At 65.6% G+C, this 55534-nt stretch carries 56 protein-coding genes (1 of these 56 cut by a window edge); 25 read left to right on the top strand and 31 right to left on the bottom strand.

Annotated features, from left to right (window positions below; all coding sequences use genetic code 11):
* Both lpdA and EV665_RS24710 read left to right on the top strand, forming a co-directional pair.
* Window positions 1–1010, top strand: partial view of a dihydrolipoyl dehydrogenase gene (gene lpdA / locus EV665_RS24715; RefSeq protein WP_133036079.1) — the 3' portion only. 394 nt of this gene lie to the left of the window's left edge; 1010 of the gene's 1404 nt are visible here — the last part of the coding sequence; its start codon lies beyond the left edge, outside the window; its stop codon occupies window positions 1008–1010.
* 189 nt (window positions 1011–1199) lie between these two features.
* Window positions 1200–2282: an acyl-CoA dehydrogenase family protein gene (locus EV665_RS24710; protein WP_133036078.1), complete on the top strand. Its 1083-nt coding sequence runs from the start codon at window positions 1200–1202 to the stop codon at window positions 2280–2282.
* A 160-nt stretch (window positions 2283–2442) separates the two neighbouring features.
* On the opposite strand, the gene EV665_RS24705 is transcribed toward EV665_RS24710, so the two are convergent.
* The 19 genes from EV665_RS24705 to EV665_RS24615 form a co-directional block, all read right to left on the bottom strand.
* Window positions 2443–4536, bottom strand: a complete 2094-nt coding sequence (locus tag EV665_RS24705; protein WP_133036077.1) for a xanthine dehydrogenase family protein molybdopterin-binding subunit — start codon at window positions 4534–4536, stop codon at window positions 2443–2445.
* A gap of 2 nt (window positions 4537–4538) precedes the next feature.
* Window positions 4539–5015, bottom strand: coding sequence for a (2Fe-2S)-binding protein (locus tag EV665_RS24700; protein WP_133036076.1), 477 nt, complete (start codon window positions 5013–5015; stop codon window positions 4539–4541).
* Window positions 5012–6004, bottom strand: coding sequence for a helix-turn-helix transcriptional regulator (locus tag EV665_RS24695; protein ID WP_162853152.1), 993 nt, complete (start codon window positions 6002–6004; stop codon window positions 5012–5014). Before EV665_RS24695 ends, EV665_RS24700 begins: the two co-directional genes overlap by 4 nt.
* Before the next feature lie 45 nt (window positions 6005–6049).
* Window positions 6050–7000, bottom strand: a complete 951-nt coding sequence (locus tag EV665_RS24690; RefSeq protein ID WP_133036074.1) for an electron transfer flavoprotein subunit alpha/FixB family protein — start codon at window positions 6998–7000, stop codon at window positions 6050–6052.
* The gene (locus EV665_RS24685; RefSeq protein WP_133036073.1) at window positions 7000–7749 is read right to left on the bottom strand and encodes an electron transfer flavoprotein subunit beta/FixA family protein; all 750 of its coding nucleotides are present in this window, start codon (window positions 7747–7749) and stop codon (window positions 7000–7002) included. The genes EV665_RS24690 and EV665_RS24685 overlap by 1 nt, the downstream gene beginning before the upstream one ends.
* A 70-nt stretch (window positions 7750–7819) precedes the next feature.
* Complete coding sequence (locus EV665_RS24680; RefSeq protein WP_133036072.1) at window positions 7820–9064, bottom strand: acyl-CoA dehydrogenase family protein; 1245 nt, start codon at window positions 9062–9064, stop codon at window positions 7820–7822.
* Between the two features lie 188 nt (window positions 9065–9252).
* Complete coding sequence (locus tag EV665_RS24675; protein WP_133036071.1) at window positions 9253–10320, bottom strand: alpha/beta hydrolase family protein; 1068 nt, start codon at window positions 10318–10320, stop codon at window positions 9253–9255.
* A gap of 37 nt (window positions 10321–10357) precedes the next feature.
* The gene (locus EV665_RS24670; RefSeq protein ID WP_064333246.1) at window positions 10358–10900 is read right to left on the bottom strand and encodes a gamma carbonic anhydrase family protein; all 543 of its coding nucleotides are present in this window, start codon (window positions 10898–10900) and stop codon (window positions 10358–10360) included.
* A gap of 24 nt (window positions 10901–10924) precedes the next feature.
* Entirely contained in the window at window positions 10925–11257 is a 333-nt protein-coding gene (locus tag EV665_RS24665; protein WP_133036070.1) for a cupin domain-containing protein, read from the bottom strand.
* A gap of 9 nt (window positions 11258–11266) precedes the next feature.
* A complete protein-coding gene (locus EV665_RS24660; protein ID WP_064332763.1) occupies window positions 11267–12271 on the bottom strand; it encodes a quinone oxidoreductase family protein in 1005 nt (334 codons plus the stop codon).
* Window positions 12272–12302: 31 nt separating this feature from the next.
* Window positions 12303–13181: a beta-keto acid cleavage family enzyme gene (locus EV665_RS24655; protein ID WP_133036069.1), complete on the bottom strand. Its 879-nt coding sequence runs from the start codon at window positions 13179–13181 to the stop codon at window positions 12303–12305.
* A complete protein-coding gene (locus tag EV665_RS24650) occupies window positions 13181–13942 on the bottom strand; it encodes an SDR family NAD(P)-dependent oxidoreductase (RefSeq protein ID WP_133036068.1) in 762 nt (253 codons plus the stop codon). The genes EV665_RS24655 and EV665_RS24650 overlap by 1 nt, the downstream gene beginning before the upstream one ends.
* A gap of 3 nt (window positions 13943–13945) precedes the next feature.
* Window positions 13946–14872: a dioxygenase family protein gene (locus tag EV665_RS24645; RefSeq protein ID WP_133036067.1), complete on the bottom strand. Its 927-nt coding sequence runs from the start codon at window positions 14870–14872 to the stop codon at window positions 13946–13948.
* Between the two features lie 17 nt (window positions 14873–14889).
* The gene (locus tag EV665_RS24640) at window positions 14890–15675 is read right to left on the bottom strand and encodes a glutathione S-transferase family protein (RefSeq protein WP_064332767.1); all 786 of its coding nucleotides are present in this window, start codon (window positions 15673–15675) and stop codon (window positions 14890–14892) included.
* 62 nt (window positions 15676–15737) lie between these two features.
* Window positions 15738–16784: a branched-chain amino acid ABC transporter permease gene (locus EV665_RS24635; protein ID WP_210234669.1), complete on the bottom strand. Its 1047-nt coding sequence runs from the start codon at window positions 16782–16784 to the stop codon at window positions 15738–15740.
* A complete protein-coding gene (locus EV665_RS24630) occupies window positions 16781–17659 on the bottom strand; it encodes a branched-chain amino acid ABC transporter permease (RefSeq protein ID WP_133036066.1) in 879 nt (292 codons plus the stop codon). Before EV665_RS24630 ends, EV665_RS24635 begins: the two co-directional genes overlap by 4 nt.
* Before the next feature lie 12 nt (window positions 17660–17671).
* Complete coding sequence (locus tag EV665_RS24625) at window positions 17672–18400, bottom strand: ABC transporter ATP-binding protein (RefSeq protein WP_064332769.1); 729 nt, start codon at window positions 18398–18400, stop codon at window positions 17672–17674.
* Window positions 18400–19146 carry an ABC transporter ATP-binding protein gene (locus EV665_RS24620; RefSeq protein ID WP_084438378.1) on the bottom strand — a complete coding sequence of 249 codons (747 nt, stop codon included), beginning with the start codon at window positions 19144–19146 and terminating at the stop codon, window positions 18400–18402. The genes EV665_RS24625 and EV665_RS24620 overlap by 1 nt, the downstream gene beginning before the upstream one ends.
* An 84-nt stretch (window positions 19147–19230) precedes the next feature.
* The gene (locus tag EV665_RS24615) at window positions 19231–20508 is read right to left on the bottom strand and encodes an amino acid ABC transporter substrate-binding protein (protein WP_064332771.1); all 1278 of its coding nucleotides are present in this window, start codon (window positions 20506–20508) and stop codon (window positions 19231–19233) included.
* A gap of 314 nt (window positions 20509–20822) precedes the next feature.
* Between EV665_RS24615 and EV665_RS24610 the strand changes: the two genes are divergently transcribed.
* Window positions 20823–21866 carry a LacI family DNA-binding transcriptional regulator gene (locus EV665_RS24610; protein ID WP_133036065.1) on the top strand — a complete coding sequence of 348 codons (1044 nt, stop codon included), beginning with the start codon at window positions 20823–20825 and terminating at the stop codon, window positions 21864–21866.
* A 77-nt stretch (window positions 21867–21943) separates the two neighbouring features.
* Here the strand turns inward: EV665_RS24610 and EV665_RS24605 are convergent, their stop codons facing one another.
* Window positions 21944–22717 carry an SDR family oxidoreductase gene (locus EV665_RS24605; RefSeq protein ID WP_133036064.1) on the bottom strand — a complete coding sequence of 258 codons (774 nt, stop codon included), beginning with the start codon at window positions 22715–22717 and terminating at the stop codon, window positions 21944–21946.
* A 138-nt stretch (window positions 22718–22855) separates the two neighbouring features.
* Between EV665_RS24605 and EV665_RS24600 the strand changes: the two genes are divergently transcribed.
* Window positions 22856–23764, top strand: a complete 909-nt coding sequence (locus tag EV665_RS24600; RefSeq protein ID WP_133036063.1) for a LysR family transcriptional regulator — start codon at window positions 22856–22858, stop codon at window positions 23762–23764.
* A gap of 115 nt (window positions 23765–23879) precedes the next feature.
* Here the strand turns inward: EV665_RS24600 and EV665_RS24595 are convergent, their stop codons facing one another.
* Complete coding sequence (locus EV665_RS24595) at window positions 23880–24344, bottom strand: RrF2 family transcriptional regulator (protein WP_064332775.1); 465 nt, start codon at window positions 24342–24344, stop codon at window positions 23880–23882.
* 499 nt (window positions 24345–24843) lie between these two features.
* On the opposite strand from EV665_RS24595, the gene tauA reads away from it, so the two are divergent.
* The 3 genes from tauA (at window position 24844) to EV665_RS24580 (ending at window position 27688) form a co-directional block, all read left to right on the top strand.
* Window positions 24844–25848, top strand: a complete 1005-nt coding sequence (gene tauA / locus EV665_RS24590; protein ID WP_133036062.1) for a taurine ABC transporter substrate-binding protein — start codon at window positions 24844–24846, stop codon at window positions 25846–25848.
* 194 nt (window positions 25849–26042) lie between these two features.
* Window positions 26043–26849, top strand: a complete 807-nt coding sequence (locus EV665_RS24585; RefSeq protein WP_064332777.1) for a taurine ABC transporter ATP-binding protein — start codon at window positions 26043–26045, stop codon at window positions 26847–26849.
* Window positions 26846–27688 (top strand): ABC transporter permease subunit, encoded by an 843-nt coding sequence (locus EV665_RS24580; protein WP_133036061.1) that lies wholly within the window; start codon window positions 26846–26848, stop codon window positions 27686–27688. The genes EV665_RS24585 and EV665_RS24580 overlap by 4 nt, the downstream gene beginning before the upstream one ends.
* A 208-nt stretch (window positions 27689–27896) precedes the next feature.
* On the opposite strand, the gene EV665_RS24575 is transcribed toward EV665_RS24580, so the two are convergent.
* The 3 genes from EV665_RS24575 to EV665_RS24565 form a co-directional block, all read right to left on the bottom strand.
* The gene (locus EV665_RS24575) at window positions 27897–28553 is read right to left on the bottom strand and encodes a methionine ABC transporter permease (protein ID WP_064332778.1); all 657 of its coding nucleotides are present in this window, start codon (window positions 28551–28553) and stop codon (window positions 27897–27899) included.
* Window positions 28534–29604 carry a methionine ABC transporter ATP-binding protein gene (locus EV665_RS24570; protein WP_133036060.1) on the bottom strand — a complete coding sequence of 357 codons (1071 nt, stop codon included), beginning with the start codon at window positions 29602–29604 and terminating at the stop codon, window positions 28534–28536. The genes EV665_RS24575 and EV665_RS24570 overlap by 20 nt, the downstream gene beginning before the upstream one ends.
* Window positions 29605–29687: 83 nt before the next feature.
* The gene (locus EV665_RS24565) at window positions 29688–30536 is read right to left on the bottom strand and encodes a MetQ/NlpA family lipoprotein (protein ID WP_133036059.1); all 849 of its coding nucleotides are present in this window, start codon (window positions 30534–30536) and stop codon (window positions 29688–29690) included.
* On the opposite strand from EV665_RS24565, the gene EV665_RS24560 reads away from it, so the two are divergent.
* Entirely contained in the window at window positions 30523–30759 is a 237-nt protein-coding gene (locus tag EV665_RS24560; RefSeq protein ID WP_133036058.1) for a hypothetical protein, read from the top strand. The two genes, EV665_RS24565 and EV665_RS24560, sit on opposite strands and share 14 nt — an antisense overlap.
* Here EV665_RS24560 and EV665_RS24555 read toward each other — a convergent pair.
* Window positions 30737–31552 carry a MerR family transcriptional regulator gene (locus EV665_RS24555; protein ID WP_064332781.1) on the bottom strand — a complete coding sequence of 272 codons (816 nt, stop codon included), beginning with the start codon at window positions 31550–31552 and terminating at the stop codon, window positions 30737–30739. The two genes, EV665_RS24560 and EV665_RS24555, sit on opposite strands and share 23 nt — an antisense overlap.
* Before the next feature lie 247 nt (window positions 31553–31799).
* On the opposite strand from EV665_RS24555, the gene EV665_RS24550 reads away from it, so the two are divergent.
* Window positions 31800–33077, top strand: a complete 1278-nt coding sequence (locus EV665_RS24550; RefSeq protein ID WP_133036057.1) for a 4-aminobutyrate--2-oxoglutarate transaminase — start codon at window positions 31800–31802, stop codon at window positions 33075–33077.
* A gap of 96 nt (window positions 33078–33173) precedes the next feature.
* Entirely contained in the window at window positions 33174–34655 is a 1482-nt protein-coding gene (locus EV665_RS24545; RefSeq protein ID WP_133036056.1) for an NAD-dependent succinate-semialdehyde dehydrogenase, read from the top strand.
* Window positions 34656–34691: 36 nt separating this feature from the next.
* On the opposite strand, the gene EV665_RS24540 is transcribed toward EV665_RS24545, so the two are convergent.
* Genes EV665_RS24540 through EV665_RS24525 form a run of 4 tightly spaced genes read right to left on the bottom strand, consistent with a single transcriptional unit; the run spans window position 34692 to window position 37049 of the window.
* Complete coding sequence (locus EV665_RS24540; protein ID WP_133036055.1) at window positions 34692–35087, bottom strand: type II toxin-antitoxin system VapC family toxin; 396 nt, start codon at window positions 35085–35087, stop codon at window positions 34692–34694.
* Window positions 35087–35326 (bottom strand): type II toxin-antitoxin system VapB family antitoxin, encoded by a 240-nt coding sequence (locus EV665_RS24535; RefSeq protein ID WP_133036054.1) that lies wholly within the window; start codon window positions 35324–35326, stop codon window positions 35087–35089. The genes EV665_RS24540 and EV665_RS24535 overlap by 1 nt, the downstream gene beginning before the upstream one ends.
* A gap of 57 nt (window positions 35327–35383) precedes the next feature.
* Window positions 35384–36028, bottom strand: a complete 645-nt coding sequence (gene maiA / locus EV665_RS24530) for a maleylacetoacetate isomerase (protein ID WP_133036053.1) — start codon at window positions 36026–36028, stop codon at window positions 35384–35386.
* Window positions 36029–36032: 4 nt separating this feature from the next.
* Window positions 36033–37049 (bottom strand): fumarylacetoacetate hydrolase family protein, encoded by a 1017-nt coding sequence (locus tag EV665_RS24525; protein WP_064332786.1) that lies wholly within the window; start codon window positions 37047–37049, stop codon window positions 36033–36035.
* 112 nt (window positions 37050–37161) lie between these two features.
* On the opposite strand from EV665_RS24525, the gene EV665_RS24520 reads away from it, so the two are divergent.
* Entirely contained in the window at window positions 37162–37722 is a 561-nt protein-coding gene (locus EV665_RS24520) for a DUF2585 domain-containing protein (RefSeq protein ID WP_245337444.1), read from the top strand.
* A 2-nt stretch (window positions 37723–37724) separates the two neighbouring features.
* Here EV665_RS24520 and hmgA read toward each other — a convergent pair whose 3' ends face one another.
* On the bottom strand, window positions 37725–39056 hold the full coding sequence (hmgA, locus tag EV665_RS24515) for a homogentisate 1,2-dioxygenase (protein ID WP_133036052.1): 1332 nt from the start codon (window positions 39054–39056) through the stop codon (window positions 37725–37727).
* An 82-nt stretch (window positions 39057–39138) separates the two neighbouring features.
* On the opposite strand from hmgA, the gene EV665_RS24510 reads away from it, so the two are divergent.
* From EV665_RS24510 to EV665_RS24485, 6 genes are all read left to right on the top strand, one after another.
* Entirely contained in the window at window positions 39139–39597 is a 459-nt protein-coding gene (locus EV665_RS24510) for a MarR family winged helix-turn-helix transcriptional regulator (protein ID WP_064332788.1), read from the top strand.
* Between the two features lie 88 nt (window positions 39598–39685).
* Window positions 39686–39934, top strand: a complete 249-nt coding sequence (locus tag EV665_RS24505) for a WGR domain-containing protein (protein WP_133036051.1) — start codon at window positions 39686–39688, stop codon at window positions 39932–39934.
* A 234-nt stretch (window positions 39935–40168) separates the two neighbouring features.
* A complete protein-coding gene (gene repA / locus EV665_RS24500; protein ID WP_380687932.1) occupies window positions 40169–41374 on the top strand; it encodes a plasmid partitioning protein RepA in 1206 nt (401 codons plus the stop codon).
* 2 nt (window positions 41375–41376) lie between these two features.
* Window positions 41377–42405, top strand: coding sequence for a plasmid partitioning protein RepB (gene repB / locus EV665_RS24495; RefSeq protein WP_064333251.1), 1029 nt, complete (start codon window positions 41377–41379; stop codon window positions 42403–42405).
* A gap of 156 nt (window positions 42406–42561) precedes the next feature.
* Window positions 42562–43884, top strand: a complete 1323-nt coding sequence (repC, locus tag EV665_RS24490; RefSeq protein WP_133036049.1) for a plasmid replication protein RepC — start codon at window positions 42562–42564, stop codon at window positions 43882–43884.
* A 93-nt stretch (window positions 43885–43977) separates the two neighbouring features.
* A complete protein-coding gene (locus EV665_RS24485; protein WP_084438384.1) occupies window positions 43978–44271 on the top strand; it encodes a DUF6074 family protein in 294 nt (97 codons plus the stop codon).
* Between the two features lie 2 nt (window positions 44272–44273).
* Here EV665_RS24485 and EV665_RS24480 read toward each other — a convergent pair whose 3' ends face one another.
* Window positions 44274–44855 carry a LysE family translocator gene (locus tag EV665_RS24480; RefSeq protein ID WP_133036048.1) on the bottom strand — a complete coding sequence of 194 codons (582 nt, stop codon included), beginning with the start codon at window positions 44853–44855 and terminating at the stop codon, window positions 44274–44276.
* A 149-nt stretch (window positions 44856–45004) separates the two neighbouring features.
* Here EV665_RS24480 and EV665_RS24475 point away from each other — a divergent pair, with 149 nt between their 5' ends.
* The 8 genes from EV665_RS24475 (at window position 45005) to EV665_RS24440 (ending at window position 55503) form a co-directional block, all read left to right on the top strand.
* The gene (locus EV665_RS24475) at window positions 45005–45505 is read left to right on the top strand and encodes a heme-degrading domain-containing protein (RefSeq protein WP_133036047.1); all 501 of its coding nucleotides are present in this window, start codon (window positions 45005–45007) and stop codon (window positions 45503–45505) included.
* 121 nt (window positions 45506–45626) lie between these two features.
* Entirely contained in the window at window positions 45627–47432 is a 1806-nt protein-coding gene (locus tag EV665_RS24470) for a sensor histidine kinase (RefSeq protein ID WP_380687935.1), read from the top strand.
* Window positions 47429–48784, top strand: coding sequence for a sigma-54-dependent transcriptional regulator (locus tag EV665_RS24465; RefSeq protein ID WP_133036046.1), 1356 nt, complete (start codon window positions 47429–47431; stop codon window positions 48782–48784). Before EV665_RS24470 ends, EV665_RS24465 begins: the two co-directional genes overlap by 4 nt.
* Before the next feature lie 198 nt (window positions 48785–48982).
* On the top strand, window positions 48983–49966 hold the full coding sequence (locus tag EV665_RS24460; RefSeq protein ID WP_133036045.1) for a tripartite tricarboxylate transporter substrate binding protein BugD: 984 nt from the start codon (window positions 48983–48985) through the stop codon (window positions 49964–49966).
* A 147-nt stretch (window positions 49967–50113) separates the two neighbouring features.
* On the top strand, window positions 50114–50575 hold the full coding sequence (locus EV665_RS24455; RefSeq protein WP_064332794.1) for a tripartite tricarboxylate transporter TctB family protein: 462 nt from the start codon (window positions 50114–50116) through the stop codon (window positions 50573–50575).
* A 9-nt stretch (window positions 50576–50584) separates the two neighbouring features.
* Window positions 50585–52090 (top strand): tripartite tricarboxylate transporter permease, encoded by a 1506-nt coding sequence (locus EV665_RS24450; protein ID WP_133036044.1) that lies wholly within the window; start codon window positions 50585–50587, stop codon window positions 52088–52090.
* Window positions 52091–52220: 130 nt separating this feature from the next.
* On the top strand, window positions 52221–53105 hold the full coding sequence (locus EV665_RS24445; RefSeq protein ID WP_133036043.1) for a helix-turn-helix transcriptional regulator: 885 nt from the start codon (window positions 52221–52223) through the stop codon (window positions 53103–53105).
* A gap of 160 nt (window positions 53106–53265) precedes the next feature.
* Window positions 53266–55503, top strand: a complete 2238-nt coding sequence (locus EV665_RS24440) for a TonB-dependent siderophore receptor (protein WP_342636233.1) — start codon at window positions 53266–53268, stop codon at window positions 55501–55503.
* The last annotated feature ends 31 nt before the right edge of the window (window positions 55504–55534 follow it).

Raw genomic sequence — 55534 nt, 5'->3', positions numbered from 1 at the left:
GGATGTTCGCCGCGAAATCGATCGTCGTGGCCACGGGCTCGCTGCCGGCGGCGCTGGCCGGCGTGCCGGTGGACAACGATGCCGGGGTCGTGGTCGATTCGTCCGGCGCGCTGTCCCTCCCCCGCATACCCGAACGGCTCGCCGTCATCGGCGGCGGGGTGATCGGCCTTGAGCTGGGCTCGGTCTGGCGGCGTCTTGGCGCTCAAGTGACGGTCGTCGAAGTGGCCGACGGCATCCTGCCCGGCATGGATGCCGATATCCGCGCGACGATGACACAGCTCCTGGCGCGCCAGGGCATGACGATCCTCGCCTCGACCGCCGTTACCAGTGCCGATATCCGCGAGGACGGCGCCACCTTGCGGCTGAAGGGGGCGGACGGCACGGCGTCCGAGCTGGCGGCCGACGTCGTGCTGGTCGCCACGGGGCGGCGGCCGAACACGGGCGATCTCGGGCTGGAGACGGCCGGCATCACCCTGGATGCGGGCGGTTTCATACCGGTCGATGCGCAGGGGCGGACGGAAACGGACGGGATCCATGCGATCGGCGACGTGACGCGCGGGCCCATGCTGGCGCACCGGGCGGAGGACGAGGGCATCGCCGTCGCCGAGCGGCTTGCCGGCCGGCCCGGCATGGTCAATCCCGCCATCGTCCCGGTGGTCGTCTACACCGATCCGGAGGTGGCGTCCGTCGGTCGGACCGAGCAGATGCTGACGGCGGAGGGGATCGCCTACCGCGCCTCGACCTTCCCGATGAGCGCCAACAGCCGGGCGAAGGCGAATGGCGGCACGGAGGGGTTCGTCAAGCTGCTGGCGGAGGAGGCGAGCGGCGTCGTGCTCGGCGCCCATATGGTCGGGACGGTGGCTGGCACGATGATCGCCGAGGTCGCCCAGGCAATGGAGTTCGGCGCGACGGCGGAGGATATCGCCTATACCTGCCACGCCCACCCGACGCACAGCGAGGCGGTCAAGGAGGCCGCCCTCGGCTTTTTCGGGGCCGCCATTCATCGCTGAGGGGTGACGCGGCCCTTGCCGACGGGGCGATAAATTTTCGGGAGGCGATCGCCTTGGTTCGTGATACCGTACGGTCTGCCGACGGGATCGTCGCGTGAAAATCAATCTATACAATCTCTATAGAATGTGATCTTTTTGACCGGTTAAGCCTGTGCGCCCTGAAACGCCAATCCGCGAGGAGCAGACGACATGGGTATGATTTCATCAGCGCTCGACCGTCCGTCGCGAACCGCCGCCGTCATCGGCAGCGAAGACGAGGCGTTGACCGTTGCCGGCACGATTGCCGGCATTTTCGCGAACGGGGATGCGGCGCAGACGGCGCAGGCCCGTCTCGATCTCCTTTCCCGTTCCGGCCTGTTCGGCATCTCCGTGCCGACCGAGCACGGCGGCATCGACGTTTCCAACACGGTGCTGGCGGATGTCTGTGCGGCCGCTGCCGCGCAGTCGGCGACGCTGGCCGATATCCTGGCCGCCCATTTCGTGGCGCTGGAGCATCTGCGCAGCTACGGCACGGACGGCCACCGCTCCGTGGTGTTTTCCGCCGCCCTTGCCGGCGCCCGGCTCTGCCGGGCGACCGCCCGCCGCAACGGGCAGGATGCCGATGCCCTGCCGCTTGCCGCAAGCGGCCTTGCCTGGCGCTTGAGCGGCGAAGCGCTCTGTACGCCCTGCACCCGTCATGCGGACTGGCTGCTCGTGCCGGCGCGCAGCGACGGCGGCCGGATCGCGGGCGTCCTGCTGGCGACGCGCATCGAGGGCCTGCACTATGTCGCCAACAGTTGCGAGCCGGTGGACAGGACCGCCCCGTCCGCCGAGCATGTTCTCTTCAAGGACGTCGCCGTCGATGCCGACGCGGTGCTGCACCCGCCCGTCGAGGCGGCGGTGCCCCAGTCGCTGGAGCTTCTTCTGGAAGCCGCCCGGCAGCTCGGCGCGGGCTGGCGTGCATTCGAGCGCCGGCTGGCCGCCGACCATGGCGATCCCCTCGAAACCGGCCTGCTGTCCGCCCGCCTCGCCGCCGCGCAGGCCATGATGGCCGACGCCGGCCGCGCCATCGACGCGGCCCAGATCGGCCTTGCGGACCAGCACCGGACGAACGCCTTCCTCGCCGCCACGGCCGCTCTTGCGGTGGCGCACGAGGCTGCGGGCCATGTGCGCATGGCGGCGGACCGGAATGCGCCGCCGGCAACCCTGCCGCCATCCCTGGTCGCCGCCCTGCGGGAAAGCGGCCGGCTGCGGCGCGAGGGGCATCCGCATCCGCCGGAGCAGGAAGGCTAGCCGTTGAGCACTGCCCCCGTCGGCCCGCGGGGAGCGCTTTTCCGCGAACCGTTCGGGAGGCGGGACCCGGCGATGGCCACGTCGAATTCCATGCCGTCGCGTTCGATTTCGCTCATCATTCCCCTCATAACAGACCAGGGAAAACGGGCTGGAATCCCGGTCAGGCGCTCATCAGCGCCTCGACCAGCCGCTCCCGCGTCAGCGGCAGGTCCCGCATCCTCAGGCCGAGCGCGCGGGATGCGGCGTTTCCGATGGCGGCGGCCACAGGCCCCTGGGAGGCCTCGCCCGCGCCGAGGGGCGGCCGTGTCGGATCGACGATGAACCGCGTCTCGATCTCCGGCAGTTCGGAGAATTTCAGGATCGGATAGGCGCTCCAGTCGAAGGCCGGCACCCGGTCGTCCTCGACCTTCACCTCTTCCTTGAGGGTCCAGCTCGCCGCCTGGATGGCGCCGCCCTCGATCTGGCTGAGAGCGCCTTGCGGGTTGATGACGAGGCCGACATCGACGCAAAGCCACAGCCGCTCCAGCCTGACCTCCTCGTCCACCGAGACCTCGGCAACGGCGGCAAGCCAGGCGCCCTTGTTCTTGTAGCGGGCGGCAGCGATCCCGAGCGCCCGGCCCTCGCCTGCCGGCTGGCTGCCGGGCCAGCCGCTCATCTCCGCCGCGCCCTGGAGAACGGCGCGGCAGCGTTCATCCTTCAGATGGCGCAGGCGAAAATCCAGCGGATCGGCACCGGCAAGGTCCGCCAGCTCGTCCATGGCGGATTCGATGGCAAAGACATTGAGATGCGCACCCAGCGATCGCAGCGAGGAGGTGCGGATACGGCTGCGCGTATCAAGCCGCACGGTCACCTGCTGGTCCGGGAAATCGTAGATCGCCACCGCGTTTCGCGCAGCGCCGCCGCCGGCGGCATCGGGCAGGTCCTCGACCTTGCCGGGCAGGCGGGTGCTGTCGAGCGCTTCGGCCGAACTGAGATTGACATGGCCGCCGAAACCCGGGCGCTGGGCATGCGGTTCGCTCAGCACCGACAGCCGCCAAGACGCCACCCTGCCGGCCGCGTCGATCCCGGCCTCGATCCCGGTCGACATGGCGGCCCCCAGTGGGCCACGGCTGAGCTCGTCCTCGCGCGACCACATTATGCGCACCGGCCGGCCCGGCAGCTCCAACGCAACGATGGCCGCATCGAGCGCCGCGTCGTCGGCGCCGTTGTGGCCGTAGCAGCCGGCGCCATGCGCATGAATGACGCGCACCGCGGACGGTTGAAGCCCGAGGCATCCGGCTATCTGCGCGCGGAGCGGGAAAATGCCCTGCGAATGGCTCCACACCGTCAAGCGGCCGGCATCGAACCGGGCAAGTGCGCAGGACGGACCGATCGACGCATGGGCGACATGCGCCCGCGAATAGCGCACGTCGATGCCGCCCGTCCCGACGGACGGCGTTGCCGCGCCGAGCCGGATGACCTTCTCCCCCGCCGTTTCCGCCGGCCGCCAGAGGCCGGGCACCTCTTCCCAGGTGGTGAACCTGTCCGCTTCGGCATGTGCGGCGTGAACGCCATATTCGTCCGGTCCCGCAAGGGCGAGGAAATCGTTCTTCCGCAGGACCGTGATGCCGGGATGGCGGCGCTGCAGCCATGCGTCATCGACATGGGCGAGGCGGGCAAGCCGGAACGGCTGGCGGACGACCCGGGCATGCAGGAGCCCCGGCAGGGCAAGGTCGTGGATGAAACCGGCGCCGCCGCGCTTCGGCGCCATGTCGATGCGCGGATGGCTGGCGCCGACGGCGGAATAGGCGCCGACGGATCGCACGGGCACGTTGCCGCTGACAGGCTGCCGCCAGTCGACATCGGGGGCGAGCGACCAGAGGTCGAGCCCCGTCGGTGCGCCGTCGAGAAGGATGCTCCCGCCCCGGCAGGACAGGCCGGCGGTGTCGACGCCGAGGCGGACCGCCGCAGCGTCGAGGAGGGCCGCGCGCGCCTGCGCCGCCGCCATGCGGATCGATGCGCCCGAAACCTCGACGGACTGGCTGCCGGCGGTGATGCCCTCGTCCGGCGACCGGTCGGTATCGCAGGGGGCAAGCGCGACCAGCGCGGGATCGACCGCGAGTTCATCGGCCGCGATCTGGGCAAGGGCCGTGAGGATGCCCTGGCCGAGCTCGACCTTGCCCGAACGGATGCCGACGACCCCTGGCGCGTCGAGGGAAATCCAGCGGCCCAGCTCGGGATTGTCCTGGAGGCTCTTCGGAAGCACGTTGTCCACGCTCACGCCTCCCCGCCGAGACGGGCCGCGGCGCGCTCGACGGCGCGCAGGATGCTGCCATGCGCCCCGCAGCGACACAGATGCTTGTCGAGCGCGGCGAGGATTGCCGCGCGGCCGGGCCGACGCTCCGTCTTGAACAATGCGTGGATGCGCATCAGGATGCCGGAGATGCAATAGCCGCACTGGCCGGCCTGTTCCGCCTCGAAGGCTTCGAGCAGCGCCACCCCGACGGGATCGTCACGCAGCGCCTCGGGGGTCGTGACCTCCGCCCCGGCCAGCGCGGACATCGGCAGCGTGCAGGAATAGCGCGCCTGCCCGTCGACGCTGACCACGCATGCGCCGCACTGCTCCAGCCCGCAGCCGAAATGGGTCGCCTTGAGGTCGAGCCGGTTGCGCAGCACGAACAGAAGCGGTTCGTCGCCGGCATCGTCCACCTGCGCCGCCGATCCGTTGAGCTGGAATGCGATGGAAGAGCTCATGACTTGCGTCCCGTTGCGGTCTCGGGAGAGGCCCGGTTTTCCGTGGCCCGTTTCAGCCTGTAGGCACTCGGCGTCATCCCCGCCGAACTCTTGAACGCCCGGAGGAAATACTTCTCGTCGTTGTAGCCGACACGGTAAGCGATCTGGCCGATAGTGTCGTCGGTCAGCACCAGGCGCTCGCGCGCATCCTCGATGCGCATTTCGCGGATCAGCACCTGGAAGCTCGTCCCGGTATACTGGCGGATCAGTGCGCAGAGCCGGCTCTTGGAAAGACACACGGCGGCGGAGGCCTCGTCGAGGCTCGGGCCGCGCGTGTAGTTCTCGCCGATGAACTCGGCGATGCGGCGCATGTGGCCGCTGTCGCGGCCGACCACCGGCAGCGTCCTCGACAGCTCGGCGAAGTCGGCCTCGTAATCCTGGCAGAGGGTGGCGAGCATCAGCGTCAGCTCGGCACGCACGATCTCCATCGCGCCGATGCGTTCGGATCGGTGCTGGTCGATCATCGCGCCGATCGCCCGCTCCGTCCGCTCGCTCTGTGCCGCATCGAGATCGAAGTTCACATGGTTCTGCCAGGCGAAGGGGGTCAGTTCCGGCGCCAGCCGCACCAGCTCCGCCATCGGATAGGACCGGGTGATGCCGGGGCGGAGGAAATCGAGGTCGAAATAGGCGACGATGCAGCGTGTCGCGTAGTCGAACCGGATCTGGTGCGGCACCATCGGCGCGATGAAATAGGTGGAGCCGGCCTTGGGCTTGTGCGACGTCAACCCGATCCGGATCGCCGGCGAATCCGACAGGAAATAGAGGATCTGGAAATAGTCGTGCTTGTGGGCGGGATAGAGCCGCTGGGTGTTCTCCACCAGCCGGATGTGGAAGCGCGGGCTGTCGGACCTGTCGAGCGCGTAGGAGCGGAACGGGGCAGTGCCGGCGCGATCCTCCTCGGCCGGATCCGGTCGAGGAGGCGCCGTCTTCTTGTTCACTGCCTTGGCCATGTTCGCTCCTGTTCTGCGCTCCATCGAGAGTCCGGCGGTCCCGATCTAAGCCCTCGCCTCCGCGGCAACCGCCGTGTGAAGCTCCGGCACGGCCTCGAACAGATCCGCCACCAGGCCATAATCGGCGACCTGGAAGATCGGCGCATCGGGATCCTTGTTGATCGCGACGATCACCCTGGAATCCTTCATGCCTGCAAGATGCTGGATCGCCCCGGAAATGCCACAGGCGATGTAGAGGTCTGGCGCAATGATCTTGCCCGTCTGGCCGACCTGGAGATCGTTCGAGACATAGCCGGCATCGACGGCCGCGCGGCTCGCGCCGATCGCCGCGCCCAGCGTATCGGCCAGCGGCGCCAGCACGGTCTCGAAGTTTTCGGCGGAGGCCAGCGCCCGCCCGCCCGATACGACGATCCGCGCCCCCGCCAGTTCCGGACGCTCGGACCGTGACAATTCGCTCCGCACAAAGGTCGAGCGCCCGGGGTCTTCCGGGATTGCGACGGTTTCGATCGGGGCTGCCGCCGCGGCGATAGAGGCGGCGGGGAAGGAAGATGCGCGGACGGTCAGCACCTTTTTCGCGTCCGTGGACCGCACGGTCTGGATCACGTTGCCCGCATAGATCGGGCGCTGGAACAGGTCCGGCCCGTCGACCGCGATGACGTCGGATATCTGCATCACGTCGAGCAGCGCGGCGACGCGCGGCAGGATGTTCCTGCCGCTGGTGGTCGAGGGCGCGAGGATGGCGTCGTAGCCGCTCGCAAGGCCGACGACCAGGGCCGCCACCGGCTCCGCGAGCCGGTTCGACAGGGAGGGGGCGTCCGCAAGGAGGACCAGGGCGACGCCCGCAAGGCCCGCCGCCGCTTCGGCCGCCGCCCGGCAGCCGGACCCCGCGACGAGGACGTGGATCTCGCCGCCCATCCGCCCTGCGGCCGAGACCGCCTTGGCGGTGGCCTCGTCGAGCTGCGTATCGTGATGCTCTGCCAGAACAAGAATGGTCATCAGAGAACTCCTGCTTCCATGCGCAACCGTTCGACAAGCTCACCGACCGAGCCGACCTTGATGCCGGCCTTGCGAGTTGCCGGCTCGTGCACCCGCACGACCGTCAGCCGCGGCTCGACGGCCACGCCGTAGTCGGCGGGCGTGCGTTCGTCGATCGGCTTCTTCTTTGCCTTCATGATGTTGGGCAGCGAGGCGTATCGCGGCTCGTTGAGCCTCAGGTCGGCCGTGACCAGCGCGGGGAGCGCCAGGCTGACCGTCTGCAGGCCGCCGTCGATCTCGCGGGTGACCTCGATCGCCTTGTCGCCGACGACGAGCTTCGAGGCGAACGTGCCCTGGCCCCATCCCAGCAACGCCGACAGCATCTGGCCGGTCTGGTTGGCGTCGTCGTCGATCGCCTGCTTGCCGGTAATGATGACGTCGGGCTTTTCGGCCTCGGCGACGGCCTTCAGGATCTTGGCGACGGCGAGCGGCTCGACCGTCGCCTCCGTGCGGACCAGCAGGCCGCGATCCGCTCCCATCGCGAGGGCCGTGCGCAGGGTTTCGGCCGATTTTTCCGGGCCGATCGACACGACGACGATCTCGTTCGCCCGCCCGGCCTCCTTCAGGCGGACCGCCTCCTCGACGGCGATCTCGTCGAACGGGTTCATCGTCATCTTGACATTCGCAAGGTCGACGCCCGAACCGTCCGCCAGGGCACGCACCTTGACATTGGGATCGGCAACCCGCTTCACCGCAACCAGTATCTTCATCTGTGCTCCTCCCTTGGCCAGGACAGGCGGCAGGGTCCTCCGGCCCTGCCGCCCGCCCGCCCGCTTCGCTTCAGGTTTCCGGACCGGCATATTTGCCGGCGGTGGCGGGGAACATGTTCTTGATGATCTTCATGCGGCTGACGTCGACCGTCGCATCCATGTGCAGGAAGATCGCGGCATCGCGGAACAGCTTCTCGATGCCGAATTCGAGCATCGCGCCGTTGCCGCCGTGAAGCTCCAGCGCATGGGTCGCGACCTTCATGATCTCCTCCGACGCGTAGACCTTGGCCATGTTGCACAGGATGTCGGCATCCGGATGCGCTTCGTCCACCGCCTTCGACGCCCGCTCCACCAGCGAGCGCACGGCCTCGATGCGCGTCGCCATGTCCGCGAGCCGCAGCGCCACGGCCTGGTGCTTGATGAGGATGCGCCCGCCCTGGACATAGTTCTGGACATAGTCCGCCGTGCGCTCGAAACAGGCGACGCCGACGCCGAGATTCTTGGCCGCCTGGATGATCTTGCCGGCGCGGAAATACTGGCCGGCGGAGGCCAGCGCCGTGCTCTTGACGAGCAGGTGGTCGGCCGGGACACGGCAATCCTCGAAGACCAGCTCGCCGTTGTTCATGAAGCGGCAGCCCATCGTCTCGTTGCACTTGGTGACGGTCAGGCCCGGCGTTTCGCGGGGAACCAGGAAGCTCGACGTGCCCTGCAGCATGCCGACGGAAGGATCGGTGTTGGCATAGACGACATAGAGGCTGGCGTCGAAACCGTTCGAGATGAACTGCTTGCGGCCGTTGATGACCCAGTGGTCGCCGTCCAGCACCGCCCTGGTGTGCATGGAGGCTTCCGGGACATTGTAGGGCAGCCAGCGGTCGGAGGCGCCCCTGGGTTCGGTGAGACAATGCGCCAGGAGGAACTTCGGGTCCTCCAGCAGGCGCGGGAACCACTTTTCCTGCAGGTGTTTCGCGGCGAACTGGCGGATGACGATGGAGACCTTCCAGTTCTGCACCAGCTTGTCGGCAAGGCCCGAATCGCCGCGGGCGATCTCCTCGGCGATCAGGGCGAAGGTCCGTACCTCGGTCTCCCGGTCGAGGTCGATGCCGCCGAATTCCTCCGGCACGCCGAGGGTGCGGATGCCGATCGCCTCGGCGCCTTCGAGGATCGAGCCCGGCAGCCGTTCGCCCGGGCTCATGTCCCATTCGCGCTGCCAGTTCGACCGGATGAACGGCGTCACCACATCGTCGACAAACGATCGGCAACTGTCGCGCATCAGGCGCTGTTCCTGGGACAATATCCCGTCATCGGCGTGTATCATCTTCGCTCCCCTTGAGTACAAAGCGGTCGGCTGTCTGGTCTTCCGCTATGCCGTCATTGGTATCAGCGCCCGGGATGCCGGGTCAGGCGGTGGTGTCCGCTTGTGGTGGACAATCGTCCAATTCAAAGTGGACTTTTCCTGTTTTGCACCCGCCCAATCGACCTGCTATCCGGCCCCGCGCCCTACCGCTACGACTGGCTGCGCTCGGCCTTCAGCCGCTCCGCGAGCCAGTCGGCGACGAGCGGCCGGTACATCCAGGGAATGTTGTTGCAGACGTGGTTTCCGGTGGGAAAGACGTGCAGTTCCGCACCGGCCCGGCAGATATCGGCGCATTTCTGCGCTTCGGACGGCGGAAAGATCCTGTCGCGGCCGCCATGCAGGATGAGCGCGGGCACCGCCGGCCCTTCGATACCCGCCAGGGTGAAACGACGGGCGCTTTCGATGACGTCGTCACCACCCAGCGCGAAGGTCATGTTGTCCTGATAGACCTTCGGCAGGGTCGGCCAGAGCGCCCCGAGGTCATGAAAGCCGTTGATGGAAACGACGGCGGCGAGCCCTTCCAGTGTCGCCGCCGCCCGGAGCGCCAGGAAGCCGCCAAAGGCCATGCCGACCAGGCCGACGGCGCCCGTAAGATCCGGCCGGTCGCGGATCGCCTCGATAGTCGCGGCGACGGCCGGCGCGATATCGGCCCGCAGATGCCCATGCGACCGCCCCTCACCCTGTCCCGGACCGTCGAGCGACAGCGTCGCCAGGCCGCGCAGGAGGAAATGCCGTTCGAACGCGGGGAACTCCTCCTTGGTGGAATCCGAGCCGGGGATGATGAGCGCCAGCGGATGCGGCCCCTGCCCTGCCGGCCGGCGGAGATAGCCGCGCAGCACGCCGCCTTCGAACGGCACCTCGACCGGTTCGCCGGGCAGCTCCAGCAGCGGCGCGGCCTTGCGGAATGTCGCCACCTTCAGCGCCGCGACGCGCTCCTTCGCGTCAAGGTCGTCGAAGGCCATGAACTGGCCGAAGTGGTAGAACAGGCTGGCGCGGGCGAATGCCTCGCCGGCGGTGATCCTGCGGCCCCGCGCAAGGGCCGCCTCGCCCATCCCGGCATGGCGGTCGCCTTCGGCGCTCCAGGCCGCAAGCCAGTTCTCCCAGACGCCGGCACTGTCGATCACCGCCTTCGCCGTCGCCGAAGGGATGCCAGCGACCTCCATGCGCGGCAGCCAGTGTTCCACCACGCTCAGCAACCTGTTTTCCGTCTCGCTCATTCTCTTGTCCTTCCAGGGTTGCCGGATATGTCCATTTTCAGGGATCAAATGCTTCGAGGTCACGCGGATAGGACTCCGCTTTCGCGCGGTATCTTTCCGCCCCGCGTGACAGGTTTTCCGCCGCATCCCCGTCGAGCGTCCTGACGATTTTGGCCGGAACGCCGATGACGAGCGAACCATCAGGCACGACCATGCCCTCGCGCACGAGCGAATTCGCCCCGACCAGGCACCGCTCGCCGATCCTCGCGCCGTTGAGGATGGTCGCGCCCATGCCGATCAGGCTGCCCTTGCCGATGCTGCAGCCGTGAACGATCGCATTATGGCCGATGGTGACGTCCGCGCCGATCTCGACCGGGAATCCCGGATCCGTGTGGATGACGCAGCCGTCCTGGACATTCGAGCCGGCACCGACGGTGATCGGCTCGTTGTCGCCGCGCAGGACCGCGTTGAACCAGATGCTGACGCCCCGGGCGAGGCGCACGTCGCCGATGACGACGGCGCCCGGGGCGATATAGAATTCACCGTCTGCCGGCAGGCTCGGCGCCCGGTCGCCGAGCCGGTACAGGGTCGGATTTGTCATGGCTTTCGGCCCGTTCATTCGGTTTCAGGTCGGCATCGCGAGAAGGATCGAGGCCGGCGCATTGGTGCGGTTGACCAGCGCGCGCGCCTCGCCCGGCGCCAGCCGGCAACTGTCGAGCACGCCGAGCGTGACGGCGGCATCGACGGTTTCGACCGTCACCTCACCGGCGACGACGATGTAGATCTTCTCCACCGCCGCCGCCTTGAGCGAGGTGCGCCCGCCCGGCAGGAGATGCGACAGGCCGATCCAGATCGTATCCGTCGCCGTCGCCTCCTTGCCCTGCAGGCGCAGGCAGCGCATGTCGTAATGTTCGGGAGCCTCGTAAGGCTTCGCCTCGCTGTAGCGGGTGACCTGCATGACGCGTCCTTACGGCTTGAGCAGCACGCGCTCGGGCGTTCCGCGCAGCACCGAGGCGTAGGCCTTCGCGGCGTCCTTGAGGTCGTAGCAGCAGTCGGGGTTGATCGGGAACGGCTTGAGCAGGCCCTCCTCGAACTTCAGCTTCAGCCTGTCGAAGATCCGCGCGCCATCGACGGAGGACAGCGCCAGCGTGTCGATGCCGATATATTTGTGGCGGCCGCGGAAGAAGTTGAAGATGTCGAAGGGCACGGCGCGGTCGAAGGTCGAGATGAAGATCTGCCGCGCCTGCTTGGCCATCGCCTTGTTGGCGATCTCGAAATAGGGGCTGCCCACGGTGTTGAAGACGATATCGGCGCCGTGGCCGTCGGTCATGTCGCGAACGATGGCCGCGACATCGTCGACGGCGCTGTTCAGCATCGTGACCGGGCCGTTGGCGTGGCCCATCAAGGGCTGCGCGTTGTATTCGACGGCGAAGACCTTCGCCCCGGCCATCGTGGCGAGCTGGATCGCCGCCTGCCCGACCTTGCCATTGCCGCCGCAGACGAGGACGACGTCGGTCGGCTGGGCGCCGCCCGCCTCGCGCAGGCCCTCATAGGCGGTGATGAACGGCACGCCGACCGAGCCGGCCTCTTCCATGGAGAAATTCTTCGGCTTGGCGCGCACCGCCTTCTGGTCGAGCACCATCCATTTGCCATGGCTGCCATCCTGGCTGATGCCGAGCTCGCCGCCGCCGCCCCAGACTTCCATGCCGATCATCTGCGACGGTCCCTCGCGCACGATGCCGCCGAAATCGCGGCCCGGTATGCGCGGCCAGATGGCATGCGGCATGTGGCCGAGCGAGGCCTTGACGTCGCTGGGATTGACCCCCGCCGCCACGATCTCGACCAGCACCTGTCCGGGGCCGGGGCGCGGTACGGCCACCTCGACGACATCGATCAGAAGGTTGTCGAGATCCGGCGACTTCTGGGAAACCCTGAGGGCATTGCCGGCTTTGGCGCTTGCTTGAATGTTCATGTCTTCGTCTCCTTTGCTCCAGCTGCGCCGCTCAGGCCGCAAGCCCCAAGATTTCCCTGGCCTCCGACGGACCGGCAATCTGCCCGCCGAGTTTCTCGATGAGGTCGCGGGCGCGCTCCACGAGTTCGCCATTGCCCTTCGCCAGCACGCCCTTGGCGATGTAGGAATTGTCCTCAAGGCCGACGCGGACATGCCCGCCGAGCAGATAGGCCTGCATCGCCATCGGGAATGACATCCGGCCGACGCCGAAGCCCGTCCAGACGGCATCACGCGGCAGCATGCGCGCGGCGGTGGCCATGACGTCGGTGGTGGAGGGAAAGCCGTATTTGACGCCGGTGACGATGGTGAACATCGCCGGCGACGTCAGCACGCCGGCCTTCATCAGGTCCTGCGCGAGCACGATGTGGCCGGTATCGAAGACTTCGAGCTCCGGCTTGGAGCCGGCCGCGTTGATGAGGTCGGCCATGATCTTCACATTGCCGGGAGTGTTGATCACCACCTCGTTGCCGAAGGTCATGGTGTTGAGGTCGAGCGTGGCGATGTCGGGCTTCAGCGCGGTGATGTGCTCGACGCGCTTTTCCGGCCGCATCAGCGTCGTGCGCGGGCCGGCCACCGCCGGGTTTTCATCGCTCGGGTGATAGCGCCCTCCCGGTCCCGTGGTCACGTTGAGGATCAGGGCACTGTTCTTCGCCCGAATCCTCTCGACCACCTCGCGGTAGTGCTTCAGCTCCATTGAGGGCTTCGCCGTTTCGGGATCGCGCACATGGATGTGGGCGATGGCGGCCCCGGCATCCGCCGCTTCGAGGCAGGCATTGGCGATCTCTTCCGGCGTCACCGGCAGGCCGGGATGGTTTTCCCGTGTCGTCAGGTTGCCGGTCACGGCGCAGGTGATGATGACTTTCGGCTGCATTACAGGTGCCTTCCTCCATCGACGACGATCCGGCTGCCGGTCGAAAACTTCAGATGCGTGGCGCAGGAGACGATCGCCTCGGCGACGTCCAGCGGGCTGGTGATCCGCTTGAGCGGGGTGGTCGCGGCGACCTTGTCGGCAAATTCCCTGCCGCGGCCGGGCACGAATTGCGTATCGACGGCCCCGGGCGAGACCACCATGACGCGGATCTCGGGGGCGAGCGCCCGGCCGAGCGAATTTGCCATGATGTCGAGGCCCGCCTTGGCGCCGCAATAGGCGACATTCGAGCCGATGCCGGTGAAGGCGGCGATCGACGAGACGTTGACGATCAGGCCGTCGCCACTTGCTTTCAGCGCCGGTGCGAAGGCGCGGATCGTGGCGAAGACGCCGCGCCAGTTGTTGATGAAGATGCGGTCGATCATCGCGTCGGTCAGGGCATCGAGGTCGCCATGCGCCACCGGTTCGGTGACGCCTGCCGTGTTGACCAGGATGTCCACCCGGCCGAGCCTTTCCAGCACTCCATCCCGGAACGCCTCGATCGTCGCGGTCTCCTCAATGGAGACCGGCAGCGCGACATGGCCTTCGCCGGCCAGTTCGCCGACGATCTCCTCCGCCTTCTGCCTGCCCGAACGGTAGCCGACGACGACGGTGGCACCGGCGGCGGCAAGCATCCGGCAGGTCTCGCGACCGATGCCGCCGGAGCCCCCGACGACGACGGCCACCTTGCCCGCAAGCGGATGACGGGAGTCTTGTGCAGCCATGGCTCAGCTCTTCTTTCCCGAAATCGGCGGGACGGGGAGCGTCGATGTGCCGGGCACCAGCTTGAAATCGTATTCGCAGGTATAGAAGGGCAGGTTCGCATCCGGATAATCGGGGTGCGGCTCGGTATGCATGACGAAGTTGCCGACGATCTGCTGCTTGGCGCCGAACACGACATCCGCCGCCAGCGCCTCGGGCGTGTCGGAGAAGATCTGCGTGATCAGGGTCTTGTGTCCCGGCGCGGACACGATGAAATGGACGTGCGCCGGCCGCATCGGCTCGCGGTTCTGGGCCCGCAGCAGCACGCCGACGGGACCGTCGGTCGGCACGGGATAACCGGCGGGCTTGACCGAGCGGAAATGATACCGGCCATCGGCCGCGCTGATGAACTTGCCGCGAAGGTTGCAATCCTCCTGGGTTTCATCCTGGTTCTCGTAGAGGCCGACGGGCGACGCCTGCCACACATCGAGCATGGCCCCGGCGATCGGCGCGCCGTCGGTCCCGATCACCCTGCCGGAGAAGAAAAGCGTGGCGCCGGGCGTTTGCGAGCGGGCGATACAGTCGCCGTTCGCGCAGACCGGCGCATCGCCGCGGTAGAACGGCCCGAGCAGCGCCGACATCGTCTCGCCCTGCATGCCGTCATTGTTGATGAGGTCGATCAGCGTGGACGCGCCGAGCACGTCGGCGGCAAGCACCACCTCGTTGTGGAATTCGTTCGTCCGCTGGCCGATCTCGACGATCCAGCGCAGGGCATATTCGAATTCCTCCTCCGTCGGGCGCGTCGTGAGGATGAACTGATGGAGGTGGTCCACCAGCACGGTCATGATTTCCTTCAGCCGGGGATTGTCGGTGTTCGCCATCGCCGCAAGAACGGTGGGCGTCACGTCGGCTTCCTTCGTGATGAGCTTGGGCGGGGTGCTGACATAGTCCATTTCATCCTCCACTGCGTTCATGCGTCCATGGGTTCGGGCCGCCTGGCGGCGGCGGCGAGATGCGGGTATTTCTCGGTCAACAGCGAGCCGTGATAATAGGTCGCGGAGAAGGCGGGCGTTTGCCGGATCCTTTCGAGCCAGCGGCCGATGGCGGGCGCTTCGCGCCACATTCCGGCAAGCCGGATGTCGTCCATCCGCACGATGACGGGCATGATCGCGATATCGGCAAGGCTGAGATCCGCGCCCATCAGCCAGGGCCCGCCGCTGGCGGCAAGCCATGTTGCCATGCGGTCCATGCCGCGCTGCAGGCGCGCCAGGGCCTCGTCCATCTCGGCCTTCGGGAACCCGGTGCGCCCCATTTTCATGAGGAATTCACGGCGCAGGGGCTTGCTGTCGCACAGCGCCTGGAACGCCTCGTCGTCCATCGCCTGGAAGTGCGGCAGGAAGGCGAGGTTGTAGGACGGCACGCGGATTGCCGGCGTCGGCACCTCGTCGATGAAGCGCAGCATCGCGCGCATCTGCGCCACCTTGAGCGGATCGCCGGGCCTCAGCGGCGCCACGTCACCGAAAATGTCCTCCAGATATTCCATGATGACGGCGGAATCGGTGACCGGGGCGCCATCGTGCAAGAGGGTCGGGACCACGCCGTTCGGGTTGATCGCGAGGTATTCGGGCTTGAGCTGATCTCCCTTGAAGAGATCGAGCCGGTGTTCCTCGAAGACCCTGCCCTTGGCGTGAAGGACATAGCGGACGCGCTGGCTGCATGTGGACTGCGGCGCGTTGTAGAGCACGAATTCCGGCATGTCGTTTTCCTCTCGTTGACCGTACGAGCCGTGTTCTCTGATGGCGGGGCGGGCGCGTCCTGCTAGTCCCAGTTGAGGATGCGGGGCAGCTTTCCGCTTCTGGCCAGGGTTCCGACCAGTCCGAGCGGGAAGAACATCAGGCCGATCGCCATCACCAGGCCGGTGCCGAGGATGTTGATTTCGGAAGCCCCCATCGTGGCGACGAAGAGCTCGTTGAGCGCGACGATCAGGATCGCACCGATCACCGGCCCGGCGATCGTGCCCTTGCCGCCGAGGATGCACATCAGCACCATGTTGGCCGAGACCAGGATGAGCAGGAAGATGTTCGGACGCAGATAGGTCAGGTACTCGCCCCACACCGCGCCGGCCATGCCGACGAAGAAGGCCGAGAGCGCGAAGGCCACGACCTTGTAGAAGCGCGTGTCGATGCCGGCGCTTTCCGCCTTGATTTCGTCCTTGGAAAGGGCGCGCAGGCCGAGGCCGAACTTCGAATGCTTGATCTTGTAGGCCGACCAGACGGTGAAGGCCGCGATCGCCAGCATCGCATAGTAGTAGGGCAGCTTGGCCCACTGCACCGTCAGATCGTTCGTCGGCAGGGTGAGGCCGTTGGCGCCGCCGATGAAGTGCCAGTTGTCGAACAGGATGCGGGCGATCATCAGAAGGGCGATCGACGAGATGATGAAGCTCGGGCCGCGCACCTTGAGTGTGACCAGGCCCACGCCATAGCCGATGGCCGCCGCGACGAGGCCGGCAAGCGGCGCGGTGATCAGCGTGGAAATGCCGTAGCGTGCCAGGAGCATGCCGGAAAAGTATCCCCCGACGCCGAAGAACACGGCATGGCCGAGCGAGACATAGCCGGCAAAGCCGCCGAGGATGTTCCAGCTCGATGCCATTGCCACATAGGAGGCGGTAAAGAGCACCAGGTGCAGCACGTAATTGTAGTTGCCGACGAATTGCAGCAGCGGCAGCGCGGCGAGCAAAGCAAGCAAAGCGAGCGGGAACCAGGTCGCCCGGGTCTGGTCGGTCTTGCGCGACAGTTTCTCGTTGTATGTGCGGCGGGCCTCGATGACGGCGCTGGCGCTGGAGTCCTGAAGGGTGACGGTCATCATGCCATCTCCGGTTTTTCGCCGAACAGCCCCTGGGGCCGGACCAGCAGAATGATGAAAAGAGCGAGGAAGAAGGTCAGCGTCGACCAGGTCGCACCGATCCAGGTGCCGACAAAGGCGGCGACCACGGACAGGATGAGCGCGCCGACCACCGTGCCGAGGATGCTGCCCATGCCGCCGAGCACCACCACCGACATCAGCATGGCGATCCATTCCCAGTGCTTGGCCGGAAAGAAGCTGAACACGAAGCTGACCAGCGATCCGGCAGCGCCCGCAAGGCCGATGCCGATGGCGAAGGCGAGCACGCTGATGAACTGCACGTTGACGCCCAGCAGTTCCGCCGCCTCGCGGTTCTGCGTGGTGGCACGGATGGCATAGCCGAGCCGCGAATATTTGAGGAACAGGGAGAGCGCCGCGATGATCGCCAGCGAGACGAGGCCGGCATAGAGCTGCCCCTTGGGGATGAAGACATCACCGATGAAGAAAGCGGCGGTGGCGTAGTCGGGCGACGTCACCCGCTGGGTGTTGGTGAAGAGGCTGCCGAGCAGCCCTTCCACCATCATCGCCAGCGCGAAGGTGAGCAGCACCGTCATCTCGGAATATTTGGCGCTCCTGGCCTCGCGCTGGAACAGCAGCCGGTAGAGCACCACGCCGACGGCCGCCATGGTGACGGCTGCGACGGGCAGCATGGCGATCGGATCGATGTCGAAGGCCTTGAACGCCAGATAGGTGATGTAGGCGCCGCCGATGATCAGCGCGGGATGGGCTAGATTGACGATGCGCATCACGCCGAAGACCAGCGACAGGCCGGAGCCCATCAGGGCGATGACGCCGCCGAGCGCCAGGCCCAGAATCAGTATCTGCAATATCTCTGCCATGTCTGCTCCTCGTCAGGCGGCCTTCTTGCCGCCGAGGTAAAGTTCCTGGATGCGCGGATCGGCCAGCACCGTGGCGGCCGGGCCCTCGAACAGCGTGCGGCCGAGATCGAGCACGACGCCCCAGTCGGCGTTCTTGAGCCCCATCAGCGCGTTCTGCTCGACCAGGAGGACGGTGACGCCTTCCGCCGACATCATCTTCATGATGTCGAACATCTCCTGGACGACCTTCGGCGCCAGGCCGAGGGACGGTTCGTCGAGCATGACGATGTCGGGCTTGATGATGAGCGTGCGGGCCATGGCGAGCGTCTGTTGCTGGCCGCCGGACATGGTGCCGGCATGCTGGTCGGCCCGCTCGCGAAGGATCGGGAAGCGTTCCAGGATGCCCTCGATGCGGCGCTCCAGCTCCTTCTTGTCATCGAGGATGAAGCCGCCCATGCGCAGATTCTCGCGCACGGTCATCTTCGCAAACAGTGCGCGCTCCTGCGGCACGAAACAGATGCCCTTGCGCAGGATCTGGTCGGGGCGAAGCCCGTTCAGCCGCTCGCCCTTGAACACGACGTCGCCCTTGCGGATGGACAGCATGCCGCAGATCGCCTTGAGCAGCGTCGACTTTCCGGCGCCGTTCGGGCCGATGATGCAATGGACCTTGCCGGGCTCGACGGTCAGGTGTGCCCCATCGATGATGGCGGGGCCGTCGCCGTAGCCGGCGGTGATGTTGGTGACCTCCAGAAGCTTCGTCATCAGGCCGCCTCGTCTTCCAGGACGCCGCCGAGATAGGCATCGAGCACGTGGGGATCCTTGCGCACCACATCGGGCGTGCCGGCGCAGATGACCTTGCCGTGCGCCATGACCACGACCTTATGCGAGAGCCGCATGATCAGGTCCATGTTGTGCTCGACGATCAGCACCGTCAGGCCCTTGTCGTTGAGCGCGCGGATATGGCCGACGATCTCCTCCATCAGCGACGGGTTGACCCCGCCGGCCGGTTCGTCGAGCAGGATGATCTTGGGGTCGGACATCAGCAGCGCGGCGAGGTCCATGAGCTTCTTCTGGCCGTAGGAGAGATTGTGGCCATCCTCGTGGGCGATGCGGGTGATGCCGAGGAAGTCGAGTATCGACATCGCCTTGTCCTTTTCCTCCCGCGACATGGCCGGGCGGAACAGGCCGCGCAGACCATCGACCCTGGACTGGACGATGACGTTCTCGATCACCGTCATGTCGCCGAGATTGCGCGAGATCTGGAAGGTCCGGCTGAGGCCCTTGGCCGTGATCTTGTGCGGCCGGAGGTGGTCGATCCGCTCGCCGTCGAGCCAGACCTCGCCCGACGTCGGCGCCGCCGTCCGGCTGATGCAATTGAACGCAGTCGTCTTTCCGGCGCCGTTCGGGCCGATCAGGGCGGTGATCGCGCCCTTCTCGACCGTGAACGTGGCACCGTCGACGGCCTTGATGCCGCCGAAATGCTTACAGAGGTTCTTCACTTCAAGCATGCGCCATATCCTCTTCCGAGTTGCGCTGATCATGGCCGGCGGCGGGAAGGACGCCCCGGGGGCACCCTTCCGCCGCCTGTCTTCTCAGAACCCGTTCTTGGGGTAGCTGAAGGGCGACACGCCTTCGAATTCGCCGGTCGGGTAGACGAATGTCAGGTCGCCGTTCTGCCACTGCGTCATGATGTGGGATTTCTCCACCGGCAGGCCGACCTCATCCCAGGAGAAGCGGCCGAGCACCGTGCGGACGGGATCGTCCTTGGTGCGCGCGTGCAGCCATTCGCCCATCTTGGCATTGTCGGTGGTGCCCGCCCCGAGGATCGCCTGCTCGATGCCCTGGCAGACGGCGAACGGAATGGCGCTGTCCTCGTCCGGCTCGACATTGTATTCGGCGGTGAAGGCCTTGACGAAGTCGGCATTGCTGAACGGCTTGCCGGCCAGCGTGCTGTCGAACGGCACGTCCTTGTGCCAGGTGGTGTGGATCAGCACGCCATCGGCCGCTTCCTTGCCGACGCCCTCGACGAACTCCGTCTGAGCGCCCTGGCTGAGATAGACCAGCTTGGGCGTGGCGCCGACGGTCTTGAGGCTGCGCGTCAGTTGCACGGCCTCTTCCGCCGAGGCCGTCAGGCCGATGACCATCTCGGCGCCGGAGCGCTTGATCGAATTGGCAAGGTTCAGCCAGTCGTTGAAGCCTTCCTCCGGCCACTTCTCCTGCATCAGCACCTCGATGCCCGCATCGGAAAGATAGCCGGGCGCCAGGTCGGCGATCTCCTTGTCGGTCGCCGGATCCTTCACCTTCTGTCCGAGCAGGCCCGCCTCGATGGCATTGGCGAAGAAGTCGTCGGCCGAGACCACGGCTGCGCTCTTCGGCGCCTCGCCCGCCGGGATGAGCTGCTTGATCACCGCGGCCACGTCCTTGCCGGTATATTCGGCGGCGTTGACCTGGAAGTAGAACAGGTTCTTGTAGCCCTGTTCGTAGATGCGCAAGGCGCCGCCCGAGGGAATGGCGTGCACCATGTTGTATTTCGAAAGGATGCTGGCGACCGGGAAGGTCAGCCGGCTCGAAAAGGTGCCGTAGACGGCGTCGACCTTGTCGACATTGATGAAGCGCTCATACTGGTTGATCGCGGTCGCCGTGTCCGACCGGTTGTCGCTGACGATCAGTTCGACCTGCCGGCCGAGAATGCCGCCCGCGTCGTTGATCAGCTTCGTGCAGAGCTCGTAGCCCCGCTTGTGTTTCTCGCCGCTGACCGACAGTCCGCCCGTGATCGGCAGCGAGGCCCCGATCTTCAAGGTCTCGGCCTGCGCCGCGCCTGCGGTTATCGCCGCCGCGGCCGTTGCCGCGAGCAAAGTATTCAATCTCATACGCCTTCCTCCCGTTAGCGATCGATTGCATCCGCGACCAGGCACCCCTCTCGGGGCGCCCGGCTGAATTCCGTGCCCGGCAAACGGAGGTCTGCGGCTTTCCCGCATTCCCGTCCGGGATCATTGAGGGTATTTGCCCGGCCGTCCTCCATGACGACCCGGCCCTTGCTCGACGCACAAGCGCTCCTCCAAGCCTTCGTGCAATCGATTGCGAGGATGAGGTATCACGGCACTTGCGTTTGGTCAAGGATTTTTGCAATCGATTGCGTGCGGCGCCCACGATCTGCTAATATGTGCAAATCAGAGGAGATCAGATGCGGCAGAAACGGATCACGCTGAAAGACATCGCCCGGGAGACGGGCGTGCACGTATCCACCGTCTCCCGGGCGCTGGATCCGGTGGAGCGCAAGTCGATCACGGAAGAAGTCGCCAGCCGCATCCAAGCGGCGGCGGATGCGCTGGGCTATCGGCCGAACCGCATCGCCGCCGGCCTTCGGACCAATCGCACGATGACCGTGGGCGTGATGATCCCCGACATCACCAACGTCATCTTCCCGCCGATCCTGCGCGGCATCGAAAGCGTCCTGGAGCCGCTGGGCTATGCGTCGATCATCGTCAACACCGACAGCGAACGGGATCGGGAAAGCCGCCTCGTCGACGTGCTGCGCGACCGCGGCGTCGACGGCATCATTCACGCGGCCGTGCTGAGGAGCGATCCGTCCATTGCCAGGGCGGCGGCTGAAGGGCTGCCGGTGGTGACGCTGAACCGCATGGTCGAGAACTCGCAGATCCCCTACATCATCAATGACGAGGATGCCGGCATCTGCGAGATGCTGCGCCATCTGCGCGATCTCGGGCACCGCGACATCGCGCACCTCGCCGGCCCGCAGGACCTGTCGACGGGCCAGCTTCGCCTGGCCGCCTTCCGCAATGCCGCCGCGACCCTGTCGCTCGAATTCCGGCCGGACCTCGTGGCGACGGCCCGGCGCTTCGACGAGCAGGAGGGCGCGCGGGGCATCCGGGACCTCCTGGCATCGGGCCGGACATTCACCGCCGTCCTCTGCGCCAACGACCGTCTCGCGCTGGGCGCGATCGACGAGCTGCGCGAGCATGGCATCGACTGCCCCCGCGAGGTCTCCGTCACCGGCTTCAACGACATGCCGTTCCTCGACCTGATCCGCCCCCGGCTGACGACCGTCCGCATCCTCCAGCACAGCGCCGGCCAGACTGCTGCCACGGTGCTGCTGCAACTGATGAATGGCGACAAGGCCGAAGACATCCCCATGGAGACCATCCTGCCGGTCGAAATCGTCGTTCGCGAGAGCACGGCTCCCGCCGGGAGCCTTGTGCGATCCTGAAAAGCGGAATGTGCCTTCGCGGCCATTCCGGCGGAGAAAAGGCGGCCCATCCCGTGGGAAGAAGGCGCCCCTCGATCCTATTTCGTGGTGTAGCCGCCGTTGACGAGGATGGTCTGGCCGGTCATCCACCAGCCGTCGGAGACCAGGAAGCGGATATGGGGGACGATGTCCTCGATATCGGTGAGGCCGGTCTTCGAGAAGCCCGACAGCGCCGCGGCGGTCTTGTGGTAGGCGACCGCATCCGCACCCTCGGCCGGATAGAAGAAGGGCGTGTCCATCGGGCCCGGCCCGATCGCCGTCACCGAGATGCCGCGTTCGCCGAATTCCTTCGATGCCGCCCGCGTGAAATGCTCGACCGGCGCCTTGGTGCCGGCATAGCTCGCGTAGAAGGGCGTGAAGGCGCCGAGCAGCGAGGTGACGAGCGTCACCAGCTTGCCGTTGTCGTTGAGATGCTTGCCCGCTTCCTTGATGAAGAAGAAGGCCGTCTTGGCGTTGACGGCGCTCATCTCGTCATATTCGGCCTCGCTGATCTCGACGATGGGCTTCTTCAGCACCTTGCCGACGGTGTTGATGGCGATGTCCGGTCGGCCGATGGCGTCGACCGCATCGGAGAACAGTTTCTCGACCGCGCCGGCTGTGGTCAGGTCTGCCTGGAAGGCGACGGCCTCGGCGCCTGCAGCCTTGACGGCGGCCACGGTGGCGTCGGCCTCCGCCCTGGTGGCCGCGCTGTTGTAGTGGATCGCGATCGCCCTTGCGCCCTGCGCGGCAAGATCGCGGGCGACCAGCCCGCCGAGATTCTTCGCGCCTCCGGCGATGATGACGATTTTGCCTTTGATGCTGTGATCGGGCATGGGTGGCCTCCTTTGCCAGCGTGCGATCGTACCGCGATCGCTTCCGTTCAGGAACCATATCGTCTAGAACTGGCTGATAAAGACGGCCATTCTGACATCACTTGTCAGAAATTCCGCGCAATCGGAGAGGCAAGACCCGTGGACCGCATCGATCTCTTCCGTATCTTCGCGCGCGTCGTCGAACAGGCGAGCTTCACCCGCGCCGCCGATACGCTGGGGGTGCCCCGTTCCTCCGTGTCGGCGGCCGTGCAGGAACTGGAGGCACGCGTGGGCGCGCGGCTGCTCTACCGCACCACCCGCAAGGTCTCCCCGACCCAGGATGGGATCGCCTTTTACGAACGCTGCCAGCGGGTCATCGCCGACGTCGAGGACACCGAGAACCTGTTCCGGCATACGGCCGCCCGGCCGTCGGGCAAGCTGCGGGTCGACGTGCCGGGCCGGATCGGGCGCCTGATCATCACGCCGGCCTTGCCCGGCTTCCTCGACGACTATCCCGGGATCGACATCGACCTCGGCGTCACCGACCGCGCGGTGAACCTGGTCGAAGACGGCATCGATTGCGTGCTGCGTGTCGGCCCGCTCGGCGATTCGGGCCTGATCGCGCGGCCGATCGGTGAACTGCCACTGATCAATGTCGCCAGCCCCGCCTATCTGGCGCGTCACGGGACGCCGCGCGCGCCGGAGGATCTGGGCCATCACCGGGCGGTCAACTATGCCTCGCCATCCAGCGGCCGGGTCGAGGATTGGGAATGGGTCGAGAACGGGACGCTGCACAGGGCGCGGCTGCAGGGACGCGTCACGGTCAACAGCGCCGAGGCCTATATCGCCTGCTGCCTCGCAGGCCTCGGGCTGATCCAGATTCCGGCCTATGACGTCAGGGAGCATCTCGAAGCGGGGGAACTGGTCGAGGTGATGCCCCGCCATCTTGCCGCGCCGATGCCCATGGCCTTGCTCTATCCCCACCGCCAGCACCTCTCTCGCCGGCTGCAGGTCTTCGCAGACTGGCTGGAGGCGCTGCTCAGGCGGCAGCTTTTGCAGCGTGCATAGGAAACCGGCCGTCAGCGGGGTGCGTGGCCGTTTGTGCGCATGCTACGGCCGGCCGCCCGCCTGCCGCTGATGCGGGCGGCCGGCCCCCGGGAAGAGGAGGGTGAAAGCGCCCGGCTTATCCGACGCGCTTTTCCAGTTCTTCCTCTTCGATCATCGCGCTGGCGCCGGGCACGGCGACGAACTGTTCGAGGGTCATCGTGTCGAGGATGGCAGCGATGGCGTCGCGTACGTCGGTCATGGCGCGGCGGACCTGACAGGCTTCCGGATCCGCGCAGTCCTCGCAGGCCTCATAGGCCGTGCGGCTGGCGCAGCGGATCGGCGCCAGCGGGCCGTCGAGCACGCGGATGGCGTGGCCGATGCGGATCTCCGACGCGGGATGCGAAAGCGAGTAGCCGCCGCCCGGGCCCTTCTTGGAGCGCAGCATGCCGGCATTGCGCAGTTCCAAGAGGATCGTGTCGAGGAACTTCTTCGGAATGTTGTTGCGAAGCGCGATCTCGCTGACGAAAGCGGTTTCGCCAGGCGCCAGCCGGGCCAGGTCCACCAGGGCCTTCAGTCCATATTTTCCCTTTTTCGTCAGCATGTCGGCCTGCTTTCCATCAGCATATGTGCATCACCGGATATACCCGGCAGCGCGGACGCGCGCATCGCGTCCCGCTCGGTTTCCGTCCGTCGTCCTCGGGAAGATCGATCGGCTCACCCATGACGGGTGATTCTGGCTCATTCTTGGCACCGAAGTGCGAAAAACATATAAAAACAATATAATTTATTTTTCAGCGATCCTGCAAGGAAATTGGCATTTTTGCCAAGTGCTTATGCGGATTTTCCGTCGGAGCGTGCTCATTTGGCATCATTTTCCGCTCTGGCCGGTCCTTTGCGCGCGTCCTTCGTCGCGCGGTGCCCTGTGCGGCCCTTCACGGGGCGCACGACTCGTTCCAGTTGCACCGCCGGAAAACGCAAAACCAATTGCGAAGGAACCGCTAAATTGAGGCAAATATTTCTCTACTAAATTTATTGAATATATAGCCTTGAATCACCGGCCCGCGGCAGATCCCGGGCGACGGATTTTTGAGGAGAGACCCATGACCACGACCCGCAGGACCCTGCTTGCCGCGACGGCCGCCCTTGCCCTTACCGCATCCTTCGCCACCGCTTTTGCCGAGGAGGTGACGCTCAACATCGGCTACCAGCCGATCGTCGAGCCCTCCCGCGTGCCGCAGGCCGAGGGCACCTATGAGAAGGTGACCGGCGCCAAGATCAACTGGCAGAAATTCGACGGCGGCGCCGACGTGATCGCCGCCATCGCCTCGGGTTCGCTGGATATCGGCTATGTCGGCTCCTCGCCGCTGGCCGCCGCCTCCAGCCGCGAACTGCCGATCGAGACGATCTTCGTCGTCGGTCTCATCAGCGAGGCCGAGGCGCTTGCCGTGAAATCCATCGAGAAGCCGGAGGACCTGGCCGGCAAGAAGATCGCGACGCCCTTCGTCTCCACCGCGCATTACAGCCTGCTGACGGCGCTGAAGCACTGGAAGGTCGATCCCAAGTCGGTGGAAATCCTCAACCTGCGTCCGCCGGAAATCGCGGCCGCCTGGGAACGCGGCGACATCGACGGCGCCTATGTCTGGGATCCGGTGCTGGCACAACTGAAGAAGAGCGGCACGGTGCTGGCCACCTCGGCGGATGTCGCCGAATGGGGCGGCCCGACCTTCGACGCCTGGATCGTCAGCAAGAAATTCGCCGAGGCGCATCCGGATGTCGTGACGGCCTTCGTGAAGGTGACGGGCGATGCGACGGCGGCCTACCGCGCCGATCCGGAGGCCTGGAACGCCACCTCGCCGGAAGCCGAGAAGATCGCGCGCCTGACCGGCGCCAAGCAGGACGAGGTGCCGGCGCTCCTCAAGGGCTATATCTTCCCGACGCTGGAAGAGCAGGCCGGCGAGGCGCTGCTCGGCGGCGGCACGGTGAAGGCGGTGGCCGATACCTCGGCCTTCCTGCTGGAGCAGGGCAAGATCCCGGCGGCGCTCTCCGACTATACGCCCTACGTGTCCACCCGCTGGGTGACGGACGCGACGAAGCTCGCCTACTGATCCGACGAAACAATCCTGCGGCGGAAGGGCCCGGCAGCGCGGATGCGCTGTCGGGCCATCGCCCGATGGAGCAATTCCAGCAAAAGTGCGAAGCGGTTTTGCGTCCGGAATTGCGGAGAAACAAAGGTTGGAGCGTTTTCGCGATTCGGAGAAGAGCGAAAGAACTCCAGGCGGTCCCTGCTCCCGGAGGTTTCATGAGCACCCTGACATTCCGCAGTGTTTCGCTGCGCTATCCGCCGAGGGCGGCGCGCGCCGGTGTCGGCGAAAAGCTGGTCCTCGACGGCATCGACCTGCAGGTCGCCTCGCACGAGCTGGTCGCCATCATCGGGCGCTCCGGCTCCGGCAAGACGAGCCTGCTCAATCTCGCCGCCGGTTTCCTGGAACCGACCGCCGGCACCATCACCGTCGACGGCGTGCCGATCGAGGGGCCGAGCGCCGACCGGGCGGTCGTCTTCCAGGACGATGCGCTCTATCCCTGGCTCGACGCGCGGGACAACATCGCCCTGCCCTTCAAGCTGAAGGGCGTGCCGCTTGCCGAGCGCCGCGCGCGGGCGGAGCAGCTTCTCGCCCGCGTCGGCCTTGCGGATGCCGGCGACCGGCGGATCTGGGAGCTTTCCGGCGGCATGCGCCAGCGGGTCGGCATTGCCCGGGCGCTCGCCGCCGAGCCGCGTTTCCTGCTGCTCGACGAGCCGCTCGGCGCGCTCGACGCCCTCACCCGCACGCGCATGCAGGAGTTCCTGCTGCGCATCAAGGCGGAAAGCGGGGCGGGCGCCCTGCTCATCACGCACAGCATCGAGGAGGCGCTGCTGCTCGGCACGCGCATCGTCGTGCTGTCGCCCAATCCGGGCCGCCTGACTGCCGAGATCGAGGCGGGCTTCAACGCGGAGGTGCTGAACGGCGCCTCGGTCGCCGCCGTGAAGGCCTCGCCGATCTTCAAGCGCATGCATGCCGGCCTGACCGGCCTTATCCACGCCTCCGCGGAAGAGGAGATCGCCGCATGACACTTTCGACCGACATCGATACCCTGCCGCAGGTGGCGGAAACGGGGGAGGCGGAACGCCCGCTGAAAGCGCGGCCGCTGCCGGTCGCCATCATCTCGGCCATCACGATCGGCGTGATCATCGCCGCCTGGGGGCTCGCCTCCGCCTATGCCCTCGTTTCACCGGTCTTCCTGCCCTCGCCGCGACAGGTCGTGCTCGCCCTCTACAATCTCGTCGTCACGGGCTTCGTCGATGCGACGCTGGCCGAGCATGTCGGCGCCAGCCTCTACCGTATCTTCGGCGCCCTCATCGCCTCCATCCTCATCGGCATTCCCGCCGGCATCGCCATCGGCACGAGCCGTCTCGGCCGCGGCATTCTCGACCCGATCGTGGAATTCCTGCGGCCGCTGCCGCCCCTCGCCTACCTGCCGCTCATCATCATCTGGGTCGGCATCGGCGAGGCCTCGAAGATCACGGTGATCGTGCTTTCCATGCTGCCGTCGATCATCCTGTCGACCTCCGCCGGCGTGCGCGGGGTATCGAAGGATCATGTCAATGCCGCGCGCTCGCTCGGGGCGAGCCGTCGGCAGGTGCTGCGCGAGGTGGTGCTGCCGAGCGCCGTGCCGTCGATCCTCACCGGCGTGCGCATTGCGCTCGGCGCCGGCTGGACGACGCTGGTGGCGGCCGAACTGGTGGCCGCGACGAGCGGCATCGGCTTCATGATCCAGTCGGCGGCGCAATTCCTCGTCACCGACATCGTGATCGCCGGCATCATCGTCATCGCGCTGATCGCCATCCTCCTGGAATATGTCGCCCGGCAGATCGAGCGGCGCCTGGTGCCCTGGGCGGCGCATCGCTGAAGGATCGGGCGAGGCACGAAATCGAGACGGCCGCTTCGTGATTTGGAAGGGGTGCCGCCGGTTTGGTGACAAGCATCGCCCCATCCGCCAATCGTCATCCTCGGGCTTGACCCGAGGATCCACGCGTCACGGTACATGTTGAGTTTGTGGCATGGCTCCTCGGGTCAAGCCCGAGGATGACGGAGGAGGACCTGGCCGCCCTCTGGCCTCATCCGCGATGATCGAGACGGGCCGTCAGGCGGTCGCCCAGCCACTGGATGCCGCAGACGAGCACGATCAGCACGGCGACCACCGCCACCATCACCGAGGTCTCGAAGCGCTGGTAGCCGTAGCGGATGGCAAGGTCGCCGAGGCCGCCCGCGCCGATGGCGCCGGCCATGGCGGAGGCGCCGATCAGCGTGACGAGCGTGACGGTGAAGCCCGCAACGATGCCGGGCAGCGCTTCGGGGATCAGCACCTCGCGCACGATGGTCCAGCGGTTGCCGCCCATCGCCCGCACCGCCTCGATCAGGCCGCGATCGACTTCCCGCAGGGAAACCTCGGCGATGCGCGCATAATAGGGCGTCGCGGCGATGGCGAGCGGCACGATGGCCGCCCAGGTGCCGATCGACGTTCCGACGATGAAACGCGTGACCGGAATGAGTGCCACCAGCAGGATGATGAAGGGCACGGAACGGAAGCCGTTGATGACGGCGCCGAGCACGCGGTTGATCCAGAGGTTTTCCGCAATGCCGCCGCGCGCGGTGGCGACCAGCGCAAGGCCGAGCGGCAGGCCGAAGACGAGCGAGATGACGCCGGAGGCGGCCGTCATCACGACGGTTTCCCATAGCGAGCGGACGAGAAGTTCAAGCATGACCGGCGACATGGCCGAGGACCTCCACCTGCGCGCCGAAGCGCTCTGCCAGGGTTGCGAAACGCGCGGCGGCCTCGGCCGGCACGGCGATGAAGAAACGGCCGACCGCCTGTTCCTGAATATGGTCGACGCCGCCGTGGATCAGCCGGTAGCCATCCGGAAATTCGGCGGAAAGCTGCTGGAAGAGCGGGCCCGTGGCCGCGGGGCCGGCAATGTCGACGCCAAGGATGGCCTCGCCCGTTACGTCCGCGACAAGCTTCTGGGTGATATGGGCGGGCAGTTGCGGGCGGATGCCGCTGAGCAGGCTCTTCGTCGTCTGCGCCTGCGGCGTCGCGAAGACCTGCCAGACCGGCCCCTCCTCGACGATGCGGCCGGCATCGAGCACCGTCACGCGGTCGGCGATGGAACGCACCACCTCCATCTCGTGGGTGATGAGCAGGATGGTGAGGCCGAGCTTGCGGTTGATGTCCTTCAGCAGTGTGAGGATCGCGCGGGTCGTTTCCGGGTCGAGCGCGGAGGTCGCCTCGTCGGAAAGCAGCAGCGCCGGGCTTGCGGCGAGCGCCCGGGCAATGCCGACGCGCTGCTTCTGGCCACCGGAAAGTTCCGACGGATAGGCCTTCGCCTTGCCCTTGAGGCCGACGAGGTCGATGAGTTCGGCCGCGCGCGCCAGGCGCTTCGCCTTCGGCCAGCCCTCGATCTTCAGGGGCAGGGCGACATTCTCCTCGACGGTCTTGGCCGAGAGCAGGTTGAAATGCTGGAAGATCATGCCGATGCGGCGGCGCAGCGGCTGCAGCTCGGCCTCGCCAAGGCCGGTGATCTCGCGGCCTTCGATTGCGATGCTGCCGCTGTCCGGCCGTTCGAGGCCGTTGAGGCAGCGGATGAGCGTCGACTTGCCCGCGCCGCTGCGGCCGATGATGCCGAGGAACTCGCCGCGGCGCACCGTGAGCGAAACGCCGTCCAGCGCCGCGGTCGCGCCGAAGCGGCGGCGCACGTCGGCAAGACGGACGACATCGTCCTCCCGGACGGCCGGCTCGGCGACCTGGCTTGTCACATGGGTGTTCATTTGCGGTTCCCTTCCGGAAACGACGAGACAGCCCGCGATGGCGCGGGCGCATCGCGAGCTGTCCTGCTGGTTGGATGGTGGCCTTAGTAGGCGCTGATGCCCGTGCCCTTGTAAACCCGGTCGAACTCCGCCTTCACGACATCGTTCTGGTAGGCTTCGACCAGCGGCTTGACCCAGGGCTCGTCCTTCGATTCCTCGCGCACGGCGATGAAGTTGCGGTACGGGTTGTCGTCGACCGGCTCCTGCGCGATGCGGTTTTCCGGGGTGAGGCCGCTCTTCAGCGCCCAGTCCGTGTTGACGATCGCCGCGTCGAGGTCGTCGACCGAGCGGCCGACGATGCCGGCATCGAGTTCCTTGATTTCCAGGTTCTTCGGGTTTTCGGCGATGTCGGCGATCGTGGCGAGGATGCCGGTGCCGTCCTTCAGCTTGATCAGGCCTTCGTTCTGAAGAACGCGCAGTGCCCGGCCCTCGTTGGACGGGTCGTTCGGCACGCCGATGGCGGCGCCGTCCGGAAGGTCGGCGACCTTGGCGTGCTTCTTGGAGTAGAGGCCGATCGGCCAGACGGCCGTGTAGCCGACCGGGACGATCTTGTAGCCGTGCTGCTGAACCTGGTTTTCCAGATAGGGAAGATGCTGGAAGGCGTTCGCGTCGATCTCGCCGCGGGCAAGCGCCTCGTTCGGCTGGGTATAGTCGTTGAAGACGACCGCCTCGATGGTGAGGCCCTTCTTGGCGGCTTCCGCGATCACGACGCGCCAGACGTCCTCGTCCTCGCCGGAGATAATGCCGACCTTCAGGTCCTTCTTGTCCTCGGCAAGGCCGGGTGCGGGAAGCGAGAAGGTGGAGACGGCGGCGGCTGCCACCGCAAGGGCCGCAAGGGCGGCGCGGCGGGTGAAGAGAGTGCTTGCGAGGAGCTTCTTGTTGGTTTTCGACATGCTGGCCTGCTTTCGCGATTGGGAGGATCGACTGCGAAACATCGTTGTTTCTGCCGGTAAAATCGCAAATGCCGCTTTTGTGGACAACGAATGGCGGTTTATTGGGCAGGCGGAAACGGAATTTTCGCTCCCGGATATCACGGCGGGGCGGAAAATATTTTCTACTGAAATTGTGAACTATGCCGGATGCCGAACGCAGCCTAGAAGGTTGGCGGCGTGTTGATCCAGATCAGCACGGTTTCGCCGTCGTGGCGGTTGCGCCAGGCGTGGCGGCGGCAGCTTTCGAAATAGAGGCTGTCGCCGGGGCCGAGATCGTGGAATTCGTGGCCGTCGAGCACCATTTCGATGCGGCCGGAAAGGACGTGGACGAATTCCTCGCCTTCGTGCTTGTAGGCGCCGTCGGAGGAGGCGCCGGGCGCGAGCACGAAGCGGTGGCAGTCCATCATGTTGCGCCCATCGGCCAGCACCTGGATGGTGACGCCGGGGGAGGTCTCGGGCCAGAACTTCCACTCCCCTGCCCGCACGACCGAGCGGTTCTGCTGCTCCTCCTCGCCGGAGAGTTTCGAGACGGTCGTGCCGTAATAATCAGCAAGGTCGTGCAGCACGCGAAAGGTCACGCCCTGCGAGGTGCGCTCGAAGGTGGAGAGCACCGACGTCGCGATGCCGATATCGCCCGCCACCTGGTCGAGCGTCTTGCCGGCGGCATGGCGCAGGCTTCGCAGCTTGCGCCCGACGCCCTGGTGCGCCTCGCCCTCGGCGGAGGGGGCATCGTTGGCGGGTTCCTCGGCCTCGAGCGCCTCGCGGATGGCGGCCGGGTTGAGGCCGCGCTCGGTCCTGTACCAGGCAATGCGCTTCAGCCGCGCCACGTCGTCGGCGCTGTACTGGCGATGGCCGGTTTCGGAGCGCCCCGGCACGACGAGCCCCTGTGTTTCCCAAAGCCTGAGCGTGGAGGCCGAAACGCCGGCGAGCCGCGCGGCCTCCGCCACCTTGTAGTGCACCGGTTCTTGCGAACCCATCGCGCCAATCCCTGATTCTGTGTAGTATTCTCTATAGCATTCCGGCGGCGGTCGCCGGCTCGAAAAACCGCTGTGTCGCCGCCGTAAAATGCCCGTTGCATTCTTGCAGAAAAAATGTAGGAATTCCACTTGAGACTTGCAGAAAAAATGCAAGTTAATGCGGTTCCGGCAAAAGCGCAGCGCGGTTTTGCATCCGGAACTGCGCGAATGCTCCATTATTAGAAGCCTCCAGATTCAGGATAGCGCCATGACCGCAACGCCCCTCACAGACCGCAAGAACGCCGCCATCTCGCGCGGCGTCGGCATGACCACGCAGATCTACGCCGACCGTGCGGAGAATGCGGAGATCTGGGACAAGGAAGGCAACCGCTACATCGACTTTGCCGCAGGCATCGCCGTCGTCAACACCGGTCACCGCCATCCGCGCGTCATCGAGGCCGTCAAGAACCAGCTCGATCGCTTCACCCACACCTGCCACCAGGTCGTGCCCTACGAAAACTATGTCGAGCTCGCCGAGCGCCTGAACGCCATCACCCCCGGCAACTTCGCCAAGAAGACGATCTTTGTCACGACCGGCGCGGAAGCCGTCGAGAATGCCGTGAAGATCGCCCGCGCCGCCACCGGCCGCCAGGCCGTCATCGCCTTCACCGGCAGCTTCCACGGCCGCACCTTCATGGGCATGGCCCTGACCGGCAAGGTCGTGCCCTACAAGGTCGGCTTCGGCGCCATGCCGGCCGACGTCTTCCATGCGCCCTTCCCGGTCGAGATGCACGGCACCACGGTCGAGCAGTCGCTCGGCGTGCTGAAGAAGCTCTTTGCCGCCGATGTCGACCCGAACCGCGTCGCGGCGATCATCGTCGAGCCGGTGCAGGGCGAAGGTGGCTTCTATCCGGTTCCCGTCAATTTCATGAAGGCGCTGCGCGAGATCTGCGACCAGCACGGCATCCTTCTCATCGCCGATGAGGTGCAGACCGGCTTTGCCCGCACCGGCAAGCTGTTCGCCATGGAGCACTACGGCATCGCGGCCGACATCATGACCATGGCCAAGGGCCTCGGCGGCGGCTTCCCGATCGCGGCCGTCACCGGCCGCGCGGAGATCATGGACGCGCCCGGCCCGGGCGGCCTCGGCGGCACCTATGCCGGCAGCCCGATCGGCGTTGCGGCGGCCCATGCCGTTCTCGACGTCATCAAGGACGAGGACCTCTGCAACCGTGCCGAAAACCTCGGCGCCCGCCTCAAGCAGCGCCTCGCCTCGCTGCAGGACAAGGTTCCCGAGATCGTCGACATCCGCGGCCCGGGCTTCATGAACGCCGTCGAGTTCAACGACGTTTCGACGAAGCAGCCGAGCGCCGAGTTCGCCAACAAGGTGCGTCTGAAGGCCCTCGAAAAGGGCCTGATCCTGCTCACCTGCGGCGTGCACGGCAATGTCATCCGCTTCCTCGCGCCGATCACCATCCAGGACGAGGTGTTCGCCGAGGCGCTCGACATTCTCGAAAGCGCGATGATCGAAGCCCGCGCCGCCTGACCGGCGCCGCACACGTTAGAATCACATCCTCCCAAGGCAACACCCGGAGCATCTGCTCCGGGTGAACGGCCGTCCACGTCCGAAAGGAACGAAATCATGGCCTTCTATGATGCCCTCAACAGGCACCTGAAGTCGTCCGAACTCCTGCGTGATGCAGGTTATGTCAACGGCAACTGGATCGGCGGGAACGGCGCCGAAACCTTCGATGTCTTCAACCCCGCGACCGGCGAAAAGCTCGCGACGCTGCCCGAAATGGGCGCGACCGAGACCGCCGCGGCGATCGACGCCGCCTATGAGGCGCAGCCGCTCTGGGCTGCCCGCCCCGCCAAGGACCGCAGCGTGCTGCTGCGCAAATGGTTCGATCTCATCGTGGCGAACGCCGACGAGCTGGCCGCGATCCTCACCGCCGAAATGGGCAAGCCGCTGCCGGAAGCCAAGGGCGAGATCCTCTACGCCGCCTCCTATGTCGAATGGTATGCGGAAGAGGCCAAGCGCATCAACGGCGAGACGATCCCCGCCCCGTCGGTCGACAAGCGCATGCTGGTCATCAAGCAGCCGGTCGGCGTCGTCGGCACGATCACGCCGTGGAACTTCCCGGCCGCGATGATCGCCCGCAAGGTGGCGCCGGCGCTCGCCGTCGGCTGCACGGTGGTCTCCAAGCCGGCCGAGCAGACGCCGCTTTCGGCCATCGCCCTTGCGGTGCTCGCCGAAAAGGCCGGCCTTCCCGCAGGCGTCTTCAACATCATCCTCGGTACGGACGGCCCGGGTATCGGCAAGGAACTCTGCTACAATCCGAAGGTCCGGAAGATCTCCTTCACGGGCTCGACGGAGGTCGGCCGCATCCTGATGCGCCAGTGCTCCGACCAGATCAAGAAGGTGAGCCTGGAGCTCGGCGGCAATGCGCCCTTCATCGTCTTCGACGACGCCAATATCGACGCGGCCGTGGAAGGGGCCATGGCCTCGAAATATCGCAATGCGGGCCAGACCTGCGTCTGCGCCAACCGTCTCTATGTGCAGTCGAACGTCTATGACGCCTTTGCCGAGAAACTGGCGAAGAAGGTCGCCGAACTCTCGGTCGGCGACGGCTTTGCCAAGGGCACGACCATCGGCCCGCTGATCGAGGAAGCCGCGATCGACAAGGTCGAGGCGCATATCGCCGATGCCGTCTCCAAGGGCGCCTCGGTGGTGGCCGGCGGCAAGCGCGTCGAGGGTAAGGGCACATTCTTCCAGCCGACCGTGCTGAAGAACGTCGCCCGCGGCATGACGGTCGCCCGCGAGGAGACCTTCGGTCCGGTCGCCCCGCTCTTCCGCTTCGATACCGTCGAGGACGTGATCGAGCAGGCGAACGACACCGAATTCGGCCTTGCCGCCTACTTCTTCGCCGGTGACCTCAAGAAGGTCTGGAAGGTGGCGGAAGCGCTCGAATACGGCATGGTCGGCGTCAATACCGGCCTCATCTCCTCCGAGGCCGCGCCCTTCGGCGGCATCAAGCAGTCCGGTCTCGGCCGTGAGGGCTCCGCCCATGGCGCCGACGATTATCTCGAACTGAAATATGTCTGCATGGGCGACGTCGCCTGACCACACCGAGATCGCCCCGCGTTAGCGGGGCGGTCCTCATGCGGCGTCGATATCCGTCTGCGGAAAATCGTCGCCCTTGTAGAGCAGCGGGATGTCGAGTTGCCTTGCGCAGGCATAGGCAAAGCAGTCGCCGAAGTTGAGGCCTGCTGGGTGGCGGCCCTTGCCGAAGCGTTGGTGGGCGTCGACGGCTGCTGCTGCGATTGTCGACTCGATGGCAATGACCTGGACTTCAAACAGCCGGATATAGGCCTCCACCTCGCGCAGGGCAGCGTTGGGCTCAAGCCGGAAAATACGGCTATATGCGACTGACGCTTCCCAAAGCGCCATGGCCGAGGTTACCCGCGAACGCGCGGTCGCCAGGCGTGCAGAAAGCGCTTCGGCATCGCTTTCGTTTGTCATCATGGCGACGATGGCTGAAGCGTCGAGAAACATCAGTCCTCGTAGAGACTGTCGATGAAGGCCTTGTCAGCCTTGAGGCCAGTAGGCGCGTACTTCCTGTTGAGTTCCCGTGTCATGGCGACGGCCTTCTCGACCAGCGTCGGCTCGCTTTCCGCGCGCTGCAACTCATGCATCAGCGCCTGCCGCACCGCCTCGGTCTTGCTGACCTTGCGCAGCGTGGACAGCCGTTCGGCAAGCCGGTCGACCTCCTGGTCCTTCACGTAGAGCGGCATGGTATATCCTTCCTCGTTTGAAGGTATATATACCACGCCGGCACCTTGCCTGAAAGATCAGGCCGGCTTCACCGCGTCAGGATGCGCCGCCCGGAAGGCCGGGAGGGCGCGGCAGGTTTCGGCGATGCGCCGCACCCGTTCGAGATCCGACAGGTCGATGCCCCAGCGTTCGGCATTGTAGACCTGCGGGACGAGGCAGAAATCCGCCATGGTGGGCGTGTCGCCATGGCAGAAGGTCCCGGTCGCCGGGACGGCAAGGAGTTTTTCGACGGCGAAAAGGCCCTCGCCGATGAATTTCCTCATCCAGTCGACGCGGGTCTCCTCCCCTCCCCCCGTGATCGTCATGACATGGCCGATGACGCCCGTGTTGCAGACGGCGTGGATTTCCATGGCGATGGCATAGGAGAGCGTGCGCACCCGCTGCCGGCCGAGCGGATCGGCGGGCAGGAAACGCGCCTCGGGGCGCGTTTCGGCGAGGTATTCGATGATCGCCAGCGACTGCGTCAGCGTGTGTCCGTCGATCGACAGCGCCGGCACGAGGCCCTGCGGGTTGCGGGCGCGGTGTTCCGGCGACCGTTGCTGCCCGGCCAGAAGGTCGATGGACTCGCGCCGATAGGGAAGACCGAGGCTTTCCAGCGCGATGCGTACGCGATAGCTGGCGGAGGACCGCCAGTAGTCGTAGAGGATGATCTCGTCCTGCACGGGCTCAGTCCTTCTCGTGCCGCTCGACGGTCTGCTCGATCGCGCCGAAGATCGAATGGCCCGCCTTGTCCTTCATCTCGATGCGCACGGTGTCGCCGAACTTCATGAAGGGGGTCTTGGGTGCGCCGGACGTAATCGTCTCGATGGTGCGGATTTCGGCGATGCAGGAATAGCCCGCCCCGCCCTCGGCGACCGGCTTGCCGGGGCCGCCGTCGAGCTTGTTGGAAACGGTGCCGGAGCCGATGATCGAGCCGGCGACGAGCGGCCGGGTCCTGGCGGCATGGGCAACGAGCTCGGCGAAATCGAAGGTCATGTCGACGCCGGCATTGGCCTTGCCGAAGGGCTTGCCGTTCAGCGAGACGAGAAGCGGCAGGTGCAGCCTGCCGCCGTCCCAGGCCTCGCCCAGTTCGTCGGGCGTGACCGCGACCGGTGAGAAGGCCGAGGAGGGTTTCGACTGGAAGAAGCCGAAGCCCTTGGCAAGCTCGCCCGGGATGAGGCCGCGCAGCGACACGTCGTTGACGAGCATGACGAGCTTGATCGCCTGCCGCGCTTCCTCGACGCTCGCCCCCATCGGCACGTCGTCGACGATGACGGCGATCTCGCCCTCCATGTCGATGCCGAAGGCCTCGTCCGCCGCAAGGATCGGGTCTCGCGGTCCGAGGAAGCTGTCGGAGCCGCCCTGATACATCAGCGGATCGGTCCAGAAGCTTTCCGGCATCTCGGCATTGCGCGCCTTGCGCACCAGCTCGACATGGTTGACATAGGCCGAGCCGTCCGCCCACTGATAGGCGCGCGGCAGCGGCGCGGCGGCGTCGTGCTCGTGGAAGCGGGTGGCCGGCTGCGAGCCGGTCTCCAGCCCTTCGGCGACCCTTTCCAGCCGCGGCGCGACGTGCTCCCAGTCATCCAGCGCATCCTGCAGGGTGCGGGCGATGTGCCCCACTTCCGAGCAGCGCGTCAGGTCGCGCGAGACGACGACCAGGCGGCCGTCGCGGGTGGAATTTTTCAGTGTCGCAAGCTTCATGCGTCCTACTCCCGATCTTGTTTCCGGCCGTGCGATCGTGTCATCTACCGGCCTGTCTCCACCCTCGTGCGCCGGTCGTGCCGACGCATCGCATTTCCGAGGAAATCCCGTCTTGAACCGTACGGTGCTGAATTCCCTGCTGCTGGCCGCCGGCTTCATCGGCGCGACGGCCATCATCCTTTATACGATGGGTCAGCCGCTCATCTGCAAGTGCGGATATGTCAAACTCTGGCATGGCGTGGTGATTTCTTCGGAAAACTCGCAGCACCTGTCCGACTGGTACACGCCGAGCCATATCATCCACGGCATCCTGTTCTTCGGCCTCTTCACGCTGATCCTGAGGAAGGCGAGCCTCAACCTGCGCCTCGCCCTCTCGCTGGTGCTGGAATGCGCCTGGGAGATTCTCGAAAACACCGACATGATCATCAATCGCTATCGCGAATCGACGATCTCGCTCGACTATTTCGGCGACAGCGTGATCAATTCGAGCGCGGACATCCTCGCCATGGTGGTCGGCTTCTTCCTCGCCGCGCGCCTGCCCGTCTGGGCCAGCGTCGCGATCATCATCGTCTTCGAGGCGATAACCACCTGGCTCATCCGCGATGGCCTGGCGCTCAACATCCTGATGCTCGTCTGGCCGCTGGAGGCGGTGAAGGCCTGGCAGGGCGGGTGACGTCATTTGATGCCAGGCGTGCCGTCGAACTTGCGCTCCAGCCCATCCCAGCATTCGAGATAGTTGTCCTGCAGGGTCTCCAGTTCGGCGGCGAATTTCGTGAGCTGCTGGGGAAAGCGCGTCTCGAACATGAAGGCCATGGTGTGGTCGAGCTTCACGGGCTGCAGCTCGCTGTTCGAGGCCTTGTCGAAGCCCGTCGCATCCGGCCCGTGCGGCAGCATCATGTTGTGCAGGCTCATGCCGCCGGGCACGAAGCCCTCTTCCTTGGCGTCGTACTGACCATGGATCAACCCCATGAATTCGCTCATGATATTGCGGTGATACCAGGGCGGGCGGAAGGTGTGCTCGGCCACCATCCAGCGCGGCGGGAAGATGACGAAATCGATATTCGCCGTGCCGGCCTCCTCGGTCGGCGCCGTCAGCACGGTGAAGATCGACGGATCGGGATGGTCGAAGAGGATCGCGCCGACCGGCGAATAGGTCCTGAGGTCGTATTTGAACGGCGTGTAGTTGCCGTGCCAGGCGACGACGTCTAGCGGGGAATGGCCGATCTCGGTGACATAGAACTTGCCGCACCATTTGACATGGACCCGGCAGGGCGTCTCCTTGTCCTCGTAGGCGGCGACGGGCGTCTTGAAGTCGCGCGGATTGGCAAGGCAGTTGGCACCGATCGGCCCGCGGTCCGGCAGGGTGAATTTCGCGCCGTAGTTCTCGCAGACATAGCCGCGCCAGATGTCGCCCTCGCCGATGCGCGAGACCTTGAACATCATGCCGCGCGGGATGAGGCAGATCTCCAGCGGCTCGACATCCATGATGCCCATCTCGGTGAAGACGCGGACGGCGCCGAGCTGCGGCACGACCAGGAGTTCGCCATCGGCATTGAAGAAGTAGTCGTCCACCATGTCAGCATTGAACGTATAGGCGTGCGCGGCCATGCCGACCTGGGTCAGCACGTCGCCGGCCGTCGTCATGGTGCGGATGCCCTGAAGAAAGGTCCGCGTCTCGTCCGGCGCCGGCAGCGGGTTCCAGCGCAACTGGCCGAGCGGCAGGGAATGGTCGTCGAGGCAGGGCGCCGTCTTCCAGTGCGGGTAGCTGGCATGGGAGAAGCGACGGGTGTGGCGCACGCTCGGGCGGATGCGGTAGAGCCAGGAGCGTTCGTTGGTGCCGCGCGGGGCGGTGAAGGGCGAGCCGGAAAGCTGCTCGGCATAGAGGCCGTATTCACATTTCTGCGGGCTGTTCTGGCCTTGCGGCAGGGCGCCGGGAAGCGCTTCCGTCTCGAAATCGTTGCCGAAGCCCGGCATGTATTTCAGGCTGTTGGCGGCGTGATCCGGCATGGCTTGGCCTCCTCTTCGCAAAGCGCTTGTCGTCAGGTGGTTGCAGATGTAACTGTCCATTTTGTAACCTTCAAGGCGCGCCATGGACTTCAAGCTCGAGACGTTCCTGCCCTACCGGCTCAACCTGGCGGCCGAGCTGGTCAGCCAGCGTTTTGCCGCGCAATACCGCGCGCGCTACCGCATGACGCGGCCGGAATGGCGGGCGCTCGCCGCGCTCGGTTCCTACGGGCGCATGACGGCGACGGAGATCGGCGCCAATTCCAGCATGCACAAGACGAAGGTGTCGCGCGCCGTGCGGGCGCTGGAGGAAAAGCGCTGGCTGAAGCGCAGCGAGGACCTGGACGACCGCCGGATCGAGCATCTGGAGCTGACGCCGGCGGGACGGCGCATCTATGGCGAGATGGTCGTGCTGGCGCGTGATTACGAGCGGGAGCTCGCCGGGCTTCTCGGCACCGGCGGCCTGAAGCAGCTGGAGGCGGGCCTTGCCGCGATCGAGGCGAAGCTGGCGGCACCGGCACGCCGTCGTGCGCCAAAAGACTGATGATCCATCAATCCCGTGAAACGATCGGGCGGGATCGATTCATATCTTTCGTTGGACGGTGATTCGCCGCTTCGGCAGACTCGTGTCCATGTCGACCCTGCCTTCGTTACCTGCCTATCGTTTTCGCCGCATCGATGCGATGCGCAACATGGCGCGCTTCTATATGCTGTCGCTGGAGCCGACGCTTTTCGGGGAGGTCGCGGTGCTGCGCCACTGGGGGCGCATTGGTACTCGCGGCCGGCAGGCGCTGAGCCTCTATCCCACCCTGGCGGAGGCGGAAACGGTGCTTGCGCGGCAGGTCGCGCTTCGGCGCAGGCGGGGCTATGTCGAGGCCTGAGCGGCCGCCTGTGGGCAAAAACGCAATTTTCTCGGGTTTTCCCCAGCCGAATCGAGCGAGACCGATAGGCGGCGAATGGTCAATAGGCTAAAGTCCGGTTTATCTGGTGGCAGCCCCGTCCCGCGACGGGCGCGTTAACCCTTTTTGCCTTGCCCTCGAATCAGAATCGCGTCTAAATGCGATTTAAACCTGCAAATGGGTTTGAAATCGCATTTTGAGATTCTCGACATGAATATGGCCGCAACGTTCGGACGGGCAATTTCCGAGGTCGATCAACTGATCATCGGACAGGCGCACGAACTGTCAGACAAACTGAAGCAGCACCGGCTGGAGATGTTCCCTCCCGTCGCGCAGAAGAACCTGCGCCAGTTCCAGCTGAGCGAGGCCGCCCGGTTCCTGGGCGTCACCAGCGGCTACCTGCGCAATCTTTCGCTGGAATCCAAGGGGCCGCTGCCGCAGGTCACGCCCTCCGGCCGCCGATCCTATTCGGCCGAGCAGTTGCAGGAGATGCGCGAATATCTGGAGCAGAACGGCCGCGGCGGCCAGCGCTACGTGCCGCGCCGGCGCGGCGGCGAGCACCTTCAGGTCATCGCGGTCGTCAACTTCAAGGGCGGTTCCGGCAAGACGACGACGACGGCGCACCTTGCCCAGCATCTCGCGCTCACCGGACACCGGGTCCTCGCGGTCGATCTCGATCCGCAGGCGAGCCTTTCGGCGGTGCATGGTTTCCAGCCGGAATTCGACGTCAACGAGAACGAGACGCTCTACGGCGCCATCCGCTACGACGACCAGCGGCGGCCGCTGAAGGAGATCATCCGCAAGACGAACTTCCCGGGCCTCGACATCGTGCCGGGCAATCTCGAACTGATGGAGTTCGAGCACGATACGCCGCGGGTCCTCGCCCAGGGCGATAGGAGCGACTACGGCCGCATCTTCTTCGCAAGGCTCGACGAGGCGCTGTCGTCCGTTGCCGACGACTATGACGTGGTGGTGATCGACTGCCCGCCGCAGCTCGGCTTCCTGACGATGAGCGCGATCTGCGGCGCGACGGCGGTTCTGATCACCGTGCACCCGCAGATGCTGGACGTCATGTCCATGTGCCAGTTCCTGCAGATGCTGGGCGAGGTGCTGAACACGCTGAAGAGCGCGGGCGGCAACATGAACCTCGACTGGCTGCGCTACCTCGTCACCCGCTATGACCCGGCCGACGGGCCGCAGACGCAGATGGTCGCCTTCATGCGCTCGCTGTTCAAGCAGCATGTCCTGACCAATCCGATGGTGCGCAGCGTCGCCATCGCCGATGCGGCGCTGACCAACCAGACGCTCTACGAGGTCGACCGGAGCCAGTTCACGCGTGCCACCTATGACCGAGCGCTCGAATCCCTGGAGGCGGTCAATGCGGAAATCGTCGAACTGATCCACAAGGCATGGGGGCGTTGACCATGGCGCGCAAGAACGTTCTTTCCAACCTGATGTCGCCGGCCTCGGAGAAGTTGACGCCGGTAAACCCCGTCAATGACGAGCCGCGCCAGCATGTGACCTACAAGGGCATCGGCGCGCTCGGCGCCGTCACACGCAGCATCGATGCGCTGGCCGCCAAGGCGGATGCGGCGAAGGAGATCGAGGCGAAGCTGACGGCCGGCGAGGTCGTCATCGAGCTCGAACCGGACCAGATCGAGGAATCCTTCATCTCCGACCGCCTCGCCCATTCGGACGAGCAGTTCCGCGAACTGGTCGAGGCCATGCGCGTGCGCGGGCAGGATTCGCCGATCCTCGTGCGCCCGCACCCGACGAAGAGCGGCATCTACCAGATCGCCTTCGGCCACCGCCGCGCCAAGGCAGCCCGCCTGCTCGGGCGGCCCGTCCGCGCCGTCGTCAAGGCGCTGACCGACCGTGACCATGTCATCGCGCAGGGCCAGGAGAACAGTGCGCGCGCCGATCTCTCCTTCCTCGAACGGGCGACCTTTGCCGGCGAACTGGAGGCGCGCGGCTTCGACCGCGAGACGATCATGGCGGCGCTGAGCGCGGACAAGACGACCGTGTCCAAGATGCTCTCGGTGGTGAACCGCATTCCCAAGGCGGTGCGGGCCGGAATCGGCCCGGCGCTCGCCATCGGCCGTGACCGCTGGCATGAGCTGGCCACCCGCTTCGACACGCCCGAAAACGAGGACAAGGCGGTGGAATTCCTGGCACGCGAGCGGGTGAAGACCCGGGCGCCGGAGGACCGCTTCAACCTCGTCAGCAGCCATCTCGCCCGCAAGGAGGCTCCGGAGGCCGTTGCCAGGCCCGCGCCGGCCGAATGGGTGCGCAAGGACGGCCCAGTACGCGCCAGCATCAAGACCACCGGCCGCCAGTACACGATTGCGCTGAAATCCGCGGATGCCGCGGCATTCGGCGCCTACATCACCCAGAACCTGGACCGTCTCTACGAGGCGTTCCGGACGGAAAATGCACAGAAATCAGGAGATTGATCCGCAAAAGAAAAAGGCCCCCTCAACGTTACCGTCGCGGAAGCCCTTCTCATCGTTTAGCAGCCTGAGAATCGCACTTCCCCGAATCACAGTCAAGCCTTTTTGGCGCCGGTTCCGGTGATGGGGTCTCTTTTGCCTGTTGAAAGGTGAAGAGACATGGAGACGGACGGCATAACGACGCCCTTTGGGCGGCGGGCGATGACGCTTGGCATGCTCGCAAGCCAGGCGATCGCAAAGACGGTCCCGCCGGATGCGAGCGTGGACAAGTGGAAGCTGTACCGCTGGCTCTGCGAAGCGCGGCCGAAGCTGGGCATCAGCGACCGGGCGCTTTCGGTGCTGAATGCGCTGATGAGCTTCTACCCGAAAACCGAGCTTTCCGGTGGTGACGGCATGGTGGTGTTCCCCTCGAACGCCCAGCTTTCGCTGCGCACGCATGGCATGGCGGAAACCACGCTGCGCCGGCACCTCGCCGCGCTGGTGGAAGGCGGCCTGCTGATGCGGCGCGACAGCCCGAACGGCAAGCGCTATGTGCGGCGCGACCAGCAGGGGTCGATCGACGAGGCCTTCGGCTTCTCGCTCGCGCCCTTGCTTGCCCGGGCGGGGGAGATCGAGAACCTCGCCGCGCAGGTCGTTGCCGAGCGCCTGTTGTTGCAGCGCTTGCGGGAGCGTGTGACCCTCGTTCGTCGCGATATCGCCAAGCTGATCGAGACGGCCCTGGAAGATGGGCTTTCCGGGGACTGGATGCGCTACGAGGCGGAATATCGCCAGCAGATCCGGGTCTTGCCGCGCGTCCCGACACCCGAAACCCTGTCGCCGATCCTCGCATGCCTGGAAAAGCTGCGCGTGGAAATCCTCAAGTGCCTGGAAGAGCAAGTTATTTTGCAAAAAACGGCGGGCAATGCCGACCAAACTGAGCGGCACAAACAGAATTCAAAACCCGACTCATCCTCTGACTTTGAACCTCGCTTCGAAACGAAGCAGGGCGGCGATGCCGAGGCAGAAGGGGAGCGGATGGCTGTGCGGCACGATGATGGAGATGAAAAGACGAACGGGCGCTATTCGCAATGGCCCGTCGACCTGCCGACCCCGGCAAAAGGGGTTCACCCACAGCCGGCGAATGTTTCGGATGCGCTCAAACCCTATCCGCTGGGCCTTGTGCTGCAAGCCTGCCCGGAAATCGCGGCCTTTGGTCCGGGCGGCGCGATTTCGAGCTGGCGCGATCTGTTGACGGCGGCCGTGGTGGTGCGCTCGATGCTGGCGGTCAGCGCCTCGGCCTATGAGAATGCCTGCGCGATCCTCGGGCCGGAGAATGCAGCGACGGTCATCGCCTGCATTCTCGAGCGGGCCGGACACATCAACTCGGCGGGCGGTTATCTGCGCGATCTCACCCGGCGGGCGGAACGCGGCGAATTTTCCCTCGGGCCGATGCTGATGGCGCTCGTCCGGGCAAATGAGAAAACGGCGCGGCAGGCAGGGTGACGATGCCATGGCGGCACAGGAAATTCACTTTGGAAACCGGGCATTAACCATGGCTTCCCTAATCATGGGGGGAAGACAAGGAAGCCCGAATCAATGCCACCATATGCCGCGATCCAGCCGCGCCGCCGTTCTGTTGCCAATGAGAATGGACCGGTCGTCCCGTTTCCCGCCGAACGTCGGACGGCCCATGTTCGCCGCTGCGCGGGTGAACTGGACGGCCTGCACGGTGAGGATGCCCGGCTATACTGGTTGAAGGTGTGCCGTGAACTGGCAGCCGAACTGCAGAAGCTCGGATCGAGCGAAAACCAGGCGCGGGCCGCCGTCTTCGCCTTTCAGGACGAAGTGCAGCAGGAACTCATGCGGCTGCACCAGGCCGACGAAGCCTGATTTCAGATAAGGCCGGAGGCACTTCCGGCGAGACCGAGCGAGAAGACGCCGAGGCAGATCGCCGCAACGCGATAGACCAGTTGCGGCGACAGGACCGGCGCGCGGCCGATGAGACTGCCGAGAACGAGGAAGCTCGTGCCGGCGCCGGCGACCAGGAGGCTGAACAGCCCGATGGCCGGTGCGATCTGCGCGAGCGGACCATGCGGCATGATGACGAGCCCGATGATCGGCGCCTTCGGGTTGAGAAGGGTCGTCAGGAAGACCTGACCGACCGTCACCGCCGAAGCGCTGTCCGGGTTCTTCTGAATGGCCGAAACCCGCCAAAGCCGGATGGCGAGGAACAGCACCCACAAGGCGGCCGCAAGGCGAAGAGCGCTGGCAAGTGCCGGGCGTCCTTCCAGCAGAGAGGCGGCGATCGTCGCCAGCGGCACGACGACTGCGAGATAGCCCGCAAGTTCGCCGATGAGAAGCGGAAGGCTCGACCGGAATCCGCGCGCGGCGGCGCCGACCGTCAGCAGGGTGTTGGTCGGTCCGGGCGTGAGCAGCAGCGCAAGGATGGCGACGATGAAAAGGCTGTCCGGCATGAGTGTTCCACGGGTCGGAAGGATCTGAACGGTTCCACCCTAGGGTCTTCCTGCACCGCGGCCTTGATCTCCGTCAAGAGCGACGGCATCTTCCTTCGCAGGCGAACTCCCGGTAAGGATCGCTGCGAAACCACGCGAGGGAGAAAACGATGACGGAGACGATCGCGGACGACATTCGCCGGCTGGAGGAGCAGGAGCGTCTTCTCCGGTTCAGCCGGTTCAGCCCGGACGATGCCTGGGCGCTCGGCAACCGGGTGCGCGAAACGGCATTGGCCCGCGGCGCCGGTGTTGCGATCGACATTTCCCTGCGCGACCGGCCCCTGTTTCATTGCGCCCTCCCCGGCACCGCGACCGACAATGTCGAGTGGATCCGCCGCAAGCGCAACACCGTGCTGCGGCTCTGGCACTCCTCCTATCTCGTTGGGCGGCGCCTTGCCCTGACCGGCCGCGACCAGGAGGAGGTGCACAATTTTCCGCATGCCGACTTCGCGGTGCATGGCGGCAGTTTCCCGCTCTTCGTCGCCGACCTCGGCTGCGTCGGGGCGGTCACCGTTTCGGGCGTGCCGCAGCGTATCGATCATGCCATCGTCAGCGACGCGATCGCCGGCTTCCTGAACATCGACCTTGGCGACAGCAGGTTGCCGGACTAGCGTCCCCCCTCCCCTCCCCTCCCCTCTAGGAAAGATGGACCCGGCTCAGTAGGATGGGCCGCGGCCATCCGGCCGCAAGGAAGCGGAGAGGAGCCGTCGTTCCGTGAAATTGCGTCATGCCCTGGCCTTCGTGATCCTGCCGATCGTCGTGGTGCTCACCATCCTGCAAGGCGGCGCGCTGCTGACCCGCAGCTACATGGACGAAGCCTCCTTGCAGGCCGGCACGACGCTTCGCCTTGCGGTGGCTGCGCTTGGCGGGCATCTCAGCCGCTACGAGCCCCTGCCCGCGCTGATCGCCGATCACGACGATATAGAAGCCCTGCTCCAGGCGCCGTCGGATGCGGAGCTGCGCCGGACCGCCAATCAATATCTCAAGGAAATCAACGGCCTGCTGGAATCGTCCGATATCTATGTCATGACGCCGGACGGTAACACGATCGCGGCCAGCAATTATGAGACGCCGGGCACCTTCGTCGGCCAGAATTTTGACTATCGTCCCTATTTCCAGGATGCGATTGCGGGCCGGCAGGCGCGGTTCTACGCACTCGGCACGACGTCGCTGAAGCGGGGCTATTATTTCTCCTCTCCGGTCGAGGTCGGCGGCGCGATCCTCGGCGTCATCGTCTTCAAGGTGGACATCGACACCATCGAGGCCTCGTGGCGCGGCGGCGAATACGAGATCTTCGTCGCCGACCCCGAAGGCATCATCTTCATGACGGGAAACGAGGCCTGGCTCTATAACGGCATCCTGCCGCTCGACGCCCCTCGCCTCGCCCGCACCCAGGCCTCGCGGCGCTACGCCGAAGCGGAATTGAAGCCCCTTCCCGTCACCGAGAGTGTTTACTACGGTCAACAGTTGATGCGGATCGACGGTGAGGGCACGACGCGGGAATATCTCCGGCTCTCGCACTACATGCCTGAGGCCGACTGGACCGTGAACGTGCTGCTCGACACGGCCTCGGTGCGCACGCAGGCCCGCACTGCCCTTATCGCCATCCTGCTGTTCATCTGCCTTGCCGGCCTGGGGCTTGCCGTGCTCTGGCAGCGCCGCGCCCGGGTCGTGGAGCGGTTGCGGCTGCAGGAAGAGGCCCGCAACGAGCTGGAACGCCGCGTCGAGGAGCGCACCGCCGACCTTGCCCGTGTCAACGAGCAGATCGAACTTGAAATCGCCGAGCGGCGGCTGACCGAGCAGGAACTGCGCAAGACGCAGGCGGATCTCATCCAGGCCGGCAAGCTCGCCGGTCTCGGCCAGATGTCGGCCGCCCTCTCCCATGAGTTCAACCAGCCGCTCGCCGCGGCGAAAACCTATGCGGACAGCGCGGCCCTGCTGATCGATCGCGGCCGCGTGCCCGAAGCGCAGGACAATGTCCGCCGCATTTCCGCCCTTGTCGATCGCATGGCTTCCATAAGCCGTCACTTACGCAATTTCGCCCGCAAGCCGAACGAGAAGCTCGGCGCGGTTCCCTTGCCCGATGTCATCGCCGACACGATGGAGATCGTCACGCCGCGGCTGAAGACGGCGGATGCGAAGCTGGTGATCGAGCTGGATGAGCAGGCCCTCGTCGTGAAGGCCGGCCCGGTCCGCCTGCAGCAGGTGCTTGTCAACATCATCAGCAACGCGGCCGATGCCGTCGAGGGGCTGGATGACCGGCGGATCCGGCTTTCCGCGCGTCGTGAAGGTGACCTTGTCGTCATCGAGGTGCGTGATCACGGGCCGGGCGTGCCGGCCGCGATTGCCGATCGCATCTTCGATCCCTTCTTCACGACCAAGGGCGTGGGCAAGGGGCTCGGTCTGGGTCTCTCGATTTCATATAATATTATCAAGGACTTCGGCGGAAATCTCTCTGTCATGAACCATCCCGATGGTGGTGCCGTCTTCCGGATCGTGCTCGATGTGGCGGCTCGTGCGCAGGAGGCGGCGGAATGAGCGGGCCGCGCATCCTGCTGATCGACGATGAAGAGGAGATGCGGCGGTCCTCGGCGCAGGCGCTGGAGCTGTTCGACCTGACGGTGGATACCTTCGCCAGTGCGGAGCCGGTGCTGGAGCTCATCGGCTACGCCTTTGATGGCGTGGTGGTCAGCGATATCCGCATGCCGGGCATGGACGGCATGACGCTGCTGCAGCGCATCCGCGAAGTGGACCCGGAAGTGCCGGTCATTCTGGTGACCGGGCATGCGGATGTGCAGCTAGCGGTCAGCGCCATGCGGGCCGGCGTCTACGATTTCCTCGAAAAGCCGTTCACGGCCCAGCATCTCGCTGGCATCATCCGCCGCGCGATGGACCGTCGCAGCCTGGTGCTGGAGAACCGCCGCCTGCGCGCGGTTGCCGGCAAGCGGGATGATATCGAGGCCCGGCTGCCGGGGCGCACGCAGGTCATGGTGGACCTGCGCTACAGGCTGCGGGCGATCGGCGCGACGGATGCCGATACGCTCATCATCGGCGAGACCGGTGTGGGCAAGGAGGTGGTGGCGCGCGCGCTGCACGATATCAGCGCCCGGGCGAACCGTCCCTTCATCGCCATCAACTGCGCGGCCCTGCCGGAGAACCTGATCGAGAGCGAGCTTTTCGGCCATGAGGCGGGGGCGTTTCCCGGCGCCCTGCGGCCGCGCTTCGGCAAGTTCGAGCACGGGCGCGGCGGCACGATCCTGCTCGACGAGATCGGCTCCATGCCCTTCGACCTGCAGGCGAAGTTCCTGCGCGTGCTGCAGGAGCGCGTCATCACCCGCCTCGGCTCCAACGAGCCCGTTGCGCTCGACGTGCGCTTCATCGCGACCAGCAAGGTGGACCTTGCGGAGGAGGTGGCGGCCGGGCGCTTCCGGGCGGATCTGCTCTACCGGCTCAATGTCGCGACGCTGCATGTGCCCGCGCTGGCACAGCGCCGGGCGGATATCCCCCTCCTCTTCCTCCAGCTCGTGCGCGAGGCTGCGGCGCGGTATGGCCGCAGCGACATGGACGTGCCGCCGGAGTTGACGGCGGACATTGCCGGCCGGAGCTGGCCGGGCAATGTACGGGAGCTGCGCAACTTCGCCGACCGGCTGGTGCTGGGGCTCGACACCGCGCCGGATGAAGCCGGGCCGGAAACGGGTCCGCAACGCCTCGCCGACAAGGTCGCTGCCTATGAGCGGGGGCTGATCGCCTCGGCGCTGGCCGCCCACGGCGGCAGTCTGAAGCCCGTCTACGAGCAGCTCGGCGTCTCCCGCAAGACGCTATACGAGAAGATGCAGAAGTACGGGCTGGATAAAAATCTAGGTTCCGGCCTGCTTCAGGACGATTTTTAAGGAGCAGATGGGTGGATTTCCACCCATCGCCATGCCGCTTTGTTCCCGTCTCCACCCATCGCGCCGAGTTTACCGCCGTAAACTCACCCGTAAAGTCCCCTCGCCGCTTGCCGACTCGCCTCCGCGAGCGCCCTTTGGGGCATCCAGGACCGGCGCGGGAGGAGCCACGCCGGCCGGGCATTTCATCGGGAGGATTTGATGAAGACCTTGAAAGCCCTGTTTGGCGTTTCGGCGGCCCTTGCCGTATCGCTGCTCGCCACCTCTGCGCTCGGCCAGACCTATCCGGAGCGCACCATCACCATGGTCGTGCCCTTCGCCGCCGGCGGGCCGACCGACACGGTGACCCGTCTTGTCGCCGAATCCATGTCGAAAGACCTCGGTCAGCAGATCGTCGTCGAGAATGTCGGCGGCGCCGGCGGTACGCTGGGTGCCGGCCGCGTCGCGAGTGCCGACCCGGACGGCTATACGCTGCTGCTCCACCATATCGGCATGGCGACCAGCGCGACGCTCTACCGCAAGCTCGCCTATGACACGCTCGACGGCTTCGAATATGTCGGCCTCGTCACCGACGTGCCGATGACCATCGTCGCCCGCAAGGACCTCGAGCCGACCGACCTCAAGGGCCTGATCGACTACATGAAGGCGAACAAGGACACGGTGACCGTCGCCAATGCCGGCATCGGTGCGGCCTCGCATCTGTGCGGCATGCTCTTGATGAGCGCCATGGAGACGCAATTCGTCACCGTTCCCTACAAGGGCACCGGCCCGGCGATGACCGACCTGCTCGGCGGCCAGGTCGACGTCATGTGCGACCAGACGACCAACACGACGAAGCAGATCCAGGGCGGCACGATCAAGGCCTATGCGGTGACGTCCCCTGCCCGTCTCGACAACCTGCCGGACGTTCCGACGGCGGAAGAGGCCGGCCTCGCCGGCTTCCAGGTCGGCATATGGCACGGCATCTATGCGCCGAAGGGCACGCCGGCAGAGGTGACGGAGCGGCTTTCCAAGTCGCTGCAGGTCGCCCTGAAGGATCCCAACGTCGTCGCCCGCTTTGCCGAACTTGGCACGGCGCCGTCAGCGGAAGAAGAGGCGACGCCGGCCGCCCTCAAGGCGAAGCTCGAAGGCGAGATCGCGCGCTGGAAGCCCGTCATCGAAGCCGCCGGCCAGTACGCTGACTGAGGTCAACCCGCAAACGCTGCGCGGCGTTTCCGCTGATAACGGCGGAAACAGCCCGCCGGCGCACGGACCGGCTCATGGCGGCAGCCGATGCCGCCATGAGCCTTGACCGCCCGCGCGGCCGTCCCGGCCGCTGGAAGAGGGGAACCCATGAAACAACTACAGTTCGACAGCACCAATGCGATCTGCGGCCTGACCTTTATCGCGCTCGGCGGCTTCTTCATCTATCAATGCCTTAACCTGGATCTCGGCACGGCCTTCCGCATGGGGCCGGGCTATTTCCCGCTGATCCTCGCCGCGATCCTGACGCTGCTCGGCGTCGTCGTGCTCGTTCAGGCGACGCGGGTGCGGGGCGAGCCCATGGGGCCGCTGGCGCTGCGCGGCATGCTGTTCATCCTGCCGGCGCCCGTCTTCTTCGGGCTTACGGTCCGCGGACTCGGCTTCGTGCCGTCGCTGTTCTTTGCCGCGCTCATCGCCGCCTTCGCATCCTCGCGCATGAAGCCGCTCTTGGCGGTGGTGCTGGCCGGGGCGATCACGCTTTTTTCCGTCCTGGTGTTCAGCTATGCCCTCGGGCTGCCGTTCGAACGCTTCGGTCCCTGGACCCGGCTTTAGGAGGCGGACATGGATCTTGTCAGCAATCTCGCGCTCGGCTTCTCCACGGCGCTCTCGCCGGAAAACCTTGCCTTTTGCCTCATCGGCGTGCTGCTCGGAACGCTGATCGGCGTGCTGCCCGGCATCGGCGCGACGGCGACCATCGCCATGCTCCTGCCGATCACCTTCAAGCTGGAGCCGGTCTCCTCGCTGATCATGCTCGCCGGCATCTATTACGGCGCGCAATATGGCGGCTCGACCACGGCGATCCTGATCAACATGCCGGGCGAATCCTCCTCCGCCGTCACCGCCATCGACGGCTACCAGATGGCGCGCAAGGGCAGGGCGGGGGCGGCGCTTTCCATCGCCGCGCTCGGCTCCTTCTTCGCCGGCACGGTCTCCACCTTCCTCGTCGCGATCTTCGCCATTCCCCTGACGGCCATCGCGCTCAAGTTCGGCGCGGCCGAGTATTTCTCGCTGATGGTCGTCGGTCTCGTCTCGTCCATCGCGCTCGCCCATGGCTCGATCGTCAAGGCGCTGGCCATGGTGGCGCTGGGCCTCCTGCTCGGCCTCGTCGGCACGGACATCTATACCGGCACGCCGCGCTTCACCCTCGGCATCCGCGAATATGCCGACGGGCTCAACTTCGTCGCGGTCGCCGTCGGCGTCTTCGGCATCGCCGAGATCCTGCGCAACCTCGAAGGCGAGAAGACGCGCAGCCTGCTCATGGCCAAGGTCTCCGGCCTCTGGCCGACCAGGGACGATTTCCGGCGCATGGCGGGCCCGGTGCTGCGCGGCACGGCCATCGGCTCGGCGCTCGGCATCCTGCCGGGGGGAGGGGCGATCCTCGCCGCCTTCGCCTCCTACACGGTGGAAAAGCGTGTCTCGGACAATCCGGGGGAGTTCGGCCAGGGGGCGATCGCCGGTGTCGCGGGGCCGGAATCGGCCAACAATGCGGGCGCGCAGACCTCGTTCATCCCGCTGTTGACGCTTGGCATCCCGGCCAATCCGGTTATGGCGCTGATGGTCGGGGCGATGATCATCCAGGGCATCGTGCCCGGGCCGAATGTCGCGACCGAGCAGCCGACGCTGTTCTGGGGCATCATCGCCTCGATGTGGATCGGTAACCTGATGCTTGTCGTGCTGAACCTGCCGCTGATCGGCCTCTGGGTGAAGCTGCTGACGGTGCCCTATTACGTGCTCTTCCCGATCATCATGGCCTTCTGCTCGATCGGCGTCTACAGCGTGAACTCGAATGTCTACGACCTCTATGCGGTCGCGCTGTTCGGCCTCGGCGGCTACCTGCTGGTGAAGCTGCGCTGCGAGCCGGCGCCGCTGCTGCTCGGTTTCGTGCTCGGGCCGCTGCTGGAGGAGAACCTGCGCCGCGCCATGATCCTATCGCGCGGCGATCCGACCACCTTCGTCACGCGCCCGATCAGCGCGTTCCTGCTGGCACTGGCGCTGGCGGTCCTCATCATCGTCTTCCTGCCTTCGGTCAAGAAGAAGCGTGAAGAGGTTTTCCAAGAAGAAGACTGAAAACAGGAAAACCTGCGGGGGAGGGGAGGAGCGGCGACGAGCTGCTCCTCCCTTATTTTAGTGATATTGCATTGCGGCGGAAATCGGGGTAAAACTTGACAAAAAATAGAAGGAATTGTCGCAGGGCAAGATGACGTTCCAGCCGCGCATGCAGAACAGGATCGAGGGCTTCTCCGTCGTCGGCGGTCTCAACCGCCGGCATTGGAACGGCATTGTCGCCGATGTCTGGGACGTGGAATGCGCGGCCCGTGCCGGCGGCTATTATGTCGGGCGGGACCCGCGGCTCTTCATCCTGCTCGACAAGCGGGGGCCGGGCGATTCCCGCATCCGCCTGGCACCGGGCGGGGCGGAGTCCGTCGAGGACTGGCGGCATTGCCCGATCGCCTATATCCCCGCGAATTTCGAACTCTGGGCAGACCTGGCCGATCACCAGTTCCTGCGCCATCTCGATCTGCATTTCGACGTGGAGACGGTCAGCCGGCGGCTGGCGGAGGACCTTGACCCGGAGCGGCTCGCCACCCCGCAGCTGTTCTTCTCCGATAACCGTCTGCTCTCGTTGGCGCAGCTCATCGCCGCCGAGTGCACCAATCCGCAGCCGCTGCACGATCTCTACGGCGACGGCCTGGCGCTGGCGCTGATCATCGACGTCATGAAGCTCGGCAAGGCGCCGGGCCGCAAGCGCGGCAAGCTGGCCGCCTGGCAGTTGCGCCGCGCGACCGATTTCATTGAAGAAAACTGCTTGCGCAACATCCGGCTCGAAGAGCTCGCCAACCTCATCGGCCTGTCGCAATCCCATTTCAGCCATGCCTTCAAGGCCTCGACCGGCGTCGCGCCCCATCAATGGCAGGTGAATGCCCGGCTGCGCCGGGCCAAGCAATTGCTTTTGAAGGGCGATCAGCCCTTGACGGAGATCGCCGTCGAGACCGGATTTGCCGACCAGGCGCATTTCACCCGCGTCTTTCGCAAGAATTTCGGCACGACGCCGGCCCATTGGCAGAAGGCGCAGCTCGCCTGACGCCGGCGAACGGGCGATTGTTCATCGCACGGAAAATTGCCCAAGAACGTACAATTTTCGCGGAATGCGACAAGCCCGATCGTTAAAACTGAGTTAAGCACTCACCTTATTGTTGGAAGGCCGCTCAGGCAGGCGAGCGGGACGAGTGGGGTATGCGCAGATGATGATGAAGTCGAAGAACCGGCGGCCGTCGAGGTTGGCGCTTGCATGCGGTACGGCGGCAATCGGACTGTTGGCACCGTTTTCCACGTTCGCACAGGACGCGGAAGGCGCGACACGGCTGGAAGAGGTCCGGGTCGAGCAGGGCGATCCCAATGCGGCCGCCAATACCGGCGTCGAACCCGTGCGCGGCATCGTCGCAAAATCGACGCGCACCGGCAGCAAGGCCGCGACGGACCTCAACGAGATCCCGCAATCGGTCTCCGTCGTCGGGCGCGAGCAGATGGACGATCAGAGCCCCCAGAAGATCGATGAAGCGCTGCGCTACGTCGCCGGGGTGAATGCCTCGACATACGGAACCGACTCCGACACCGACTGGCTCTTCATTCGCGGTTTCCAGGCCGAGCAGACCGGCGTCTTCCTCGACGGGCTTTCGCTTTTCCAGACCGGCTTCGGGACGTTCCTCGTTGATCCGTTCTTCCTGGAGCGCATCGAAGTCATCAAGGGGCCGAGCTCCGCGCTCTATGGCGGCGCCAATCCGGGCGGCTTCGTCAATTTCGTCAGCAAGCGCCCCACCGATGAGCCGCTGCGTTATGTCGAGACGGGCATCAACAGCTTCGGCAACGGGTATCTGGGCCTGGATTTCGGCGACAAGATCGGCAGTGACGACGTCCTTAACTACCGCCTGACAGGGAAGATTTCCGGCGGCGGCTGGGAGACGGACAAGTCTGAGGATTTTCGCGGCACGATCGCGCCCAGCCTGACATGGAAGCCGGATGAGGGCACGAGCCTTACCATCCTCAGCTCCTACCAGCATATCGACCTGACGCACACCAGCACGGGTTTCCTGCCGTATCTCGGCACGGTCGTCGATGCGCCCGGCGTGGGACGGATCCCGACCGACCTGTTCTACGGCGATAAGAGCCTTGACGAATACGATCGCCAGCAAGCCATGATTGGCTACGAGTTCGAACATACGTTCGACAACAACTGGACGGTTCGCCAGAACCTGCGCTACGCGAGCGTCTCGCTTAAGGAAGACGCGCTCTATGCCAACGGATGGTCGCTGGCCGATCCCACGAAGCTGGCCCGCTATCGCTTCGCGCATGACACGGATGTCGATATCTTCACGGTCGACAACCAGCTCGAAGGGGAATTTGCGACAGGGGCGCTGGATCACAATCTTCTTCTTGGACTGGACTACCGGTACTACGCGATCGACCAGGCCCAGGCCGTCGGCTTCGGCAACCTGGATCTCGATCCGCTTAACCCGGTTTACGGTGTCGATATTCCGGCGCTCGGAAATCCGTACCTGGATCAGAACCTGCGCCGCGACCAGCTCGGCATTTATGCGCAGGACCAGATCAAGTTCGGCGGCGGATGGATTGCCACGCTCAATGGCCGTTACGACTTCGTGAAGACCGAGCTCGACGACAATATCAATGCAGCCAACTCCACCGAGAGCGACGAAGGCGAATTCACCTGGCGCGCGGCACTCGCCTATGAATTCGCAAACGGCCTGACGCCCTATGTCAGCTACTCGACCTCGTTCAATCCGACGACCTCGACGGACAATGACGGCAACCTGTTGAAGTCGGAAACGGCAAAGCAGTGGGAAGTCGGCGTCAAGTATCAGCCTGACTTCATGGATGCCCTCATCACGGCGGCCTATTTCGATATAACGCGCGAGAACGTGCCCAGCACGATCACGGTCAACGGCATTCCCCAGACGGCCGCCATCGGCGAGGTGGAGGCCCGCGGCTTCGAAACTTCGATCCAGGCAAATGTCACGGAGGGGCTGAAGCTCATCGGTGCGCTGACCTATCTCGACATGGAGGTCACCAAGGCGACCGGCGGCGCGTTCGACGGCACGCCTGCCGGCAACACGCCGATCCAGGTTCCGGAGCTGACGGCTTCGCTCTGGGCGGACTATTCGTTCCAGAACGATATGCTTCAGGGCGTGAGCGTTGCAGCGGGCGTACGCCACATCGGCAAGTCCTGGGCGGACCGCGAGAACACGCTCCGCGTTCCTTCTGCCACGCTGGTCGATGCAGCCATCCGCTACGAGAAGGACAACTGGGGTGTCGCGCTGAACGTCTCCAACCTGTTCGACAAGGAGTATGTTGCGACCTGCCAGGGCGCGAACTCCTGCGGCTACGGCGCGGGGCGCACGTTTGAGAGCGGCGGTGCAAAAGTCGGCCACGGTAGCGGCGGCATAATGCTGCTGCGGGCGGAGTAAAATCCGGCCACCTATTTCCTTTCTGCAACGA

Origin of the sequence: Shinella granuli (assembly GCF_004341885.1) — a bacterium.
Lineage (GTDB): Bacteria > Pseudomonadota > Alphaproteobacteria > Rhizobiales > Rhizobiaceae > Shinella > Shinella granuli.
This window is presented reverse-complemented; position numbering and strand designations above follow the sequence as displayed.

Bases quoted from the DNA above. Each gene is read 5' to 3' on its own strand.
- EV665_RS24710 (WP_133036078.1), top strand. From the start codon at position 1,200: ATGGGTATGATTTCATCAGCGCTCGACCGTCCGTCGCGAACCGCCGCC.
- EV665_RS24700 (WP_133036076.1), bottom strand. From the start codon at position 5,015: ATGAGCTCTTCCATCGCATTCCAGCTCAACGGATCGGCGGCGCAGGTG.
- EV665_RS24695 (WP_162853152.1), bottom strand. From the start codon at position 6,004: ATGGCCAAGGCAGTGAACAAGAAGACGGCGCCTCCTCGACCGGATCCG.
- EV665_RS24690 (WP_133036074.1), bottom strand. From the start codon at position 7,000: ATGACCATTCTTGTTCTGGCAGAGCATCACGATACGCAGCTCGACGAG.
- EV665_RS24685 (WP_133036073.1), bottom strand. From the start codon at position 7,749: ATGAAGATACTGGTTGCGGTGAAGCGGGTTGCCGATCCCAATGTCAAG.
- EV665_RS24680 (WP_133036072.1), bottom strand. From the start codon at position 9,064: ATGATACACGCCGATGACGGGATATTGTCCCAGGAACAGCGCCTGATG.
- EV665_RS24675 (WP_133036071.1), bottom strand. From the start codon at position 10,320: ATGAGCGAGACGGAAAACAGGTTGCTGAGCGTGGTGGAACACTGGCTG.
- EV665_RS24670 (WP_064333246.1), bottom strand. From the start codon at position 10,900: ATGACAAATCCGACCCTGTACCGGCTCGGCGACCGGGCGCCGAGCCTG.
- EV665_RS24665 (WP_133036070.1), bottom strand. From the start codon at position 11,257: ATGCAGGTCACCCGCTACAGCGAGGCGAAGCCTTACGAGGCTCCCGAA.
- EV665_RS24660 (WP_064332763.1), bottom strand. From the start codon at position 12,271: ATGAACATTCAAGCAAGCGCCAAAGCCGGCAATGCCCTCAGGGTTTCC.
- EV665_RS24655 (WP_133036069.1), bottom strand. From the start codon at position 13,181: ATGCAGCCGAAAGTCATCATCACCTGCGCCGTGACCGGCAACCTGACG.
- EV665_RS24650 (WP_133036068.1), bottom strand. From the start codon at position 13,942: ATGGCTGCACAAGACTCCCGTCATCCGCTTGCGGGCAAGGTGGCCGTC.
- EV665_RS24645 (WP_133036067.1), bottom strand. From the start codon at position 14,872: ATGGACTATGTCAGCACCCCGCCCAAGCTCATCACGAAGGAAGCCGAC.
- EV665_RS24640 (WP_064332767.1), bottom strand. From the start codon at position 15,675: ATGCCGGAATTCGTGCTCTACAACGCGCCGCAGTCCACATGCAGCCAG.
- EV665_RS24635 (WP_210234669.1), bottom strand. From the start codon at position 16,784: ATGATGACCGTCACCCTTCAGGACTCCAGCGCCAGCGCCGTCATCGAG.
- EV665_RS24630 (WP_133036066.1), bottom strand. From the start codon at position 17,659: ATGGCAGAGATATTGCAGATACTGATTCTGGGCCTGGCGCTCGGCGGC.
- EV665_RS24625 (WP_064332769.1), bottom strand. From the start codon at position 18,400: ATGACGAAGCTTCTGGAGGTCACCAACATCACCGCCGGCTACGGCGAC.
- EV665_RS24620 (WP_084438378.1), bottom strand. From the start codon at position 19,146: ATGCTTGAAGTGAAGAACCTCTGTAAGCATTTCGGCGGCATCAAGGCC.
- EV665_RS24615 (WP_064332771.1), bottom strand. From the start codon at position 20,508: ATGAGATTGAATACTTTGCTCGCGGCAACGGCCGCGGCGGCGATAACC.
- EV665_RS24610 (WP_133036065.1), top strand. From the start codon at position 20,823: ATGCGGCAGAAACGGATCACGCTGAAAGACATCGCCCGGGAGACGGGC.
- EV665_RS24605 (WP_133036064.1), bottom strand. From the start codon at position 22,717: ATGCCCGATCACAGCATCAAAGGCAAAATCGTCATCATCGCCGGAGGC.
- EV665_RS24595 (WP_064332775.1), bottom strand. From the start codon at position 24,344: ATGCTGACGAAAAAGGGAAAATATGGACTGAAGGCCCTGGTGGACCTG.
- tauA (WP_133036062.1), top strand. From the start codon at position 24,844: ATGACCACGACCCGCAGGACCCTGCTTGCCGCGACGGCCGCCCTTGCC.
- EV665_RS24585 (WP_064332777.1), top strand. From the start codon at position 26,043: ATGAGCACCCTGACATTCCGCAGTGTTTCGCTGCGCTATCCGCCGAGG.
- EV665_RS24580 (WP_133036061.1), top strand. From the start codon at position 26,846: ATGACACTTTCGACCGACATCGATACCCTGCCGCAGGTGGCGGAAACG.
- EV665_RS24575 (WP_064332778.1), bottom strand. From the start codon at position 28,553: ATGTCGCCGGTCATGCTTGAACTTCTCGTCCGCTCGCTATGGGAAACC.
- EV665_RS24570 (WP_133036060.1), bottom strand. From the start codon at position 29,604: ATGAACACCCATGTGACAAGCCAGGTCGCCGAGCCGGCCGTCCGGGAG.
- EV665_RS24565 (WP_133036059.1), bottom strand. From the start codon at position 30,536: ATGTCGAAAACCAACAAGAAGCTCCTCGCAAGCACTCTCTTCACCCGC.
- EV665_RS24555 (WP_064332781.1), bottom strand. From the start codon at position 31,552: ATGGGTTCGCAAGAACCGGTGCACTACAAGGTGGCGGAGGCCGCGCGG.
- EV665_RS24550 (WP_133036057.1), top strand. From the start codon at position 31,800: ATGACCGCAACGCCCCTCACAGACCGCAAGAACGCCGCCATCTCGCGC.
- EV665_RS24545 (WP_133036056.1), top strand. From the start codon at position 33,174: ATGGCCTTCTATGATGCCCTCAACAGGCACCTGAAGTCGTCCGAACTC.
- EV665_RS24540 (WP_133036055.1), bottom strand. From the start codon at position 35,087: ATGTTTCTCGACGCTTCAGCCATCGTCGCCATGATGACAAACGAAAGC.
- EV665_RS24535 (WP_133036054.1), bottom strand. From the start codon at position 35,326: ATGCCGCTCTACGTGAAGGACCAGGAGGTCGACCGGCTTGCCGAACGG.
- EV665_RS24525 (WP_064332786.1), bottom strand. From the start codon at position 37,049: ATGAAGCTTGCGACACTGAAAAATTCCACCCGCGACGGCCGCCTGGTC.
- hmgA (WP_133036052.1), bottom strand. From the start codon at position 39,056: ATGCCGGATCACGCCGCCAACAGCCTGAAATACATGCCGGGCTTCGGC.
- EV665_RS24510 (WP_064332788.1), top strand. From the start codon at position 39,139: ATGGACTTCAAGCTCGAGACGTTCCTGCCCTACCGGCTCAACCTGGCG.
- EV665_RS24505 (WP_133036051.1), top strand. From the start codon at position 39,686: ATGTCGACCCTGCCTTCGTTACCTGCCTATCGTTTTCGCCGCATCGAT.
- repA (WP_380687932.1), top strand. From the start codon at position 40,169: ATGGCCGCAACGTTCGGACGGGCAATTTCCGAGGTCGATCAACTGATC.
- repB (WP_064333251.1), top strand. From the start codon at position 41,377: ATGGCGCGCAAGAACGTTCTTTCCAACCTGATGTCGCCGGCCTCGGAG.
- repC (WP_133036049.1), top strand. From the start codon at position 42,562: ATGGAGACGGACGGCATAACGACGCCCTTTGGGCGGCGGGCGATGACG.
- EV665_RS24485 (WP_084438384.1), top strand. From the start codon at position 43,978: ATGCCACCATATGCCGCGATCCAGCCGCGCCGCCGTTCTGTTGCCAAT.
- EV665_RS24480 (WP_133036048.1), bottom strand. From the start codon at position 44,855: ATGCCGGACAGCCTTTTCATCGTCGCCATCCTTGCGCTGCTGCTCACG.
- EV665_RS24475 (WP_133036047.1), top strand. From the start codon at position 45,005: ATGACGGAGACGATCGCGGACGACATTCGCCGGCTGGAGGAGCAGGAG.
- EV665_RS24465 (WP_133036046.1), top strand. From the start codon at position 47,429: ATGAGCGGGCCGCGCATCCTGCTGATCGACGATGAAGAGGAGATGCGG.
- EV665_RS24460 (WP_133036045.1), top strand. From the start codon at position 48,983: ATGAAGACCTTGAAAGCCCTGTTTGGCGTTTCGGCGGCCCTTGCCGTA.
- EV665_RS24455 (WP_064332794.1), top strand. From the start codon at position 50,114: ATGAAACAACTACAGTTCGACAGCACCAATGCGATCTGCGGCCTGACC.
- EV665_RS24450 (WP_133036044.1), top strand. From the start codon at position 50,585: ATGGATCTTGTCAGCAATCTCGCGCTCGGCTTCTCCACGGCGCTCTCG.
- EV665_RS24445 (WP_133036043.1), top strand. From the start codon at position 52,221: ATGACGTTCCAGCCGCGCATGCAGAACAGGATCGAGGGCTTCTCCGTC.
- EV665_RS24440 (WP_342636233.1), top strand. From the start codon at position 53,266: ATGATGATGAAGTCGAAGAACCGGCGGCCGTCGAGGTTGGCGCTTGCA.